Origin of the sequence: Deinococcus metalli, from assembly GCF_014201805.1 — a bacterium.
Lineage (GTDB): Bacteria > Deinococcota > Deinococci > Deinococcales > Deinococcaceae > Deinococcus > Deinococcus metalli.
This window is the reverse complement of sequence record NZ_JACHFK010000006.1, coordinates 167,967-225,637: the sequence shown is the minus strand read 5'-3', so window position 1 is coordinate 225,637 and position 57,671 is coordinate 167,967. Positions and strand designations below refer to the sequence as shown.

48 protein-coding genes (2 of these 48 cut by a window edge) are annotated in these 57,671 nt (G+C 69.4%); 24 read left to right on the top strand and 24 right to left on the bottom strand.

The annotated features are described in order from the left end of the window. Positions 1-242, bottom strand: partial view of a RelA/SpoT family protein gene (locus tag HNQ07_RS13425; protein ID WP_184112772.1) — the 5' portion only. Its footprint begins 2,029 nt before the window's first position; the window shows 242 of its 2,271 coding nt (coding positions 1-242); the start codon lies at positions 240-242; its stop codon lies beyond the left edge, outside the window. A gap of 334 nt (positions 243-576) precedes the next feature. On the opposite strand from HNQ07_RS13425, the gene HNQ07_RS13420 reads away from it, so the two are divergent. Together HNQ07_RS13420 and HNQ07_RS13415 are read left to right on the top strand one after the other, a co-directional pair. Beyond that, on the top strand, positions 577-1,521 hold the full coding sequence (locus tag HNQ07_RS13420; protein WP_308430874.1) for a nucleoside hydrolase: 945 nt from the start codon (positions 577-579) through the stop codon (positions 1,519-1,521). Positions 1,522-1,549: 28 nt separating this feature from the next. Continuing rightward, positions 1,550-2,428, top strand: a complete 879-nt coding sequence (locus HNQ07_RS13415) for an alpha/beta fold hydrolase (protein ID WP_184112575.1) — start codon at positions 1,550-1,552, stop codon at positions 2,426-2,428. 6 nt (positions 2,429-2,434) lie between these two features. Here HNQ07_RS13415 and HNQ07_RS13410 read toward each other — a convergent pair whose 3' ends face one another. Continuing rightward, the gene (locus HNQ07_RS13410) at positions 2,435-3,118 is read right to left on the bottom strand and encodes a hypothetical protein (protein WP_184112573.1); all 684 of its coding nucleotides are present in this window, start codon (positions 3,116-3,118) and stop codon (positions 2,435-2,437) included. Positions 3,119-3,221: 103 nt separating this feature from the next. Between HNQ07_RS13410 and HNQ07_RS13405 the strand changes: the two genes are divergently transcribed. Then, complete coding sequence (locus tag HNQ07_RS13405; RefSeq protein WP_184112571.1) at positions 3,222-4,958, top strand: C1 family peptidase; 1,737 nt, start codon at positions 3,222-3,224, stop codon at positions 4,956-4,958. A 51-nt stretch (positions 4,959-5,009) separates the two neighbouring features. Here HNQ07_RS13405 and HNQ07_RS13400 read toward each other — a convergent pair whose 3' ends face one another. Continuing rightward, on the bottom strand, positions 5,010-5,681 hold the full coding sequence (locus tag HNQ07_RS13400; RefSeq protein WP_221275016.1) for an N-acetylmuramoyl-L-alanine amidase: 672 nt from the start codon (positions 5,679-5,681) through the stop codon (positions 5,010-5,012). 32 nt (positions 5,682-5,713) lie between these two features. Here HNQ07_RS13400 and HNQ07_RS13395 point away from each other — a divergent pair, with 32 nt between their 5' ends. Continuing rightward, positions 5,714-6,667 (top strand): DUF1152 domain-containing protein, encoded by a 954-nt coding sequence (locus HNQ07_RS13395; RefSeq protein WP_184112569.1) that lies wholly within the window; start codon positions 5,714-5,716, stop codon positions 6,665-6,667. Positions 6,668-6,673: 6 nt separating this feature from the next. Here the strand turns inward: HNQ07_RS13395 and HNQ07_RS13390 are convergent, their stop codons facing one another. The 3 genes from HNQ07_RS13390 to HNQ07_RS13380 all read right to left on the bottom strand — a co-directional run bounded on the left by HNQ07_RS13390 (position 6,674) and on the right by HNQ07_RS13380 (position 10,701). Beyond that, the gene (locus HNQ07_RS13390) at positions 6,674-7,690 is read right to left on the bottom strand and encodes an alpha/beta hydrolase (RefSeq protein ID WP_229831974.1); all 1,017 of its coding nucleotides are present in this window, start codon (positions 7,688-7,690) and stop codon (positions 6,674-6,676) included. A 30-nt stretch (positions 7,691-7,720) separates the two neighbouring features. Beyond that, positions 7,721-8,929: an acyl-CoA dehydrogenase family protein gene (locus HNQ07_RS13385; protein WP_184112567.1), complete on the bottom strand. Its 1,209-nt coding sequence runs from the start codon at positions 8,927-8,929 to the stop codon at positions 7,721-7,723. Positions 8,930-9,030: 101 nt separating this feature from the next. After that, entirely contained in the window at positions 9,031-10,701 is a 1,671-nt protein-coding gene (locus HNQ07_RS13380) for an acyl-CoA carboxylase subunit beta (RefSeq protein ID WP_184112565.1), read from the bottom strand. 187 nt (positions 10,702-10,888) lie between these two features. Between HNQ07_RS13380 and HNQ07_RS13375 the strand changes: the two genes are divergently transcribed. Then, a complete protein-coding gene (locus HNQ07_RS13375) occupies positions 10,889-11,524 on the top strand; it encodes a hypothetical protein (RefSeq protein ID WP_184112548.1) in 636 nt (211 codons plus the stop codon). 46 nt (positions 11,525-11,570) lie between these two features. Further along, entirely contained in the window at positions 11,571-12,923 is a 1,353-nt protein-coding gene (locus HNQ07_RS13370) for a cytochrome P450 (protein ID WP_184112546.1), read from the top strand. 63 nt (positions 12,924-12,986) lie between these two features. Here the strand turns inward: HNQ07_RS13370 and sodA are convergent, their stop codons facing one another. Beyond that, entirely contained in the window at positions 12,987-13,610 is a 624-nt protein-coding gene (gene sodA / locus HNQ07_RS13365; protein WP_184112544.1) for a superoxide dismutase [Mn], read from the bottom strand. 168 nt (positions 13,611-13,778) lie between these two features. On the opposite strand from sodA, the gene HNQ07_RS13360 reads away from it, so the two are divergent. Both HNQ07_RS13360 and HNQ07_RS13355 read left to right on the top strand, forming a co-directional pair. After that, on the top strand, positions 13,779-15,410 hold the full coding sequence (locus HNQ07_RS13360; protein ID WP_184112543.1) for a chloride channel protein: 1,632 nt from the start codon (positions 13,779-13,781) through the stop codon (positions 15,408-15,410). 133 nt (positions 15,411-15,543) lie between these two features. Continuing rightward, positions 15,544-16,758: an MFS transporter gene (locus HNQ07_RS13355; RefSeq protein WP_373298044.1), complete on the top strand. Its 1,215-nt coding sequence runs from the start codon at positions 15,544-15,546 to the stop codon at positions 16,756-16,758. A gap of 923 nt (positions 16,759-17,681) precedes the next feature. On the opposite strand, the gene HNQ07_RS13350 is transcribed toward HNQ07_RS13355, so the two are convergent. Next, a complete protein-coding gene (locus tag HNQ07_RS13350) occupies positions 17,682-18,449 on the bottom strand; it encodes an amino acid ABC transporter ATP-binding protein (protein WP_221275014.1) in 768 nt (255 codons plus the stop codon). 145 nt (positions 18,450-18,594) lie between these two features. On the opposite strand from HNQ07_RS13350, the gene HNQ07_RS13345 reads away from it, so the two are divergent. The 3 genes from HNQ07_RS13345 to HNQ07_RS13335 all read left to right on the top strand — a co-directional run bounded on the left by HNQ07_RS13345 (position 18,595) and on the right by HNQ07_RS13335 (position 23,075). Next, on the top strand, positions 18,595-19,563 hold the full coding sequence (locus HNQ07_RS13345; protein WP_184112541.1) for a TAXI family TRAP transporter solute-binding subunit: 969 nt from the start codon (positions 18,595-18,597) through the stop codon (positions 19,561-19,563). Positions 19,564-19,646: 83 nt separating this feature from the next. Then, complete coding sequence (locus tag HNQ07_RS13340) at positions 19,647-21,776, top strand: TRAP transporter permease (protein WP_184112540.1); 2,130 nt, start codon at positions 19,647-19,649, stop codon at positions 21,774-21,776. Between the two features lie 78 nt (positions 21,777-21,854). Next, complete coding sequence (locus tag HNQ07_RS13335) at positions 21,855-23,075, top strand: AI-2E family transporter (protein ID WP_184112539.1); 1,221 nt, start codon at positions 21,855-21,857, stop codon at positions 23,073-23,075. A 45-nt stretch (positions 23,076-23,120) separates the two neighbouring features. Here HNQ07_RS13335 and HNQ07_RS13330 read toward each other — a convergent pair whose 3' ends face one another. The 4 genes from HNQ07_RS13330 to uvrA all read right to left on the bottom strand — a co-directional run bounded on the left by HNQ07_RS13330 (position 23,121) and on the right by uvrA (position 28,140). Next, the gene (locus HNQ07_RS13330) at positions 23,121-23,552 is read right to left on the bottom strand and encodes a disulfide bond formation protein B (protein WP_184112538.1); all 432 of its coding nucleotides are present in this window, start codon (positions 23,550-23,552) and stop codon (positions 23,121-23,123) included. Between the two features lie 85 nt (positions 23,553-23,637). Further along, a complete protein-coding gene (locus tag HNQ07_RS13325) occupies positions 23,638-24,342 on the bottom strand; it encodes a DsbA family protein (protein WP_184112536.1) in 705 nt (234 codons plus the stop codon). Positions 24,343-24,460: 118 nt separating this feature from the next. Next, positions 24,461-25,120 carry a hypothetical protein gene (locus HNQ07_RS13320; RefSeq protein WP_184112534.1) on the bottom strand — a complete coding sequence of 220 codons (660 nt, stop codon included), beginning with the start codon at positions 25,118-25,120 and terminating at the stop codon, positions 24,461-24,463. Further along, positions 25,117-28,140 carry an excinuclease ABC subunit UvrA gene (gene uvrA, locus HNQ07_RS13315; RefSeq protein WP_184112532.1) on the bottom strand — a complete coding sequence of 1,008 codons (3,024 nt, stop codon included), beginning with the start codon at positions 28,138-28,140 and terminating at the stop codon, positions 25,117-25,119. The genes HNQ07_RS13320 and uvrA overlap by 4 nt, the downstream gene beginning before the upstream one ends. Positions 28,141-28,483: 343 nt before the next feature. Between uvrA and HNQ07_RS13310 the strand changes: the two genes are divergently transcribed. The 12 genes from HNQ07_RS13310 (at position 28,484) to HNQ07_RS13255 (ending at position 40,742) form a co-directional block, all read left to right on the top strand. Continuing rightward, positions 28,484-29,740 (top strand): ABC transporter substrate-binding protein, encoded by a 1,257-nt coding sequence (locus HNQ07_RS13310; RefSeq protein WP_184112530.1) that lies wholly within the window; start codon positions 28,484-28,486, stop codon positions 29,738-29,740. A gap of 238 nt (positions 29,741-29,978) precedes the next feature. Then, positions 29,979-31,769 carry a DEAD/DEAH box helicase gene (locus HNQ07_RS13305; protein ID WP_184112528.1) on the top strand — a complete coding sequence of 597 codons (1,791 nt, stop codon included), beginning with the start codon at positions 29,979-29,981 and terminating at the stop codon, positions 31,767-31,769. Between the two features lie 162 nt (positions 31,770-31,931). Then, positions 31,932-32,408, top strand: coding sequence for a hypothetical protein (locus tag HNQ07_RS13300; protein WP_184112526.1), 477 nt, complete (start codon positions 31,932-31,934; stop codon positions 32,406-32,408). A gap of 294 nt (positions 32,409-32,702) precedes the next feature. Further along, positions 32,703-34,409 carry a biosynthetic-type acetolactate synthase large subunit gene (gene ilvB / locus HNQ07_RS13295; protein ID WP_184112524.1) on the top strand — a complete coding sequence of 569 codons (1,707 nt, stop codon included), beginning with the start codon at positions 32,703-32,705 and terminating at the stop codon, positions 34,407-34,409. Positions 34,410-34,542: 133 nt separating this feature from the next. Beyond that, on the top strand, positions 34,543-35,145 hold the full coding sequence (ilvN, locus tag HNQ07_RS13290; protein ID WP_184112522.1) for an acetolactate synthase small subunit: 603 nt from the start codon (positions 34,543-34,545) through the stop codon (positions 35,143-35,145). Positions 35,146-35,252: 107 nt separating this feature from the next. Then, positions 35,253-36,263, top strand: a complete 1,011-nt coding sequence (ilvC, locus tag HNQ07_RS13285) for a ketol-acid reductoisomerase (RefSeq protein ID WP_184112520.1) — start codon at positions 35,253-35,255, stop codon at positions 36,261-36,263. Between the two features lie 237 nt (positions 36,264-36,500). Continuing rightward, complete coding sequence (locus tag HNQ07_RS13280) at positions 36,501-38,060, top strand: 2-isopropylmalate synthase (RefSeq protein ID WP_184112518.1); 1,560 nt, start codon at positions 36,501-36,503, stop codon at positions 38,058-38,060. 64 nt (positions 38,061-38,124) lie between these two features. Continuing rightward, complete coding sequence (locus tag HNQ07_RS13275) at positions 38,125-38,685, top strand: O-methyltransferase (RefSeq protein ID WP_184112516.1); 561 nt, start codon at positions 38,125-38,127, stop codon at positions 38,683-38,685. Further along, positions 38,682-38,975, top strand: coding sequence for an antibiotic biosynthesis monooxygenase family protein (locus HNQ07_RS13270; RefSeq protein WP_184112514.1), 294 nt, complete (start codon positions 38,682-38,684; stop codon positions 38,973-38,975). Before HNQ07_RS13275 ends, HNQ07_RS13270 begins: the two co-directional genes overlap by 4 nt. After that, positions 38,972-39,694 carry a metallophosphoesterase family protein gene (locus HNQ07_RS13265; protein ID WP_184112512.1) on the top strand — a complete coding sequence of 241 codons (723 nt, stop codon included), beginning with the start codon at positions 38,972-38,974 and terminating at the stop codon, positions 39,692-39,694. Before HNQ07_RS13270 ends, HNQ07_RS13265 begins: the two co-directional genes overlap by 4 nt. After that, entirely contained in the window at positions 39,691-40,047 is a 357-nt protein-coding gene (locus tag HNQ07_RS13260) for a low molecular weight protein tyrosine phosphatase family protein (RefSeq protein WP_229831975.1), read from the top strand. Before HNQ07_RS13265 ends, HNQ07_RS13260 begins: the two co-directional genes overlap by 4 nt. Beyond that, the gene (locus HNQ07_RS13255) at positions 40,044-40,742 is read left to right on the top strand and encodes an aspartate/glutamate racemase family protein (RefSeq protein WP_184112510.1); all 699 of its coding nucleotides are present in this window, start codon (positions 40,044-40,046) and stop codon (positions 40,740-40,742) included. Before HNQ07_RS13260 ends, HNQ07_RS13255 begins: the two co-directional genes overlap by 4 nt. Position 40,743: 1 nt before the next feature. Here the strand turns inward: HNQ07_RS13255 and HNQ07_RS13250 are convergent, their stop codons facing one another. From HNQ07_RS13250 to HNQ07_RS13205, 10 genes are all read right to left on the bottom strand, one after another. Next, the gene (locus tag HNQ07_RS13250; protein WP_184112508.1) at positions 40,744-41,322 is read right to left on the bottom strand and encodes a DedA family protein; all 579 of its coding nucleotides are present in this window, start codon (positions 41,320-41,322) and stop codon (positions 40,744-40,746) included. 147 nt (positions 41,323-41,469) lie between these two features. After that, positions 41,470-42,639 carry a Gfo/Idh/MocA family protein gene (locus HNQ07_RS13245; RefSeq protein ID WP_229831976.1) on the bottom strand — a complete coding sequence of 390 codons (1,170 nt, stop codon included), beginning with the start codon at positions 42,637-42,639 and terminating at the stop codon, positions 41,470-41,472. Next, positions 42,636-43,643 (bottom strand): sugar phosphate isomerase/epimerase family protein, encoded by a 1,008-nt coding sequence (locus HNQ07_RS13240; protein ID WP_184112506.1) that lies wholly within the window; start codon positions 43,641-43,643, stop codon positions 42,636-42,638. Before HNQ07_RS13240 ends, HNQ07_RS13245 begins: the two co-directional genes overlap by 4 nt. 89 nt (positions 43,644-43,732) lie before the next feature. After that, positions 43,733-44,845 carry a Gfo/Idh/MocA family protein gene (locus HNQ07_RS13235; protein ID WP_184112504.1) on the bottom strand — a complete coding sequence of 371 codons (1,113 nt, stop codon included), beginning with the start codon at positions 44,843-44,845 and terminating at the stop codon, positions 43,733-43,735. Further along, complete coding sequence (locus tag HNQ07_RS13230) at positions 44,842-45,639, bottom strand: sugar phosphate isomerase/epimerase family protein (protein WP_184112502.1); 798 nt, start codon at positions 45,637-45,639, stop codon at positions 44,842-44,844. The genes HNQ07_RS13235 and HNQ07_RS13230 overlap by 4 nt, the downstream gene beginning before the upstream one ends. Then, a complete protein-coding gene (locus HNQ07_RS13225) occupies positions 45,636-48,122 on the bottom strand; it encodes a glycoside hydrolase family 3 C-terminal domain-containing protein (RefSeq protein WP_184112500.1) in 2,487 nt (828 codons plus the stop codon). The genes HNQ07_RS13230 and HNQ07_RS13225 overlap by 4 nt, the downstream gene beginning before the upstream one ends. 97 nt (positions 48,123-48,219) lie before the next feature. Beyond that, positions 48,220-49,251: an ABC transporter ATP-binding protein gene (locus HNQ07_RS13220; RefSeq protein WP_184112498.1), complete on the bottom strand. Its 1,032-nt coding sequence runs from the start codon at positions 49,249-49,251 to the stop codon at positions 48,220-48,222. Further along, complete coding sequence (locus tag HNQ07_RS13215) at positions 49,238-51,136, bottom strand: dipeptide/oligopeptide/nickel ABC transporter permease/ATP-binding protein (protein WP_184112496.1); 1,899 nt, start codon at positions 51,134-51,136, stop codon at positions 49,238-49,240. The genes HNQ07_RS13220 and HNQ07_RS13215 overlap by 14 nt, the downstream gene beginning before the upstream one ends. Beyond that, a complete protein-coding gene (locus tag HNQ07_RS13210; protein ID WP_184112494.1) occupies positions 51,133-52,119 on the bottom strand; it encodes an ABC transporter permease in 987 nt (328 codons plus the stop codon). The genes HNQ07_RS13215 and HNQ07_RS13210 overlap by 4 nt, the downstream gene beginning before the upstream one ends. Positions 52,120-52,258: 139 nt before the next feature. After that, positions 52,259-53,878 (bottom strand): ABC transporter substrate-binding protein, encoded by a 1,620-nt coding sequence (locus tag HNQ07_RS13205; protein WP_184112492.1) that lies wholly within the window; start codon positions 53,876-53,878, stop codon positions 52,259-52,261. Between the two features lie 187 nt (positions 53,879-54,065). On the opposite strand from HNQ07_RS13205, the gene HNQ07_RS13200 reads away from it, so the two are divergent. Beyond that, positions 54,066-55,103, top strand: coding sequence for a LacI family DNA-binding transcriptional regulator (locus HNQ07_RS13200; protein ID WP_184112490.1), 1,038 nt, complete (start codon positions 54,066-54,068; stop codon positions 55,101-55,103). 60 nt (positions 55,104-55,163) lie between these two features. Here HNQ07_RS13200 and HNQ07_RS13195 read toward each other — a convergent pair whose 3' ends face one another. Both HNQ07_RS13195 and HNQ07_RS13190 read right to left on the bottom strand, forming a co-directional pair. After that, the gene (locus tag HNQ07_RS13195) at positions 55,164-56,861 is read right to left on the bottom strand and encodes a VanW family protein (protein ID WP_184112488.1); all 1,698 of its coding nucleotides are present in this window, start codon (positions 56,859-56,861) and stop codon (positions 55,164-55,166) included. 131 nt (positions 56,862-56,992) lie between these two features. Next, on the bottom strand, positions 56,993-57,671 hold the 3' portion of the coding sequence (locus tag HNQ07_RS13190) for an aspartate aminotransferase family protein (RefSeq protein WP_184112486.1). The gene runs 581 nt beyond the window's last position; 679 of the gene's 1,260 nt are visible here — the last part of the coding sequence; its start codon lies off the right edge, out of view — the gene reads right to left on this strand; its stop codon occupies positions 56,993-56,995.

Here is a 57,671-nt window from a genome sequence, read left to right as displayed (position 1 = left end):
ACCTCGAAGGTCACGGTCTCGACGTCCTCGACCGTGTCGTGCAGCAGCCCGGCCATCAGCGAGTCGGTGTCCATGCCGAGCTGCGCCAGGATCACCGCGACCGCCACGGGGTGCGTGATGTACGGCTCGCCGCTGCGCCGCTTCACGCCGTGGTGGGCGCGGCGGGCGAAGTCGTAGGCGCGCTCGATGCCGTCACGTTCGGCCTCGGGGCGGTCCGCGGTCAGGCGTCTGAGTTCCTTCATCCCCTCGCGGTCCGGCACGCCGCAGAGCATAGCGCGCCGTCCGGGCCGCGTTCCGGGGCACGTCTTACGGTGGGGCCGGGCGCTCCACACGAAACGCCCACCCGGGCGGGGTGGGCGGAAGAAGGTGATGGTTCAGCCGTTAGCGCCGGTCACGCACGCGCACGGGGATCGGGACCAGCCGCGGTTCGGGAGTACCCTGGAGCGCCTCCCGGAGCCAGTCAATGAATTCGCGCAGGCCCTTCATGGACCAAGTGTACGCCCGGAATCCTGACAGAGATGGCACCAATCTTACGCTGGGTTCATCATCGGGGGGTCAGATGCGACAATGCCCGGCATGGTCCGTGCCCCGCTGCCCCTGCCCGTCATCCTGGACGGCGATCCCGGCCACGACGACGTCGTGAACATCCTCCTGGCGCTGGCCAGCCCCGAACTGGACGTGCTGGGCGTGACCAGCGTGTTCGGCAACGTCGGCCTGGACCGGACCACCCGCAACGCCCTGATCACGCGGGAACTCAGCGGCCGGGATGTCCCGGTGTACGCCGGCGCGGACCGCCCCCTGGTCAGCGCGCGCATCAGCGCCGAGGCGGTGCACGGCGAGAGCGGTCTGGACGGCCCGCACCTGCCCACCCCCACCCGGGGTACGGAGGACGAGCACGCGGTGGAGTTCATCGTCCGGACGGTGCGCGCGCACCCGCGGCCCGTGACGCTCGTTCCCACCGGCCCGCTGACAAATGTGGCGCTGGCCCTGCGCCTCGCGCCGGACATCGCCGCCAATATCGAGCAGATCGTGTGGATGGGCGGCAGCACCGACACCGGCAACTGGACGCCCGCCGCGGAGTTCAACGCCCTGGCCGATCCGCACGCCGCGCACATCGTGTTTGGCAGCGGCGTGCCGATCACCATGATCGGCCTGAACGCCAGCCACCAGGCCATCGCGCACCCGGCGCGCGTGCAGGCCTTCCGCGCCCTGGGCACCCCGGTGGGCGACTTCGTGGCCGAGCTGCTGGCCTTCTTCGCGGACCACCACCGCGAGCGCTACGGCTGGGACGGCGGCGCGCTGCACGACCCGCTGACGGTCGCGTGGCTGCTGCGCCCGGAGCTGTTCGTCACCCGGCCCATGCACGTGCAGATCGACGTGACCGACGGCCCCAGCGCCGGCCGCACCGTGGCGGACGTGTGGAACGTGACCGGCCACGCGCCCAACGCGGACGTGATGACGCAGGTGGACGCCGACGGCTTCTTCGCGCTGCTGGTGGAACGGATCGCCACGTACCGCTGAGACGGGCGACGGGCGCTAGCCTGCACGCATGACCCACAGCGACTTCCGCACGCTGGACATCGGGGACACGCGCCTGCACGCCCGCGTCGTGGGGGACGGAACCCGCCCGCCGCTGATCGTGCTGCACGGCGGCCCCGGCCTGGACCACACCGAATTCGGCACGTATCTCGACCCGCTGGCCGACACCGTGCAGCTCGTGATCCTCGACCAGCGCGCCCAGGGCCGCAGCGACCGCGACGCGCCGACAGACACGTGGACCCTGACGCAGATGGCCGCCGATGTCAGCCGCGTGGCCGCCGCCCTGAACGCGCCGGAGTACGCGGTATTCGGGCACTCGTACGGGGCCTTCGTGGCGCTCCAGCATGCCGCCGACTTTCCCGGCGCGGCGGCCGCGACCATCGCGTGCTGCGGGGTCGGGTCCTCGCGCTGGCTGGAGGACATTCCCGCGCGGCTGGAGACCTTCGAGCCGCTGGCCCTGCGCGAGCGGGTGCGGGCGTCGTGGGCAGACGAGGCGAACGTGCGGACGGAAGCGGACTTCGCGCGCCTGATGCGCGAGCAGATGCCGTGGCATTTCGGTGACCCGCTCGACCCCCGCGTTGCGGAGTACGGAGCGCACACGGACGCCCTGCACCCCCGCTACGCGCCGGACGTGCTGCGGCGCTTCAGCGTGGCCGGCTACGGGGGAATCGAGGTCGAGGAGCGCATGGGCGCGGTCACGCAGCCGCTGCTCGTCCTCGCGGGCCGCCTGGACCGCACGTGCCCGCCCCAGGCCGGGGAACTCGTGGCGCGGCGCGCACCGGCCGGCGAGGTCCACGTCTTCGAGGACAGCGGCCACATGCCGTTCGTTGAGCAGCACGGCGAGTTCCTGGACGTCGTGCGGGCGTTTCTGCGGCGCACGCTGGCCTGAAGCGGATCACCCCAGCGCCCGCAGCCGCCGCACGGTCTCCGGCGGCAGCTGGTGGCGCGCGCCGGGCAGGAGGTGCACGTCAGCGTGCAGGGCGCCCGCGTCGTCCACGTCCGCGAGCAGCACCGCGCCCAGCCGGGGCCGACCCCGCGCGAAGGCCCGGCCGTCCAGCCCGCCCGCACCGTCCTGGCCGCCCGCCGCCCGGTCGAGCCGCCGCAGGGCGTCCGCGAGCAGCGCTGCGCCGTCCACCCCGGATGGCAGCACGGCGGCCACGACGTTGACCGCCCCCGCCGGGAGCTGTCCCACCTTGTCGGTCAGCGCCCGCGCCAGACGCAACGCCGGGTCGCCGTCCATGTCGCGCAGGCGGGTGACTTCCACGAAGAAGGCCCCGCTGCCGTCCGGCGCGGCCACCCGGAAATCCGGCCCCCGGCCGCCGGACGCAGCGAGCGGCTCGTAGGCCAGCGTCCAGCGCCGCTCGCGCAGCAGCCACGCGGCGACCGCGAGTTCCGCCTCCACGTCCGCGAGGGCCGCCGGACCGGGCACGCGCAGCTTGCGGCGCACCTTGCTGGCGTTGGCCTCCAGGAAGGCCGCAACCGCCCTGGATGCCTGCGCCCAGCCGCGCAGCCGGGCAGCGAGCGGATGGGTGTCCGCTCCGCAGAGGTCCAGCACCAGCGCATCGATCCGTGACCCCATGGCTCACGGTGACCATACCTGAACGGAGCCCCGCAACGCCGCCCCGGCGCCATGCAACACCCGCGCAACGGCATGCCCGTCACCCTGGCGACCGGAGGGAACGATGAACCGACACCGCGAAGCCGCGCTCCTGACCCTGGCCCTGATCCTGACCGCCTGCGGCGGCAGCAGCACTCCCAGCGACGGCCTGAGCGCCGCGCAGCGCACCACCCTGCAGGCCGCGCCCACCCTGGACGCCACCACCCCACCCGACGGCGCCCAGACAGTCGATGCCGCCACGCTGGCGGACCTGGTGTCCAGCGGCCAGTTCCGCTTCGTGACGCCGCAGGAGCAGAGCGACCTCGCGCAGGCGGACGCCGCGTCGCCCACCCGGGTGCAGATGTGGAAGACAGAGATCGGGCAGGCGGACCCGGCGCTGCTGTCGTCCCTGGGGCCTCTGACCGGCACGCCGGGCGACACGACGACCATTCCCATGCCCGGGGACGGCGCCCTGGGCAGCGTGCGCGTGAACCGGCCGATCACCGAACTGCCGGGCTACGTGGCCGCCCTGCACGCCCTGGCCGACGTGACCGTGCAGCGCCCCGCGTACGCCGGCGACTACCGCACGCTGGTGGACAGCGCGCAGCGCAGCGGCGTGGACCTCAGCCCGTACAACCTGACGGACCCGCAGCGCCTGACCACCGCCAGCCTCGGCGACGTGCAGAAGGCGCGCGCGTCGCTGGAAAGCGCCATGCAGCGCGTCGGCGCCAGCCTGAAGTCGCCCGCCCGCGCCCTGACCGGCCTGAAGGCGCAGACGCTCGACAACCCCACCGAGGAAGAGGGCGCCATCAACATCTTCGGGAAGGGCTACTACGACCGCGCCGGCAGCAAGGCCCGCTGCGAGGGCTGGAGCGCCACCGGCCTGTACCACTACGCGGGCTTCCTGCCCAGTGCCCAGCGCTGGACCGCTGTGAAGTCCCAGGGCAGCCGGGGCGTGTGCTGGGCCTTCGCCATCACGGCGTACATGGAAGACCTCAAGGCGCAGGCGACCGGCAAGCGCTGGAACTTCAGCGAGCAGGCCGCGAGCGCTTACCTGAAGTACGACGTGCGCGGCCAGGACAAGGCGCTGCTGGGCAACGTCGCCAGCGACGGCGAGGACACCATCGCCGCGTTCCAGGCGTTCTTCGACCGCAAGTACAGCCCGGTGCTGGAAACGTCGTGGTACTACAACGCCGCGTCCCAGTGGCCCGCCGCCCCAGAGGGCCAGAAGCAGACCTACACGGGCGTGTGCAAGGGCTACGACGCGACCTTTGCCAAGGTGTTCGGCAAGTTCCAGAACTGGTGCAGTCAGACCAGCCACGAGTACCCGGTCGTATGCGCGACCTTCTTCGGCGTCTACGCCTGCGGTGTGCTCAACGTCGCGGGCAACACCAACCTGTACGCGGCCCAGACCCTGAACTGGAAAACCCGTGTGGACGCGTGGCTGCGGCCCCCCACCACCGCCTCGAATGCCGCCGACAACGCCACGCGGATCATGAACTACGCGATGGCCTCGTGGACCGAGCCTGTGGTGATCTCCGTGGATTCCCGCTACCTGCAACCGGACGCCTCGGGTTTCGTGCCGGACCTGCCCGTGAACGGCGACATCGACGCGCCGGGCAGCAATCACGCCGTGCTGCTGGTGGACTACCTGACCGAGGCCGAGACCAAGCAGTACCTCCCGCAGAGCCGCTGGGTGAGCGGCGGCTACCTCGTGATCCGCAACTCCTGGGGCGACTGCTGGGGCGACAGCGGCTTCGCGTACGTGCCCATGAACTGGGCCAAGAAGTACACCTTCAAGTACGCCCACGTCGTGAACTGAAGCGCCACGAACTGCACGAACACGCGCCCACAGTCATGTGTGGGCGCGTATTCACGGTGCCGACCGGAGCCGTACTCCATCGGCCGCGAGCGCCGCGCGCACCTGTGCCATGAACGCCGCTCCGGGATCGCTCTTGCGCGTGAAGTACCCGAGCTCGCGCTCTTCCCACAGCGTCGAGCCCCGGAAGCGGCCGTACTCGGCATGCCCGATGAGGGTGGTCAGGTCGTGGCGGGTGGTCAGCCACTCGACCAGCTGCGTGTCTGCCCTTACCTGGGCGGCCGTGAGGTCGTTCGTGCCGACATTCTCGATGCCGATGGCCGCGCGGTTCAGGCCGATCACGTGCCGGGCCATCAGCGTGTCGTCTATCAGGCGGTAGATGGTGCCGTCACGGTCGACCAGATAGTGCGCGCCCACGTTCAGCAGCCCGCCGCGGCGGATGTCCGCCCGGCCCGACAGCCGCTCCGGCATGAGTTCCGCCAGGGCCTGCTGCAGCGTGGCCGAGGCTGTCCAGTGCAGCACGACCATGCGCGGCTGAATATGGACCGAGGTGGCGGCCGGGTCGTAATGCTGCCGGATGTACGCCAGCGTCAGGCGCGTGCGCTCGGGGCTGAAGGTGATGTGATAACGGTCGGATATGGCCGGAGCGGTGATGGCCCGGGCGGGCACGGCCTGGGTAGGGCCGCTCCCCAGGAGCAGCGCGGCGACGGCGGACTTGAGCTGCACACCTCAGTCTCCCCTGCCAGAATGTCCGCCGTATGAAGGCCCTCGAGTTGCCCTTCCTCCGCCGGGTGCAGAACTCACGCCGCGTCCTGATCGCCGGCATGGGCGGGGGATTTGACGTGTTCTGCGGCCTGCCCCTGTACTTCGCGCTGCGGGCCGAGGGCAAACAGGTGTTCCTCGCCAACTACTCCTTCACCAGCCTCGCCGTGTTCCCGCCGAAACCCCTCGCTCCCGCCATCGTCGAGGTCACGCCCGATGACAGCGTGTATCCCGGCGATTATTTCCCCGAGTACTGGCTGTCCCGCTGGCTGGCCACACAGGGGGAGCCCAGTACCGTCTACGCCCTGCGAAAAGTCGGGGTGCAGCCCCTGAAGACCGCGTACGAGGCTCTCGTGCAGCACCTGAAGGTCGACACCGTGATCCTGGTGGACGGCGGCACCGACTCGCTGATGCGCGGCGACGAGGTTGACCTGGGCACGCCGCACGAGGACGCGGCCAGCCTGGTCGCCGTGAATGAGGTCGCCGGCCCGCAGAAACTACTCGCGTGCCTGGGCTTCGGCGTCGACCGGTTCCACGGCGTGTGCCACGCACACTATCTGGAGGCGACGGCCGACCTTGCCCGCCACGGTGCGTACCTGGGCGCGTTCAGCCTGACACCGGATATGCCCCCGGTGCAGAAGTACAAGGACGCCTGCGAGGCGGTCTTCGAGATGATGCCGCGGTACACCAGCATCGTGAACAGCAGCATCGTCGGCGCCATTGACGGGCACTACGGGAACCACCACGCCACCAGTCGCACCCACGGCAGCGAACTGTGGCTGAATCCGCTGATGGGCCTGTACTGGACGTACGACCTGCCCGCCGTCGCGGCGCGGCTCCAGTACTACCGGCCGATGCTGGACACCATCACGCTCACCGACGTGGGGCTGGTCATAGAGCGGCACCGGGAGAGCGTGCCGATTCGCCCCCGGGTGGACATCCCGGTGTGAACGTGCTCAAGCCAACCCCAGCCCCCGCCGCAGCGCGTTCAGCGCCGACGCCGTGAACGTCCCGGCCACGCTGGACTGCGGCGCGAAGCGCTCGAAGGCGTGGTACGCGCCCGGCACCTCGTGGTACTCGCACGGCACGCCCGCTCCGGTCAGGCGGCGGGCGTACTCTCGGTCTTCCGGGCAGAACAGGTCGAGGGTCCCCACGCCGATCCACGCGGGCGACAGGCCGCTCAGGTCGGCGCGGCGGGCGGGCACGGCGTACTCGGGGGCGGAGTCCGGGCGTGGCGGGCGGCCCAGGTACGCCGTCCAACCGTAGAGGTTAGAGGCAGGCCGCCAGATGAAGTCCCCGCGGTCCTCGTGCGCGGCGGTCAGGGCCGTGCGGTCGTCCAGCATCGGGTAATACAGGAGCTGGAAGGCCGGACGGACTTCGGCCCGGTCATGCGCGAGCTGTGCCAGGGCCGCTGCAAGCCCGCCGCCGGCGCTGTCGCCCACCAGCGCGATGCGGGCCGGGTCCAGACCCAGTGCGTCCGCGTGTCGGGCCATCCATATCAGCGCGGCGTAGCAGTCCTCCAGCGGGCCGGGAAACGGCGTGCCGGGGGCCAGGCGGTATTCGACCCCCACGACCACCACCCCGAGGTCCCGCGCGTAGGACGCGCTCTGCGGGTGGTAGGCCGCCGCCGATCCGGTCACATATCCGCCGCCGTGGATGTTCAGGATGGCCGCCGCGCCGGCCGGCAGCCCGTGCGGCCGGTACACGTACACCAGCACGTCCGGCGCCCCCGCCGGGCCGGGAATACGGCGCTCCTCGACCTGCACGTCCGGGGGCACCACGGGCGCCTTTGCCCACCCCTGGAGCGCCTGCATCACGGACACCACGCCCGCCGTGAAGGGGGGCGTCCACAGCCGCACGAACGGCGAACGCAGTTCCGGATTCAGCTGCGGGTATGAGGCCGCGCGGCGCTTCACGAGCCACCACGCGGCCAGCCCCACTGCGCCGAGCGTCAGTCCCCTTCGAATCGTCATGAGGGATTGTGGCACCCGGCAGGTCGGTCCTCAGTCTGCGAAGCGCTTCAGGACGTCGCGGCTGATCACCAGACGCTGCACCTCGTCAGTGCCCTCACCGATGCGCGTCAGGCGGTTGTCGCGCCAGTAGCGTTCCACGGGATATTCCTTGATGTACCCGTACCCGCCGAGCATCTGGATGGCCTCGTCGCACGCCTCGACGCCGACGGTGGTGGCGTACAGCTTGGCGCGGGCGACCGGCACAGTGAAGTTCAGGCCGGCGTCCTTGAGGTCCGCGGCCTTGCGGATCAGCAGGCGGGCCGCGTCCAGCTTGGTGTCGATGTCCGCGAGTCGGAAGCTGATGTCCTGGTTGTGCGCGATGGGCCTGCCGAACTGCTCGCGCTGGAGGGTGTAGCGCGCGGCGTACTCGAAGGCGGCGCGGCCGAGCCCCAGGCCCATCGCGGCGATCCCCACGCGGCCGCCGTCCAGCACGCGCATCACGTCCTTGAAGGCGTTGCCGCGCTCGCCCAGCAGCGCGTCAGCGGGCAGGTGGATGTCCTCGAAGATCAGCTGCGCGGTGTCGCTGGACCGCAGGCCCAGCTTGTCCTCCTTGCGGCCGATGGAGAAGCCCGTCACGTCGTCGCGGTTGAACACGAACGCCGATATCCCGTCGTTCTTGCCGCGGCCCTCGCGGGCGGCGTCGGTGCGGGCCAGCACGACGTACGTGCCGCCCACGCTGCCCTGCGTGATGAAGTTCTTGGAGCCGTTCAGAATCCAGCTTCCGTCCGGCTGCTGTGCGGCGCGCGACTGCATGCCGCCGCTGTCGCTGCCGCTGCCGGGCTCCGTCAGGCCCCACGCGCCGAGTTTTTTCGCGGTGGCGAGATCCGGCAGGAACGTGCGCTTCTGCTCCTCGGTGCCGCCGATCAGGATGTGGCCCTGGCACAGGCTGTTGTGCGACGCGACGGTCAGGCACAGGCTGCCGTCCACGGCGGCGATCTCCTCGATGATCATGGCGAAGGTCGCGGTGTCCAGGCCCGAGCCGCCGTATTCCTCGGGCGTCTGCGCGCCCATGATGCCCAGGTCGCCCAGGCCGCGCACGATGTCGTGCGGGAACTCGCCGGTCTGGTCGCGTTCGGCCGCGCCGGGCTCGACCTCGTTCTTCAGGAAATCGCGCAGTGCGCCGATGATGCTGCGCTGGTCGTCGTTCATGGGCAGGGTGTTGGGGTTGGTGATGTCGGGGCGGTTCAGGGTGCTGGTCATGGGGGACTCCTTCGGAGCGTCTGACCGTGTGAAGTGCAGCGGCCTGACAGGTGGGAAGCGGGTTCAGGGCGGCGGTGAGACCACTGGACGGCCAGGCAGCTTTACACCTGGAACACCCCGACCCGGAACTCGTCCTGCTCGGGGTTCTGGGCACAGGCGTCCAGGGCGCGGATCAGGCGGTCGCGGGTGTCGTTCGGGGCGATGATCTCGTCCACCCACAGGCGGGCGGCGGCGTAGCGGGGGTCGAGTTCGGTGTCGTACTTGGCCTTGATCTCGTCGTACAGCGCCTGAAGCTCGTCGTCGTCGGGTTCGGTGCCGGCGCGTTTCAGGGCGGCGAGCTGGATGTCGAGCAGGGTCTTGGCGGCGGCGTTGCCGCTCATGACGGCGTACTTGGCACTGGGCCACGCGAACAGGAAGCGCGGCGCGTAGGCCTTGCCGTTCATGGCGTAGTTTCCGGCCCCGAAGCTCCCGCCGGTGATGATGGTGATCTTGGGCACGACGCTGTTGCTCACGGCGTTTACCAGCTTCGCGCCGCGCCGGATGATGCCCTCCTGCTCGGAATCGCGGCCGACCATGAAGCCGGTCACGTCCGACAGGAATACCAGCGGCACGCCGGCCTGGTTGGCGTCCAGGATGAAACGCGCGGCCTTGTCGGCGCTGTCGCCGTAGATCACGCCGCCGACCTCGATGCGGCTGCGCAGGCCGGGTTCGCCGCCCGCCTTGAGTTTCTTGCGGATCACGGTGCGCTGGTTGGCGACGAACGCGACCGGATAGCCGCCCACGCGGGCGAAGCCGCACACCACGGTTTCGCCGTACTCGGCCTTGAACTCGTGGAACTCGCCTCCGTCCACGAGCGCCGTGATGACGTCGCGCACGTCATAGGGCCTGCTGCCGTCGAAGCCGACGAGGTCCGTGAGGTCACGCTCCGGGGCGGGCAGGGGGTCGCGGCGGCGCCGGGCAAAGGGGGCGGGGTCGCCCGGCGCGTACAGGTCGGCCAGCGCGCGGATGCGCTTCAGGGCGTGTTCGTCGTCCGGCTCCCGGTAGTCCACGGTGCCGGCGATGCCCGCGTGCATGGCCGCGCCGCCCAGATCCTCCGAGTCCACGACCTGCCCGATGGCAGCCTTCACCAGCGCCGGCCCGGCGAGGTACAGCCCCGAGCCCTCGGTCATGATCAGCGTGTCGCACATGACCGGCAGGTACGCGCCGCCGGCCACGCAGTTGCCCATGATCGCCGCGATCTGCGGGATACCGCGCGCGCTCATGCGGGCGTTGAGGTAGAACACCCGCCCGAAGTCGTCCTGATCTGGAAAGATCTCGTCCTGCATGGGCAGGTAGACGCCGGCGCTGTCCACCAGATACACGACCGGCAGGCGGTTTTCCAGGGCGATGGTCTGCGCGCGGATGACCTTCTTGGCCGTGATCGGGAAGAACGCGCCGGCCTTGACGGTGGCGTCGTTGGCGACGATCATCCACGGCCGCCCGTGGATGGTGCCGATGCCGGTGACGGTGCCGCCCGACGGACATCCGCCCACGTCGGCGTACATCTCCCAGCCGGCGAAGGTCATGAGTTCGTCGAAGGGCGCGGCGGCGTCGATGAGCTGGCGGATGCGTTCGCGGGCGGTCAGGCGGCCCTTGTCGTGCTGGCGCTGCTGGGCCTTCGGACCGCCGCCCGCCCGGACCGTGGCGTGGTCCGCCGCGAGCCGGGCCAGGGCGCCGGGCCATGCGGACGACAGGGCGGGCGCCGCGGGGGCGCTGGAGTCGGATCGGGTCATTGTGGTCCGCAGTCTAACAAACGCTCGTTAGGGCATGGTGGGCGCGGCGATGTTGGGCGTAGCGATGGTGGGCACGTCGGCATAGTGCAACGCCCGCGCAACGGCTCCCCGCCTACGCTCCGGATCAGCGGGGCCTTCCCGCCCCCAGCGGCCCTTTCCGACCTCGTCCCTGCCCAAGGAGTCCACCATGCGCCGAACTGCCCTGACCGTCCTCGCTGCCCTCAGCACCGCCGCCTCCGCCGCCAGCGTCACCCTGCCCCTGAACGGCCAGCCCACTGCCGTGCCGACCACCGTGATCGGCGGCGTCACCTACGTCAAGCTCGCGGACCTGCAACGCCTGCTGGCTGCGCAGGGCGGCGCCAACCAGAAGGCCAGCGTGTCCGGCTGCGTGAACGAGTGGCTGTTCAACGGCATCTGGCGCATGCGCGTCACGAAGGTCGCGCCGGTGCAGGACCAGTACTACGGCAACGGCTGGGGCGTGACCATCGAACTCAAGAACGGCACCACGCAGACCATGCGCATGGACGACGCCGGCATCAAGTACAACGGCGCGGTGAACGTGACCTTCGCGGACGGCGACAGCTGGGCCAAGAGCTGGCGCAGCGGGTGGCAGGACAAGACCTACGCCAAGCTCCCGCAGGGCACCGGCACCGTGTACACCTTCGCGGTCTTCCCGGAGGAAAAGATGGCCGCCGACGCCGTGCAGGCCATGCCCGCCCAGAAATTCCTGCTGGACATCGAGCCGACGACCGCCGACGGTGTCAAGGCAAAATTCAGCGTGGCCGACCCCAGCTTCCGTGTCGACCTGACCTGCCGGAAATGACGGCCCGGTAGCGCGTGGGCGTGCCAGGGCGCGCCATACTGCCGGCATGACCACCGCCCCCTCCCGGCCGCCCGGGCCGCACCGGCACCCACCGCTGCGTCAGATGGGCGCGCTGCGGGCCGATCCGATCGGGTACATGCGGCACCTGCGCGCCGCGTACGGCGACGTCCTGACCATGAAAGTCGGGCCGCGCGACGTGCTGATGCTGAGCGACCCGGCCAGCGCGCGCGAGGTGCTCGCCTCGAAGGCCGCGTCCTTCCGCAAGGGACGCGGGATCCAGAAGATGCGGGACTTCCTGGGCACGGGTCTGCTGACCGCCGAGGGACAGGAGTGGCGCGCCCATCGCCGCCTGATGCAGCCCGCGTTCCACCGCGCGGCGCTGGGCGGCATGGCGGCGGACATCGTGGAGGCGACCCGGCCCACCGTGGCCCGCCTGAACGCGGCGGCCAGCGCGGGGGAAGCGGTCGAACTGGGCAGCGAGATGATGCGCGTGACCCTGCGCGCCATCGCCGCCGTGCTGTTCGGTACGGGTCTGCACGAGCACGAACTGGGCGTGGTCGAGCGGGAGCTGCCGCCCCTGCTGGAGCGCACCACCGAGCGCGTGCGCGCCGTGGTGGACGTCCCCGTGCACTGGCCCACGCCCGCCAACCGCCGCGCACAGGCGTCCGGCGCGGCGCTCGACCGCGTCGTGGCGCGCATCATCGGGGAGCGCCGCGCGGCCGCCGAGCCCGGCACGGACCTGCTGGGCATGCTCCTGGCCGCCCGCGACGAGCACGGCCAGGGCGGCCTGAGCGACCGCGAGATCCGCGACGAGGTGATGACCCTGTTCCTGGCCGGACACGAGACGACCGCCACGCTGCTGACCTTCCTGTTCCTGGAGTTCGCGCGGCACCCGGACGTGCAGGAACGCGCCCGTGCCGAGGTGCGCGCCGTGCTGGCTGGCCGCGACCCGGACGCCGCGGACGCGCGGAACCTGCCGTACGTGAACGCCTGCATCCAGGAAGCGCTGCGCCTGTACCCGCCCGCGTGGATCGTGCCGCGGCAGGCGACGGAACCCGTCACGGTGGCGGGCTACGCCCTGCCGGCCGGCGCGAACGTCTCGGTGAACATCTACCTGATGCAGCGCAGCGCTGTGGCATGGCCGCGCCCCGACGTCTTCGACCCGCAGCGCTGGCTGGGTGGCGCCCGCACGCCCGACGCCTACATGCCCTTTGGCGCGGGCGCGCGGATGTGCATCGGCAATCATCTCGCGCTGCTGGAGGCCACGCTGATCGCGGCGGCGCTGCTGCGCGACCTGCACTACGACGTGCCGGGCGGCGGCCCCACCGGCCTGAAGCCCAGCGTGACCCTGAAACCCGGCGGCCCGGTGATCGCCCACGTGAGCGCCGCCGCGCCATGACCCCCGTGGCCTGACGCCAGCACAAACCCCCGGCGCGCGGCCGGGGGCAGGGGACGGATGGGGTTACTGCGCGGCGGCGTAGCGCCGGGCGACTTCGTCCCAGTTGACGACGTTCCAGAAGGCCTTGAGGTAATCCGGGCGCTTGTTCTGGTAGTTCAGGTAGTACGCGTGTTCCCACACGTCCACGCCCAGGATCGGGGTGCCGCTCACGCCGGCCACGCTCTCGCCCATCAGCGGGTTGTCCTGGTTGGCGGTGCTCACCACGGCCAACTTGCCGTCCTTCACAACCAGCCACGCCCAGCCGCTGCCGAAGCGGGTCTTGGCGGCGTCCTCGAACTTCTCCTTGAAGGCGTCGAAGGAGCCGAAGGCGTCGGTGATCGCCTGCGCGAGTTCCCCGCTGGGCTGGCCGCTGCCCTGCGGCCCCAGCACCTGCCAGAACAGCGAGTGGTTGGCGTGCCCGCCCGCGTTGTTGCGCAGCGCCGTCTTCTTGTCGGCCGGCACCTGATCGAGCTTGGTGATCAGGTCCTCGACCGGCAGGTCCGCCATGTCGCTGCCCTCGAGCGCCTTGTTCGCGTTGTCCACGTAGGTCTGGTGGTGCTTGGTGTGGTGGATCTCCATGGTTCGGCCGTCGATGTGGGGTTCGAGGGCGTCGTAGGCGTAGGGCAGTTTCGGCAGTTCGTAGGCCATGAGAGGGCTCCTTTCAGGCCGGAAAACGCGTGCCACGGCGGCCCGCGTCCGGCCGGGCGAGCTTATCTTACGCGCCCCTGATCAGGGCTTGGGGCGCGGCCGAGCTTTAGGAGGTCTTCATGACCGCGCGGACGCGGCCACGCGCGACTTTGCTCTAGCATGCACGGCATGCGCTCCCCGCTGCCCCGCGCCGTCATGACCCGCCTGGAGACCGGGCGGCTGGTCGTGCTGAGCGTGCTGGTGGGCGGCCTGGTGGGCGGCCTGAGCATCCTGCTGCGCGCCGTGCTGGACGCGGTGGTGGGGGTGGGCGGGGCCGTGACCGGCTACGCGCCGCCGGGCACGCCGGGCGAGGGCGGCCTGCTGATCGCCTTCGGCACGGCCACGCCGTGGGGCCTGTTGGCCCTGCCGGTGATCGGGGCGGCGTACGCGTGGCTGGTGCCCGCCACGCCCGGCGGCCCGCTGACGCAGCTCATCGGCGGCTACCACGCGCGCGGGCAGTGGCCGGGCGTGCTGGCGCAGCTCCGCACGCTGCTCGGCACGGTGTTGGCCTACGGCTCGGGCCTGCTGATCGGGCGCGACGCGGCCTTCACCATGACTGGCCAGCTCGGCACGCGCCTGATGCAGCGCGTCACGCGGCTGGACGCGGTGGAGGTGCGCGCCCTGACCCTGGCAGGTGCGGCGGCGGGCCTGGGCGCGGTGCTGCACGCGCCGCTGGCGGCAGCGGTGTTCGTGGTCGAGGTGCTGTACCGCCGCTTCGAGTTTGAGTTCGAGGTGCTGATGCCCTGCGTGCTCGCGGCTGTCGCGGGCAGCGCGGTGTACGGCCTCGCGTACGGCTTCTCGCCCTTCCTGAGCGTGCCGGACGTGCAGGTGCCGGCGGCGGCGCAGGTGCCGTCGTTCGTGCTGGTCGCGGCGCTGGTCACGCTGGCCGGCTGGCTGCTGCTGCTGATCGCACGCTGGTGGCCGGCGCCGGTGACCGGCGGGTGGCTGCGGCCCGTGCTGGGCGGTGCGTTCGGCCTGCTCACCGCGCTGGTGGCGTGGCAGGTGATGCCCGGCGTGCTGGGCGACGGCAGCGGCTTCGTGCAGCTCGCGGTGTCCGGATTCACCGGCCCGGAGGGGCTGGCACAGGGCGCGTGGCGCTGGGCGCTGCTGGCGCTGGGCACCGCGGTCGCCTTCGGCGGGGGCGTGCTGCCGTCGGTGGGCGTGGGCGGCCTGCTGGGCGCGGGGCTGGGCAGCGTGCTCGGCATCGACACCGCCACGTCCACGCTGGTCGGCGCGGTCGCGTTCCTGACCGTCACGCTGAACGTGCCGCTGGCCGCCGCGCTGCTGGGCGTGGCGTGGGGCGGTGAGGCGCTGCTGCCGGTCGCGCTGCTCGCCAGCGGCCTGGCGCATGTCCTGAGCGGCGTGTCGGGCCTGCTGCCCACACAGCTCACGTCCCGGCGCGACAGCGGCGTGCACGCGGGCGGCCCGGCCCTGCTGCCGGACACCGTGCGTTTCATTCCGCGCCGCGCGCTCGACGCGCCCGCCACCCCCTACGACGCTCCTGCCACGCCCGAGCCGGACGCCGCGCCGAGCGCCGACCGCGAGCTGTACCGCCGGGGCGTGCCGCCCTCGTGGCGCGGCGCGCGGCTGCACCTGCTGAGCCTGCCGCCGGGCGTCGAGGTGATCGGCGTCGTCCGGGACGGCACGGTGCGCCTCCCCCGCCCCGAGCTGCGCCTGACCGACGAGGACGAACTCGTGTTCCTGGCCCGCCCCGACGCCTACGTGGCGCTGGAAGGCATCCTGCGTCTGCCCGGCGCGTGAACCACTGGCCGCGTCGGGGGCCGCGGCGCCCGCCGGCAGGCCGGAAATTCTGACCGCGCGTCCGTTCGGGGCGCCGTCCCGACTGGCTGAACCGTGACAAAGAGCGGGGCGGATAATGCGCCGCATGCCGCGCATGAACTGGAGCCGCAACGAGAAGTTTGGCATCCTGAACGGCTGGGGCGCGTCGCTGGGCGACGGCTTCCTGAACGTGCCGGTGGTCGTCGCGGGCTTCGCGTCGCGGCTGGGCGCCCCGAACTGGGTGATCGGGCTGCTGCCGTCCATTGCGGCGGGCGGGTGGATGCTGCCGCAACTGCTGGTCGCGGCGCGGGTGCGGGCGCTGCCGTACAAGCTGCCGGTGTACCGCTCGGCGGCGGGCGTCCGCACCGGCGCGTACCTGGCGATGGTGCTGATCGCCGGCCTGCTCGCGGACCGGCCGGCCCTGTGCCTGACACTGTTCGTGCTCGCCATGCTGGTCAACGCGCTGGCGTCGGGCGTGTCGGGCCTGCCGTTTCTGGAGGTGATCAGCAAGACGGTCGCCAGCGAGCGCCGGGCGCGGTTTTTCGGCACCCGCAACCTGTACGGCGGCCTGCTCGCCTTCGGAGCGGGGCTGATCGTCCGGCTGATCCTGGGCTCGTCGCTGACCTTCCCATACGACTACGCGCTGATCTTCGCGCTGGCGACCACCGCGTACACCATCGGGTACGGCGTGCTGGGCCGCGTGGAGGAGCCGCCGGACCCGCCGCAGGAACCGCAGGGCCTGCGCGGCGAACTGCGCGCCATTCCCGAGACGCTGCGCGACCCGCACTTCCGCGCCTTCCTGATGGTGCGCCTGCTGCTCGCCGGGGGCAGCATGAGCGATCCCTTCTACGCCGCGAACGCGCTGCGCAGCCTGCACTTCCCGGCCGCCACGCTGGGTATCTTCGTGATGGCCCTGACCGGCGCCGCGCCGCTGTCGAACATCGTGTGGCAGCGCGTGGCGGAGCGCAAGGGCTCTCGCCGCATCATCCGTTACGCGACGTTCTTCTACGGCGTCGCGCCGCTGTACGCCGTGGTGGTCGGGGCGCTGCAGCTGGGCACGTGGGCGTACCTGGGCGTGTTCATCCTGACGTCGGTGGCTGCCCAGGGCTTCAACCTGGGGCACACCAACCACCTGCTGAACATCTCGCCGCCCGGCGAGCGCAGCCGCTACATCGGTACGCTGAACACGCTGGTGGGCGGGGCGCTGTTCATGCCGGTGCTGGGCGGCCTGATCGCGGACGCGGCCGGCTACACGCCGGTCTTCGTTCTGAGCGCCGCGTTCAGCGCCGCCGCGTGGTGGCAGTGCGGCAAGCTGCGGCGGGACGCTTGAGGGCACGGCCGATGCATTGGATATCAGATTTCGATTTCGAAGATTTCGGGCGAGCCTATATTAGCTTACACTTATAAACATATTGGTTACACGTCTTTGATTCGATCAATTATTGATTTAAATACCGCGTTTGTCGGATAAAATTGTAGTCCTGTTACATATTCTAATGCAAGAGTGTACTGCGGCGAATTAGTCAGCTTATTTAGAAGCAGCATGCGGTAATATCTGTTTAGCGGATCTCCACTCAGATAGTTGAGACCGGTGGACAGCTCCTCATTCAAGCAGTCAGTTATGTACTCAATATCGGAGCATTTACAACACATAGAGTCCATCAATAATATCTTCTCTATCGACCTAGACAAGCAGCTCTCCAGGTCGTCCTCTGTTTTTATCTCATATGAAAAATTAGCATTTTTTTCGAAATATCCCGCCGTAACGTGGATGGAGTACGAGCTCAGGAACTCTGCCATCGGCCCGATACCTAGAACTTCACGGATTGACTTTTCAATGGATTCGTGGCGAACGGATGCGCAAAATTGCAATTTATGACACCATGGTGAATAATTCGTATAGCTGTAGTCGAACTCAACATCGCCGTTGGCATGAGGAAGGTCTTTTACAAATCCATAGTATCCTTTCCTGCCACGATATCCTAGCGGTCTCAACTGAGACCGCATAAAATCTTTCAGGGCAAAATTCAAGTCTGCGGTTTTCAATCTCAAACATCCTTTCGCTTGAAATTCTTCGGTCTAACCCTCTCCACCGCTAAATCAACATCATGCATCGATGCGCGCTTATACTCCAGATATGCTGCCTGGGATAGAATACGACCAAAGCACACTGTAACGAGCAATGATCTCGCCCAACTGATTGAGAATGCGGTTTTGGTGTGCTTTCAAGGCCGTTTTTTCACTTCCAGATCACTAATGTCCCAGGATCTTGCTCAGGAACTGCTTGGCGCGCTCGTGTTTCGGGTGCTCGTAGAACTCGTCGGGCGTGGTGTCCTCGACGATGGTGCCCTGATCGAAGAACAGCAGGCGGTCGGCAACCTCGCGGGCGAAGCCCATCTCGTGCGTGACGACCAGCATGGTCATGCCCGAGCGGGCGAGTTCCTTCATGACGTCCAGCACTTCCTTGATCATCTCGGGGTCGAGGGCGCTGGTGGGCTCGTCGAAGAGCATGATCTTGGGCTCCATTGCGAGCGCGCGGGCAATCGCCACCCGCTGCTGCTGCCCGCCGGAGAGCTGCGCGGGGTACTTGTGCGCCTGCTCCTCGATGCCCACGCGGCGCAGCAGCTCCAGGCCGCGCGCCTCGGCGTCGGCCCGGCTCGCGCCGCGCACGCGGGTGGGCGCCAGGGTGATGTTCTCCAGCACGGTCAGGTGCGGAAAGAGGTTGAAGCTCTGAAAGACCATGCCGACCTCGCGGCGGATCGCGTCGAGGTTCTTGGCACCCTGGAGGGGAATGCCGTCCACGGTGATGGTGCCGCCGTCGTGCGGGTCGAGCGCGTTGATGGTACGGATGAAGGTGCTCTTGCCGCTGCCGGAGGGGCCGATCACGACCACGACCTCGCCGGGGCGGACGCTCATGCTCACGCCGCGCAGCGCGTGGAAGCTGCCGAAGTGCTTCTGGACGTTCTCGGCCACGATGATCGGCGCGGAATCGGCGGCGCGGGCGGAACGCTCGGACGTCATGGCGTCACTGTAACGCGTGCGCCGCGCGCTGCGGCGGCGTGGCGTCATCGTGGACGCCGGCCGATTTCATCTGTGTGTTAACATCCCGGGCATTCCCCACCACCACATGCAGTCCGGTACGCCGGCTGTGCCCAGGAGGAGTTTCATGAAGAAGACCACCAAGCAGGTTCTGGCCCTCAGCGTCCTCGCCACAGCCGCTCTGGCGCTCGCACAGGGCAACGCCTTCCTGACCATCGGCTCGGGCAGCACGACCGGGGTGTATTTCCCGGTGGCGACCGGCATGGCCAAGCTGATCAACGACGCGAACAGCGGCGTGCGCGCCAACGCCCGCAGCACCGGCGGCAGCGTGTTCAACGTCAACGCCCTGGCGACCGGCGAGCTGGACGCCGCGCTGGTGCAGAACGACATCACGTACTACGCCTACAAGGGCACCGGCCTGCCGGCCTTCGAGGGCAAGGCCAACGCCAAGCTGCGCGTGATGGCCATGCTGTACCCCGAGGTGCTGCACCTCGTGGCCCTGAAGGACAGCAAGATTTCGTCCGTGGCGGACCTGAAGGGCAAGCGCGTCGTGATCGGTGACCTGGGTTCGGGCACCGAGCAGACCGCCAAGCAGGTGCTCGAAGCGTACGGCGTGACCGTCGAGGACCTGGGGCAGGCGCTGCGCGTGTCGCCGGCGCAGGGCATCTCGCTGATGCAGGACAAGCGCGCCGACGCTCTGTTCTTCACGGGCGGCCTGGGCGCCAGCGTGATCGCGCAGATCGCCCAGACGCTGCCCGTGAGCCTCGTGCCCGTCGCGGGCAACCAGGCGGCCAGCCTGATCAAGAAATACCCCTTCTACGTGCGCTACAACATCCCCGGCGGACAGTACAAGGGCGTGGGCGCGACCGTGCCCAGCGTGGCGGTGCAGGCGACCCTGGTCACCACCACGGGAGTCAGCGAGGACACCGTGTACAAGGCCATGAAGGCTGTCTTCGACAACGAGACGGCACTCAAAGCGATCCACCCGAGCCTGGCGTCGAACTTCACGCTGGCCAAGGCGGTCAAGGGCCTGCCGGCGCCGCTGCACGCGGGCGCGGTGAAGTACTTCAAGGAAAAGGGCCTGAACGTCAAGTAACCCCCCACCCGCGCCACGTGTCCGGGGGTCAGTCCGCAGCGCGCGGCTGGCCCCCGCCCCTCTTTCCCCTCAGTGAGGACAGCATGAGTGATCCGACGCGCCCGATCAGTTCCGATCCCGCCCTGAGCCCGCCGGGCCATGAGATGACCGAGGGCGAGAAGCGCGCCCTGGAGATCGTCGAGGCCGCCGAGACCGGGGGCCGCAAGCTGTTCGGGTGGCAGGCCGTGCTGGTCACGCTGCTGGCCGTGGCGTGGTGCCTGTACCAGATGTACGCCACTCAGGTCGGCAACGTGGACACCGTGACCCTGCGCGCCACGCACCTGGGCTTCGCGTTCGCGCTGGCGTATCTGGTCTTTCCCTTCCGCAAGACGCCGGGCGCGCCGCAGACGCGGGTGCCGTGGTACGACTGGATCCTGGGCATCGGCGCGACCCTGACAGCCGCGTACCTGATCCGGCAGTACCCGGACATCGCTAACATCCAGGGCGGGGTGCTCACCAGCACGGACGTGTGGGTGGGCAGCGCCATGATCATCCTGCTGCTGCTCACCGCGTGGCGCACCATCGGGATCGCCATGCCCATCGTGGCGATGGTGTTCATGCTGTACGCGCTGACCGGCCCGCGCGGCCTGATCCACGGCGACCTGGGGCCGCAGCTCCAGCTGCACGCCGGGGCGACGTGGCCGCAGGTGGTCGGGCAGCTGTTCGCCAACACCGAGGGCATCTTCGGCACCGGCCTGGGCGTGTCGGCGCAGATCGTGTTCCTGTTCGTGCTGTTCGGCGCCGTGTTCGACAAGCTGGGCGCGGGCGAGTGGTTCATGAACGTCGCGCAGGGCCTGCTGGGCGGCTTCCGCGGCGGCCCGGCCAAGGCCAGCGTGCTGTCCAGCGCCCTGAACGGCATCATCTCCGGCTCGGCCATCAGCAACGTCGTGACCGGCGGCAACATCACCATCGGCACCATGAAGCGGGTGGGCTACTCGGCCGAGAAGGCCGGGGCCATCGAGGTAGCGAGCAGTTCCAACGGACAACTGATGCCGCCCGTGATGGGCGCGGCGGCGTTCATCATGGCGCAGAACCTGAACATCGACTACCGCGCGCTGATCGTCGCGGCGGCCATTCCTGCCTTCCTGTGCTACGGCGCGCTGCTGGTCGTGACGCACATCGAGGCGCTCAAGCTGGGCCTGCGGGGCCTGCCGCGCAGCGAACTGCCGCGCGTGCGCAAGACCCTGGTGTCGGGCTGGTACTACCTCATTCCGCTGGGCTACCTGCTCGGCACGCTGACCCTGAATCCGGAGGCGACACCCGAACGCATCGCCCTGAACACGGTGTACATGATGCTGGCCATGATGGTGATCCAGGAGGCGTGGCTGGCCCGACGCGACGGACGCACCCTCGGACGGGGCGCGCTGGACGGCCTGCGCAAGATCGTGGAGGCCTTCGAGGGCGCCGCGCGCTCCATGGTCGGGATCGCGGTCGCGACCGGCGCGGCCGGAATCATCGTCGGGATCGTGACCATCACGGGGCTGGGCTTCGGGCTGGCGGACATCGTGGAGAACGTGGCGGGCGTGTTCACGAACCCCTTCGTGAAGATGCTGGCGGTGCTGTTCATGGCTCAGCTGATCGCGCTGATCCTCGGGATGGGCCTGCCCACCACCGCCAACTACATCCTGATGAGCGCCCTGATCGTGCCGATCATCGTGAAGATCGCCGGGCTCGATACCGGCAATCCGGCCGAGCTGCTGCCGGCGCACATGTTCGTGTTCTACTTCGGCATCATGGCCGACAGCACGCCGCCGGTGGCGCTGGCGGCCTTCGCGGCGGCCGCCATCAGCGGCGGCAACCCGGTCGCCACCGGCATCCAGGCCTTCCAGTACGAACTGCGCACGGCGCTGCTGGCGTACATGATGTTCTTTAACCCGCAGCTCCTGCTGATCCAGGACGGCAAGCTGGGCGGCGTGCCCGCCGGCGAGGCGGTGTTCATGGTGATCTTCGCGTTCATCGGGCTGGTGGCGTTCAGCGCGGCCACGCTGCGTTTCCTGCACCGCCGCACCAACCCGGTGCAGATGCTGCTGCTGCTGGTCGCGTCGTTCGTCCTGATCGTGCCCACGCAGCTCGTGTGGAACCTCGGCGCGCTCGCGCTGATCGCCGCCGTGTACTTCTGGCAGAAGGCCGCCGGCCGCGCCGAGCCGCCCACCCCGCTTCCCAGCGCGGCCTGAACCACCCGCTCCCCACGCGCCCCCGACCCACGTGGCCGGGGGCGCGTGCCATCGCGTCATTGGTGGCAGGATGGGGGCGTGACCCGCGTGCCTGTTCCGCCTGACGTCTCGCCCCTGCCGGCCCGTGATCAGACCAGCTGGTGGGAGGCGCGCGATATCCGCCACCTGCTGCGGCTGATGTGGGCGCGGCCGGTGGTGCGCCTGCTGGCGTTCATCGCCATGGGCTACGTGGCATGGCGGCTGCTGGTGTGGGGGTCCGGCGTGCTGGCAGGCGTGATCGTGATGGTGCTCAGTGCCTACGCGCTGGCCTTCCTGGCGCAGCCGGTGCTGGTGTGGCTGGAGCGCCGCCGGGTCGGCCGGCCCATCGGAGTGATGCTGCTGCTGATCGTGACGCTGGCGCTGCTGACCTTCCTGGTGGCGGCGGTCAGCTCGCAGATCACGGGGCTGATCAACGGCATTCCGCAGATCGCGCAGAACCTCGAGAACGTGTTGTTCCGGCTGCTCGACCGCCTGGACAAGATTCCGGGCGCGCAGGGGCTCAAAGAGAGCGTGGACAAGTACATCTCCGAGCAGACCACCAACCTCACCCAGAACGCCGGGCCGATCCTCGACCGGGTGCTGCGCAGCGGCCCGGACGTCCTGAACACCCTCTCGAACCTGATCGGGTGGCTGGGGCAGGTGGGCTTCATCGTGACCCTGGCGCTGTACTTCATGTTCGACTACGCCCGCGTGGGCCTGAGTGTCCTGCACCTGTTTCCGCGCGCGTGGCAGCCCACCGTGTACCGCCTGTCGGAGGACGTCAGCGAGAGTTTCGGCGGGTACATGCGCGGCCAGCTGCTGCTGATGCTCGCGGCGGCCGCCCTGGCGTACCTGGGCCTGCTTGTCCTGAAGGTCCCGAACGCCCTGGCGCTGGGCCTGCTGAGCGGTCTGGTCAGCCTGATTCCGTACGTGGGGATCGTGCTCGCGGCGGCCGTGGCGATGCTCCAGGCGCTGCCGCAGGGCACCGTCGTGGTCGGGCTGGTCGCAGCCGTGTACTTCGTGATCAACCAGCTTCAGGGCAACGTGCTGGGGCCGCTGATTATGGGGCGCACGGTGTCGCTGAGCCCCGCCGCGATCCTGGTCGCGCTGCTGGTGGGCCTGAGCCTGGGCGGCGCCCTGGGCGCGATCATCGCGGTGCCGATCGCCACGCTGGGCAAACGCTGGGTGCAGCGCTACTGGTTGACCAGCAGCGCGTATCGCGGCCGGACGCTGGGCGGCGCGCCAGACACCCCCACGCCGCAGCCGGACACACGGCCATGAGGCCCGCAGGTGTCCGCCACGCTGCGGGCGGGCGCCGCGTGGGCCTTAGAACGTGCGGGTGCGCCGCCAGCTGAGCAGGCCGATGATCACGGTAAAGGCGATCATACTCAGCACCGGGATGGTGAGCACGGTGTTCAGCGGGGAGTTCGCGCCCCACACCGGCCACGGCGTGCCGCACGACGAGCTGGGGTCGCTGGTACATGCGCGCAGCACCGGCACCACGCCCCACGTCTCGAGGTTCTGGTACAGCGCGACCAGCCAGCCGATCACGGACAGCGGCAGCGCGTAGCTGCGGATACCGAGGTCGCCGCGCAGCGCCGCGATGCCCAGCAGCAGCGCCTGCGGGTACATGCACACGCGCTGGTACCAGCACAGGATGCACGGGCGGAAGCCGCGCACCTCGCTGAAGTACAGGCTCCCCAGCGTGGCGATCAGCGCGATGACCCACGCGACGTACAGACGGTTGTCGCGGGTCACAGGGAGCTCCGGTGGGCCGAAGGCGCTGCTGGGCAGAGAGAGGACGGTGCCGAGTGGCGAGCAGACAGGCCGGCCGGCCGCACGGTTACTTGCTGGCGGCGTCGATCGCCGCGCTGACGTCCGCGAGCTGGTACGAGCTCTGGCCGTTGCCCATGACTTCCTTGCCGTTCACGAACACGGTGGGCGTGTGGTTCACGCCGGCCTTCTCGACCTGCTGCCGGTCGGCCTCCACCCGGGCAGCGGTGGCGTCGGTGTCCAGGCACGTGGCGAACTTCGACTGGTCGAGGCCCTCAACGTTGGCGGCGAGGTCTTTCAGGCGCGTCTTGGTGGCCCACACGGTGGACTCGTCGCCCTGCGCGCGGAACAGGATGGCCTTGTAGGCATTGAAGCCGTCGTTGCCGGTCTGGTCGTACACGCAGCGCGCGGCCTGCCCGGCGAGCTTGGAGTCGTCGGTGGCGAGGCCCCGGGTGGTCGCCAGGAACGGCCACACCAGCGAGTACAGCTTGACCTTGCCGGTGTCGACATACTTCGTCTTCAGCTCGGGGGCAATGGTGTCCTCGAAATTCTTGCAGATCGGGCACTTGAAGTCCTCGACGACGACCACGCTGACGGGCGCGCTGGCCTGCCCGGCGAAGGGCGCACCATCGAGGTTGAAGTTCGGGCTCAGGCCGGCCCCAGGTGCGGGCTTGCCGCGCACGGCGAAGAGCGCCAGCGCGATCAGCACGACGGCCACCAGCGTGCCGATCACCAGCACGGTGCGGTTGGAGTTGGTTCCCTGGAGTCTGGTCATGGTGGAGTCGAGTGTACTGCCCGAATCTCAGGGATCGCTGAAGGATGTCCCGGCCCCCCGGCATGGCGACGACCCGCCGTGCTGGACCGGCGGGTCGTGGGGAGTGCGGCCGGCGCGCTCAGGCGGGCACGCTGGCGGCGTCCATCCGGGCCTGCCGCCGGGCAACCGCGCGGGCGATGATGCCGATGAGCTGCCGCACGAAGCTGAAGCCCAGGCCCACGCCCATGGCGAGCAGCGCCGTGCGCTGGAAGGTCTCGTTGGCGGGCAGGTTCAGCTGTGGATCGACCTTCAGGCCGTAGCGCCCGACCACGAACAGCACACCCGCGTACAGCAGGGCCGCGAATGGCAGCACGAACGGCCCGCCCGAGTGCTTGATCAGCAGCGCCGCGAACAGCACGCCGCCGATCAGCGGCAGGATCACCAGCCACTGCGCGGGCGGCGGCTCCGGACTGAAGTACCCCAGGCCCCCCAGCAGCAGGCCGGCGTATCCGAACCACCCGCCGAACTCGTCGGCGAGGATGGTGAGCAGCACCCACACCAGCAGCTCGTTCGGCCACTCGCCCGGCGTCCACATGTAGTACGCCAGTGCGAACAGGGTCATCACGCCGCCGAAGATGCGCAGGAAGTGCAGGAACTGCCCACGGTGCCGCCGTTCGGCGGGCGTGCGCACACGGCGGCGCCGGGCGGGGCGGGCAGCGGCGGCCGGAGCCGGCGCGTCCACGGGCGCCGCGCTGGCGGCGGTGGGCGGCGTGGGGGTCGGCTCCGGAAGCTCGGTCATGCTGCTCCCTTCTTAGCACGCCCCTTGCGGGCAGGGGCCGCCCCGACCAGTTCACGCTCCGCGCCCGCTCCCTCCGGAACGATGCCCGGCACCCTGCGTAGGTACTCGCCGGTGTGGCTGGTGGGGTGGGCGGCCATCTGCTCGGGCGTGCCGGTGGCGACCACGCGCCCGCCGCGCACGCCACCCTCCGGCCCCAGGTCGATGAGGTGGTCGCCGGTCTTCATGACGTCCAGGTTGTGCTCGATGATGACCAGGGTGTTGCCGCCCTCCACCAGGCGCTGCAACACCTCCATCAGCTTGCGGACGTCCTCGAAGTGCAGCCCGGTCGTGGGCTCGTCGAGGATGTAGATGGTCTTGCCGGTCGCGCGCTTGGACAGCTCCGTGGCGAGCTTGATGCGCTGCGCCTCGCCGCCCGAGAGGGTGGTGCTGGGCTGCCCAATGCGCATGTACCCCAGGCCCACGTCGAGCAGCAGCTGCATCTTGCGCTGGATCGGCGGGATCGCCTCGAAGAAGGTGTTCGCGTCCTCCACCGTCAGGTCGAGCACGTCGGCGATGGTCTTGCCGTTGTACTTCACTTCCAGCGTCTCGCGGTTGTAGCGCGCGCCCTTGCAGACCTCGCACGGCACGTAGATGTCCGGCAGGAAGTTCATCTCGATCTTCATGACGCCGTCGCCCTTGCAGTGCTCGCAGCGCCCGCCCTTCACGTTGAACGAGAAGCGCCCCGCGAGGTACCCGCGGCGTCTGGCCTCGGGCGTGCGGGTGAACAGGTCGCGGATCTCCGTGAACACGCCGGTGTACGTGGCCGGGTTGGAGCGCGGCGTGCGCCCGATGGGGCTCTGGTCGATCTCGATGACCTTGTCGAGGTGCTCCATGCCCTCGATGCGGTCGAACCGGCCGGGCGTGGTCTTGGCGCCGTTGAGTTCCTTGGCCAGCGTGGCGTGCAGGATGTCGTGGATCAGCGTGCTCTTGCCGCTGCCCGAGGGGCCGGTCACGACCGTCATGGTGCCCAGCGGGATCTCGATGTCCACGTTCTGGAGGTTGTGCTCACGCGCGCCGATGACCTTGAGTTTCTTGCCGTTGCCGCGTCGGCGCTCCCGGGGCACCTCGATCTTCAGCTCGCCGCGCAGGTACTTGCCGGTCAGGCTGTTGCGGTCGTTCCGCACCTGCTCGGGCGTGCCCACCGCGACCACCTCGCCGCCGTGCACGCCGGCACCCGGCCCCATATCCACTAGGTAGTCGGCCTCCATCATGGTGTCCTCGTCGTGCTCCACCACGATCAGGGTGTTGCCCAGGTCGCGCAGGTGCTTCAGGGTGCCGATCAGGCGGTGGTTGTCCTTGGGGTGCAGGCCGATGCTGGGTTCGTCCAGCACGTACAGCACGCCGGTCAGGCCGGAGCCCACCTGCGTGGCAAGCCGGATGCGCTGCGCCTCGCCGCCCGACAGCGTGTTCGCGGTGCGGTCGAGCGACAGGTAGTCCAGGCCCACATCCACCAGGAATTTGAGGCGGGTGCGGATCGCCTTGAGAATCGGCGCCGAGACGGCCGTGCCGAAGTCGTTCAGGACGTACTCGTAGTGCCGGGGCGCGTGGGTCCTCGCCTCGCCGCCCAGGTGCCCGGCCAGGAAGGGCTCGATGGCCGCGTGGTCCAGCCCGCCGTCCTGGAGCTGCCGGAAGTACGCGTCGGCCTCCAGCACGCTCATGCCGCTCGCCTGCGAGATGTTCAGGCCGCCCACCCGCACCGCCAGGATCTCCGGCTTGTAGCGCGTGCCGCCGCAGGTCGGGCAGGGCCGCAGCTCCATGAGTTCTTCCAGCTTCTCGCGCATGAACTCGGACTCGGTGTCGGCGTAGCGGCGCTCCAGGTTCGGGATCACGCCCTCGAACTCGGTCATGAAGCGCATGGTTTCCTTGCCGCCGCGCCGATAGATCACCTCGAAGGCCTGGCCGGGACCGTACAGGACGGCCTTCTTCGCCGCAGCGTCCAGCGTGCTCCACGGCGCCTTGAGGTCGAAGTCCAGGTGCTCCGAGAGCGCCTTGAGCTTGTCCCAGTAGTACACGCCGCCGCCCGTGCCCTTCTTGCTCCACGGCAGGATCGCGCCCTCGGCGATGGACAGCTTCTCGTCGATCACGAGTTCCGGCGCGAATTCCTGCTTGCTGCCCAGGCCGGCACAGTCGGGGCACGCGCCGTAGGGGTTGTTGAAGCTGAACGAGCGCGGTTCGAGTTCTTCCAGCACGCTGCCGTGCTCGGGGCACGCGAACTTCTCCGAATACAGTTCCTCGTGCGCGCCGCCGCCCTCGCCCGCGTCGGGCATCAGCACGCGCAGCAGGCCCTCGCCACGGCGCAGGCCGAGTTCCACGCTCTCCGCGATGCGGCTGCGGTCGGTGCCGCGCAGGGTCAGGCGGTCGATGACCACGTCCACGTCGTGCTTCTCGAACTTCTCCAGCTTGAGCTTCTCGGCTTCCTCCAGCTCGTACAGCGTGCCGTCCACCCGCACGCGCGCGAAGCCCTCGCGGCGCAGGTCCCCGAACAGCTTGCGGTATTCGCCCTTGCGGCCACGCACCACCGGCGCGAGCAGGATGGCGCGTTTGTCCGCGAAGCCGCCGAGCAGCCGGTCCGTGATCTCGCTGGGGCTCTGCTTCTCGATCTTGCGCCCGCAGATCGGGCAGTACGGCGTGCCCACACGGGCGTACAGCAGCCGCAGGTAGTCGTGGATCTCCGTGACGGTGCCCACCGTGGAGCGCGGGTTGTGGCTGGTGGTCTTCTGGTCGATGGAGATGGCGGGCGACAGGCCCGTGATGCTCTCCACGTCGGGTTTTTCCATCAGGCCCAGGAACTGCCGGGCGTAGGCGCTCAGGGACTCGACGTAGCGGCGCTGGCCCTCGGCGTAGATGGTGTCGAAGGCCAGGGTGCTCTTGCCGCTGCCGGACACGCCGGTGATCACCACGAAGCGGTCCCGCGGCAGCTCGACGGTGATGTCCTTGAGGTTGTGTTCCTTGGCGCCGCGGACGATCAGGTTGCTCTGCAAGCTCGACTCTCCTTTACCGTTGGCCTGTTTTCCTGTCCTGGACGGCACACGGCGCCCACCGCAGGTTATGACTGTTGCGTAAGACACACTGGGTCCTACGTTCTGAAACGGGACATTCTAGCAAGTCCGGGCACCCCGCCGACAGGGGCGAACTGGCGTCTACCTGTCTAGCCAGATTCCAGAGGCGGGGTGAAGGGGTCATTAAATTGGAAGCGTATCCACAACCGAAACGGAGCTGCGGCCTCACCGCAGGAACAGTCGTGTGGCACGGCATTGCCGGCAATCCGGGCAGGCATGTTGCCCAGGCCCGACACGGCAGGTCACGGCTCCGGAGGAGCGCACTATGAAAGCAGCGTTGAAGTTCCTGGCCCTGTCCGCCGCCCTGTCCGCCAGCGCCCACGCGGCTGGCGTGACGCTCACCATGGACTGCGGGTCCGGCACCGGCTTCCAGATCTGCAAGGACGGCGCCGAGGCCTGGGCCAAGAAGACCGGCAACACCGTCAAGATGTTCGAGAGCCCCAACCTCACGAACGACCACCTCGGCGTGATCCAGCAGCAGCTCGCCGCCAAGAGCAGCGACATCGACGTGTACATGCTCGACATCATCTGGCCCGGCCTGGTCGGTGATCAGCTCGTCGACCTGACGAACAAGGTCCCCGCCGCCGAGATCAATGCCCACTTCAAGGGCATCGTCGAAGCCAACAAACTGAACGGCAAGCTGGTCGCCATCCCGTGGTTCACGGACGCCGGCCTGCTGTACTACCGCACCGACCTCATGAAGAAGTACGGCTACAGCGCGCCCCCCAAGACCTGGGCGGAACTCGCCACCATGGCCAAGAAGGTGCAGGACGGCGAGCAGAAGGCCAACAAGTCGTTCACCGGCTTCGTCTTCCAGGGCAAGAACTACGAGGGCCTCACCTGCGACGCGCTGGAATGGCTCGTGTCGTTCGGCGGCGGCACCATCGTCGATTCGTCCGGCAAGATCACCGTGAACAATGCCAGCGCGGCCAAGGCGCTCGACACCGCCGCCAGCTGGGTCAAGACCATCAGCCCCGCCGGCGTCACCACCTACGCGGAAGAGGACGCGCGCGGCATCTTCCAGTCGGGCAACGCGATGTTCATGCGCAACTGGCCGTACGCGTGGTCGCTGGGTCAGAGCGACGACTCCAAGGTCAAGGGCATGATCGGCGCGGCTCCCCTGCCCTCTGGCGGTGGCCCCGGCGCCGCCACGCTCGGCGGGTGGAACCTCGGCATCAACACCTACTCCAAGAACCAGGCCGCCGCGCTGGACCTGATCCGCTACCTGGCCGGCCCGGCCGAGCAGAAGCGCCGCGCCATCGAGGGCTCGTTCCAGCCCACCATCATGAGCCTGTACAAGGACCAGGCGGTGCTGAAGGCCAACCCCTTCTTCAGCAGCCTGTACAGCGTCTTCACGAACGCCGTGGCGCGCCCCTCCGGCCCCACCAAGGGCAAGTACAATCAGGTGTCCCAGGCCTTCAGCACCGCCGTGAACGACGTGCTGACCGGCAAGAGCAAGGGCCAGGCGGCCGTCGCCCAGCTCGCCACCAACCTCGCCCGCATCAAGGGCAGCGGCTGGTAAGCCCCCACGACCGGCGCGGATCAGCGCCGTTCCAGGGCCGTCACGGGCGATCCGTGACGGCCCTCTCCTTTGCGCGGCGCGGAACGCCTCCCCTTGCACGGCGAGCGAATTTCGTGTAAGATTCTTCCTCGTGCGCCGTGCGGGAGTCACCCGTCGGCCGGAGAGTGCCCCACACTCAGGACGAGCTTTCGCGTAAGGCGTTTGTAGTTCACCGGGGACTTTCCCAAAAGGACTACAAATGAACTTCGATCAACTGATCGCGCCCGAACTCGCGGCGCGCCTTGCCGAGCGCGGCATCACCGACGCCACCGCCATTCAGGTCGAGAGCCTGCCGCAGACCCTGCAGGGCCGCGACCTGATCGGCCGCGCCCGCACCGGCACCGGCAAGACCCTGGCCTTCGCCCTGCCGATCATCCAGACGCTGGAACCCAGCCGCGAGCGGGGCCGCCTGCCGCGCGCCATCATCGTGGCGCCCACCCGCGAACTCGCCAAGCAGGTCGCGGACGAGTTCGCCAAGAGCGGCGGCGCCCTGACCACGGTCACCGTGTACGGCGGCGCGTCGTACGGCCCGCAGGAAGGCGCGCTGCGCCGCGGCGTGGACATCGTGGTCGGTACCCCCGGCCGCCTGATCGACCACCTGGAGCGCGGCAACCTCGACCTGGGCGACGTGAAGTTCGCTGTGCTTGACGAGGCCGACGAGATGCTGTCGGTGGGCTTCGCCGAGGCCATCGAGACCATTCTGGAAAAGACGCCCGAGACCCGCCAGACCATGCTGTTCAGCGCGACCCTGAGTGACGACGTGCGCCGCCTGAGCCGCAAGTACATGCGCGAGCCCGTGCTGGTGGACGTGGTCGGCGAGGGCAAGAGCCAGGCCGCCCAGACGGTCGAGCACCTCAAGATCAAGGTGGGCCGCAGCCGCACCCGCGTGCTGGCCGACCTGCTGACCGTGTACAACCCGGAAAAGGCCATCGTGTTCACCCGCACCAAGCGTGAAGCGGACGAACTCGCCAACGAGCTGATCCACCGCGGCCTGGAAGCCGAGGCGCTGCACGGCGACCTGGCGCAGACGCAGCGTGAACGCGCGCTGGGCGCGTTCCGCAGCGGCCGCGTGGGCGTGCTGGTCGCCACCGACGTGGCCGCCCGCGGCCTGGACATCCCGGAAGTCGATCTGGTCGTGCAGTTCCACCTGCCGCAGGACCCCGAGAGCTACGTGCACCGCTCGGGCCGCACCGGCCGCGCGGGCCGCACCGGCACCGCCGTGATCATGTACTCCGATCGTGAGCAGCGCGAGGTCTCCGGCCTGGAACGCATCACCGGCGTGCGCTTCGCAGAGCGCGCCCTGCCCACGCCCAAGGAAGTGGCGGCCGCCAGCGCCCGCTCCAGCGCCGACATGGTGCGCAAGGTGGATACCAGCGCCGCCGCCGGCTTCCAGGCCGAAGCCGAGCGCCTGTTCAGCGAACTGGGCCTGGAGGCCCTGAGCCGCGCCCTGGCCAAGATCAGCGGCGTGACCGAACCCCTCAAGGCCGCCAGCCTGCTGTCGGGCGAGGAAGGCCTGACCACCCTGATCCTGCACGGCGAGCGCCTGAGCGTGGCCCGCACCGTCGCTACCCTGGCCCGCACCGCCGACGTGGACACCCGCCGTCTGGGCAAGGTGCGCCAGTGGCGCGGCGGCACCGTCGCGGACGTGCCCAGCGAGTACATCGAGACGCTGCTCGCCGCGGCCCCGCTGGAAGGCGACATCCAGATCGAGGTCGCGCAGGAGCTGCCGGAACTGTTCGAGGCGCCCACCCGCGAACGCCGCGAGGGTGGTTACCAGGGCGGCGGCAACCGGGGCTACCGTGACGAGGGCGGCTACCGGGGCAACCGGGGCGGCGGCCAGGGTCAGGGCCGCTGGAGCCGCGACCGCGACGGCGGTCAGGGCGGGTACCAGGGCGGCGGCAACCGGGGCGGTCAGGGCCGGTACGCCGACCGCAACCAGGGCCAGTCGCGCCCGCGCGAAGACTTCGCCGACCGCGAATTCCGCGGCTGAACCGAGATAAAGCTGGAACCCCCGTCCGATGTGACGGGGGTTTCTGCCGTGTCGACGCGACGGTAACGAGCTCTCCTGGCCATCCACTGGCATTCAAAGTTGAAATGCGAACAACCTTGATCTGTACTCGAAGGTCTGAAGCCTTTTGCCTATCATTCATCCATGACGCGCTCTGTCGCCCCACGGGACCTGGAAACGGCTTTTCACGGCTGGCTGAAACAGACCGGCCTGGAACTGGAAGCCTGCGAACAGACCGCGCTCTTCCGGGCCCTGATCGCCTATTTCAAGGACGTCAGGATCGAGCGGTGTAGCCCAGGGGAGCACGACTACCTGCACTTTGAATCCAGCGGGAACACTTTCTACTTCGAACGGATTCTCTATGTACCCTGGGAACTCCTCTATCCAGCTGATCCCGAGGTTGACCCGGACGAGGATCTGAGGGAGAAGTGGGGAGTCTCAGTCGGCCCGCAACTGGATGCGTTCGCGTCGGCCCCGGAGTTCCCCACATCCAACCTGTGGAGCAACGACTACCCGTCTGTCGATGAATTCGCTGACGCTGTACTGGCTCACCCGGCCATGACGTGGGCAGATCAGGCTGGCCCGCTGCCAAGTTCCACCTTTCATGACCAGATCGGCTAACCCCAAACTCGGCTGTGTACGCTGGAGGTTGGCCGGTGCTCCACCGCCGCTTCTCTATCGCGTTCCCCTCCGCCCGTCTAGACCCGCCTTGCCATTCCCTGGCCGCGCACCGTAAGCTACGCGGCATGAGCGCGAGCATTGTGGTGGTACTTGTAAGCATCGGGGACTGCCGAGGCTGAGTACCGCCATGTGCCGCATCCCCCGCCCGAGGACGAGGCGGGGGTTTTTCATAGGGAGGCTGACGAGATGGCGAACGAAGGTGCAGGCCAGCAAGGCGGGCCGGATCGCGGGGACATGACCGGCGCCAAGGCGCTGTGGGCGACCCTGGCCAACCACGGGATCTCGACTGTGTTCGGGTACCCGGGCGGGGCGATCATGCCGGTGTACGACGCCCTGACCTTCTACCCGGAGGTGCGGCATGTCCTGACCCGCCACGAGCAGGGGGCCGCGCACGCCGCCGAGGGCTGGGCGAAGGCGACCGGCGAGATCGGCGTGTGCATGGCGACCTCCGGCCCCGGCGCGACGAACCTCGTGACGGGCCTGGCGGACGCGATGCTGGACTCCGTGCCGCTGCTGGCGATCACCGGAAACGTCGCACGGCACCTGATGGGCACCGACGCCTTCCAGGAAGCCGACATCACCGGGATCACGCTGCCGATCACCAAGCACAACTACGTGGTGCGCGAGGTCGAGGACCTGCCCCGGATCGTGGCGGAGGCGATCCGGATCGCGCGCAGCGGGCGGCCGGGGCCGGTGCTGGTGGACATTCCCAAGGACATCCAGCTCGCGCCCTTCCACGGCGAGATCCCCACGCCGCACGCCCGCCCGGAAATTTCTGCCCCCAGCACCGAATCCATCGAGCGTGCGCGCAGCCTGCTGCTGGGCGCGAAGAAACCCGTGATGATGGTCGGCGGCGGCGCCCTGGACGCCGCGGCCGAGATCACGGCGCTGGCCCGCGCGTGGGACATCCCGGTCATCACGACGCTGATGGGCCTGGGCGCCTTCCCCTCCAGCGATCCGCTGTGGCTGGGGATGCCCGGGATGCACGGCTCGGTGGCTGCCAACCGCGCGATCAGCGAGGCGGACGTGCTGCTGGGCATCGGCCTGCGCTTCGATGACCGCGTGACCGGCCGCGTGAACGGCTTCGCCCCGAACGCCAGCATCATCCACGTGGAACTCGACGCCGCCGAGATCGGGAAGATCATCCGCACGCACGTGCCGGTGCGCGGCGACGCGAAGGTGGCCGCCGCGATGCTCACGCAGGGCGCGCAGAAGATCCTGACGCCCGAGTGGAAGGCCACGCTGGCCGAGTGGACGTCCCGCACGGTCACGCCCGAGACGTGGGGCGCGGGTTACGCCGTGAAGGCCGTCACCGAGCGCCTGAGTGAACACGACATCCTGTCGTCGGACGTGGGGCAGCACCAGATGCTCGCCGCGCAGCTCGCCCGCTTCGAGCGGCCCCGCCGCTGGATCAACTCCGGTGGCCTGGGCACCATGGGCTTCGGCTTTCCCGCCGCGATCGGCGCGGCCATGGCGGAGCCCGGCGTGCGCAGCGTGGTGATCGCCGGGGACGGCGGCTTCCAGATGACCGCCCAGGAACTTGCGACGCTGAAGATGTACGACATCCGCAACGTCAAGATCTGCATCATCAACAACTCCTTCCTGGGCATGGTGCGCCAGTGGCAGGAGATGTTCCACGAGAAGCGCTACTCCGAGGTGTGGCTGGGCGACTCCAACCCCGACTTCGTGAAGCTGGCGGATGCCTACGACGTGCCCGGCTACCGCGCCACCAGCGCCGAGGAGCTGCCCGCAGCGATTGACGCGTGGCTGAACGACCCCAAGAGCGCGCTGCTGGAAGTCGTGGTGCCGCACGAACACGGCGTGTTCCCGATGGTGCCCGCCGGGGCCGCGCTGTACGAACTGATCGAGACCGAACCGGGGCGCACGCCGGACCTCAGCGACGCCATGGAACACGCCGCCGAGGAGGCCAACAAAGCATGAGCAACATTCCGATGGGAGGCCGTGGAACACGGCTGGACATCCGAGCGGATGCGAGCAGGAACGGTGGCGCGCTTCGCGAAATGGACGGGCAGACGGCGCTGTCCCGTCTGGCCGGGAGTGCAGGGGAGCGCGCATGACGAACGCTCAAGATCAACTGCTTTCCCTGCTTGTCCGCGACGAACCGCGTGTCCTGACGCGCATCACCGCCCTGTTCGGTCGGCGCGGGTACAACATCAAGAGCCTGTCGGTCGGCACCACCGAGCACCCCGGCGTGTCGCGCATGACCATCGTCGTCCACGGCGACCGCGGCGTGGTCGAGCAGGCCATCAAGCAGCTCGAGAAGCTGCACGACGTCGTGAAGATCATCGACCACAGCCTGGAGAAGTTCGTCGACCGCGAACTCGTGCTGGTCAAGGTCGCCATCACGCCGGAAAGCCGCGTGGAGGTCCGGCAGATCGCGGAGGACTTCCGCAGCCGCATCGTGGACGTCGGCCGCCACGCCCTGACCTTTGAGGTCACGGGCGACGAGGGCAAACTGACCGCCTTCATCGAGCAGATGCGGCCCTTCGGCATCCTGGAGACCATGCGCACCGGCCGCATTGCCCTGACGCGCGGCAGCAACGCCGACGTGCCCAGCCACGTCTACCACGAGGGCGAGACCGAGGCGCTGAAACCCGTGATGGAAGGTGTGGAGGCCAGAGAGGAGCGGGCGCGAGGCGTACCCAACCTGTTCTGAAGGCCGTCAGAGAGCAGAGGGACAGGGCCGACTGCCCTCTGCCTTCTCTCGTGCCCTCCCCTAGCCCACACTTCCCCCCACACCCCGCCCTGTAGGAGAATCCACGAATGGCAGCAAAAATGTATTACGACCGTGACGTCAGCACCGACATCCTCGAGAGCAAGCTGATCGCGATCATCGGCTATGGCTCGCAGGCGCACGCGCACGCGCAGAACCTGCGGGACAGCGGCTTCGACGTGGTCGTGGGTCTGCGCGAGGGCAGCGCCAGCAAGGCCAAGGCCGAACAGGCGGGCCTGCGCGTGGCCAGCATCGAGGACGCCACGAAGGACGCCGACGTGGTGATGCTGCTGATCCCGGACGAGCAGCAGCCGAAGACCTACGAGCAGAGCATCGCCCCGCACCTGACGGACGGCAAGGCGCTGGCCTTCGGGCACGGTTTCAACGTGCACTTCGGGCGCATCAAGCCGCCGGCGGGCGTGGACGTGTTCCTGGTGGCGCCCAAAGGCCCCGGCCACATGCTCCGGCGCGTGTACGCCGACGGCGCGGGCATGCCCGGCATCTTCGCCGTGCAGCAGGACGCGACTGGCAAGGCGCGCGAAATTGCGCTGGCGTACGCGCGCGGCATCGGCTGCACGCGGGCAGGCGTGCTGGAAACGACCTTCAAGGAAGAGACCGAGACCGACCTGTTCGGTGAGCAGTCCGTGCTGTGCGGCGGCGTGACGCACCTGATCCAGGCGGGCTTCGAGACGCTGGTCGAGGCCGGCTACCAGCCGGAGATCGCGTACTTCGAGACGCTGCACGAGGTCAAGCTGATCGTGGACCTGATCTACGAAAAGGGCTTCGAGGGCATGCGCCACTCCATCTCCAACACCGCCGAGTTCGGGGACTACGTGACGGGGCCGCGCATCATCACCGAGGAGACCAAGGCGGAGATGGGCCGCGTGCTGGGCGACATCCAGAGCGGCGCGTTCGCCAAGCGCTTCATCGACGACGCCGAGAGCGGCTTCCCGTACATGAACGAGCAGCGCGGCAAGATGCGCACGCACACGCTGGAGACGGTCGGCAAGGAACTGCGCGACCAGATGCCGTTCATCACCAAGAAAGAACTCGAAGTCTAAGCTCAGCACGCCAGAGCCCCCGCCCGCTGCGGCGGGGGTTTGTCATGGGCCGTGCTAGACGACCCTTGCATTTCGGGCCGGGCCGCGTTTACCCTTGGGCCATGTCCAGTTTCGGCCTGCTTCTTCTTACCCGTCCTCCGGTGGAGTGAACGGCTGAGCGAACGTGGCCTGAACCCCCGGAGGAACGCCCTCCGGGGATTTTTCATTTGTCGCCCTTCCCCTGCACAGGAGCCCACCATGACGCAGCAACCCCAGACCGAACGCATCCGCATCTTCGACACGACCCTGCGCGACGGCGAGCAGTCACCCGGCGTGGCCCTGAACCACACCCAGAAACTGGAGATCGCCCACCAGCTGGCGCGGCTGGGCGTGGACGTGATCGAGGCGGGCTTCCCCATCGCGTCGCCCGGTGACCTGGAGGGCGTGTCGCGCATCGCGCGCGAGGTGCGCGGGCCGATCATCGCCGGGCTGGCGCGCGCGGGCCGGGCCGACATCGAGGCCGCAGCGAAGGCCGTGGAGGCCGCCGAGAAGCCCCGGATCCACACCTTCATCGCCACCAGCCCGATCCACATGCAGAAGAAGCTGAACCTGGAGCCGGACGCCGTGGTCGAGCGCGCCGTGCAGGCCGTCACGCTGGCACGCTCCTTCGTGGACGACGTGGAATTCAGCGCGGAGGACGCCACGCGCAGCGAGTGGCCGTTCCTGGTGCGAATCTTCAAGGCGGCGGTGGAGGCCGGGGCGACCACCATCAACGTGCCGGACACGGTGGGGTACACGACGCCGCGGGAGATGCGCGAGCTGTTCGCGTTCCTGAAGAATGAGCTGCCCGCGCACGTGATCCTGAGCAGCCACTGCCACGACGACCTGGGCATGGCGGTCGCCAACTCCATCGCGGCGGCCGAAGGCGGCGCGCGGCAGATCGAGTGCACCGTGAACGGCATCGGGGAGCGCGCGGGGAACGCCAGCCTGGAGGAGATCGTCATGGCCTTCCACACCCGGCGCGACGTGTACGGCTTCGAGACCGGGATCCGCACCCGCGAGATCTACCGCGCCAGCCGCATGATCTCCCGCCTGAGCGGCATGCCAGTGCAGCCGAACAAGGCCATCGTGGGCGACAACGCCTTCGCGCACGAGTCGGGCATCCACCAGGACGGCGTGATCAAGGCCCGCGAGACCTACGAGATCATGAACGCCGAGCTGGTCGGCCGCGAGGCCGCCGTGCTGGTCATGGGCAAGCACTCGGGCCGCGCCGCGTTCCGCAAGGCCCTGACGGACCTGGGCTACGCCGATCTGCCCGATGACAAGGTGCAGTCGCTGTTCGGGCGCTTCAAGGACATGGCCGACCGCAAGGGCCAGATCTACGCCGACGACCTGCGCGCCATGGTCGAGGCCCGCAGCGACGTGCCGCAGACCTTCACGCTGGAGGGCTTCCAGATCACGTCCGGCATGAACATGACCCCGGTGGCCTTCGTGAGGTTACAGACCCCGGACGGCCAGGTGGACGCCACCGCCCACGGCGACGGCCCGGTCGAGGCCGCGTTCCAGGCGATCAACAAGATCACGGGCATGGCGCCCACGCTGGAGAGCTACCGCATCCAGGCGGTCACGGGCGGCGGGGACGCCCTGGGCGAGGTCAGCATCAGTGCCCGGCACGGGGAGACGCTTCTCCACGGCACCGGTGTCGCCACCGACGTCGTCGAGGCCAGCGCCCGCGCATGGGTCCGCATCCAGAACATGATCGTGGCCGGCATGGGCGCCGAGCGCCGTCAGGGCGAGTTCGCCCCCGGCCGCATCTGAGGACTGACCGGAACAGGGGCGGGCATGTGGTCCCGCCCTGTTTCCTTGAGCGAGGAGATGGTCCATGATCGACGCCGCACCCTTTCAGCACACCGCCGCCGCACTCGGGTTCGGTGCGAGTTGCGACCCGGCCACGGGCGCCTTCCTGCGGACGCTGGTCGCCAGCAAGCCGGGCGGCCGGATGCTGGAACTGGGCACCGGCGTGGGCTTCGGCACGGCGCATCTGCTGGCCGGCATGGACGGCGCAGCTCGCCTGGAAACGGTCGAACTGGACGGCACCCTCAGCGCCGCCGCTCAGGCCACGCTGGTTCAGGACTCCCGCGTCACCTTCACCGTGCGGGACGGCGCCGCGTGGATTCACGCCCACCGTGGGCGGACCTTCGATCTGATCTTCGCAGACACGTGGCCGGGGAAGTTCACCGAACTGGACGAGACGGTGGATCTGCTCGCGCCCGGCGGCATCTACTGTACCGACGACCTGTTCCCGCAGCCCAACTGGCCGGACGGGCACCGACCGAAAGTGGACGTGCTCCGGGCAGCCCTGGACGCGCGGCACGACCTTCACTGCGCTCCACTCGACTGCGCCACGGGGCTGATGCTCTGTGTCCGCAGGGAGGTTCCTTGATTCTCGAAATCGCCATGCTCCAGATTCGTCCTGGCCAGACGGCCGCCTTCGAGGCCGCCTTCGCGCAGGCCCAGACCATCATCGCCAGCATGAAGGGGTACGTGCAGCACGAGCTCCAGCACTGCTCGGAGGACGACCACAAGTACGCGCTGCTGGTGTGGTGGAACACCCTGGAGGATCACGCCGTGGGGTTCCGGGGCAGCGCGCAGTATCAGGAGTGGAGAACGCTGCTGCACCATTTCTACGACCCCTTCCCGACCGTCGAGCACTTCACGAAGGTGCTGCCGTGAGGATCGCGGTGTTCGGAGACGTGCACGGCAATGCCTTCGCCATGCGGGCGGTGCGGGACGCCATCCGGGCGCAGACGCCGGACTCGGTGCTGAATCTGGGCGATACGGCGTGGGGCGCGGCGGACCCCGCCGGCGCATGGGCCATCCAGGCCGAGTTCGCGCCGCCCTCGGTGCGGGGCAACACGGACGAGCGCGTGGCCGGCATGCGCGGCGGCAAGGAGGCGATGGTGTCGTGGGTGCGCTCGCAGCTGCCTCCGGACGTGCCGGGCACGCTGGCGGCCCTGCCGACCGTCGTGGACATCGCGGACGGCGAGGTGCGGGCCGCGCACGGCAGCCCACGCAGCCCGTGGGAAGACCTGATGCTGACCGAGGCCGACGGCCACACCCGCCCGGCCCACTTCGCGGAGATGCGCGAGCGCCTGGATGGCTTCACCTTCGACAGCGGCGGGCGCGTGTGCATCGTGGGACACACCCACCACGAGATGCTGGCGGTGGTGGATGGCGTCACGGTCGTGAATGCCGGGCCAGTGTCGCGCCAGAAAGACGGCCTGCCGCTGGCCCGCTGGGTGCTCCTGACCCGGCAGGGCGGCGCGTGGAGCGTGGAGTTCCGCCGCACGCCGTACGAAGTGGCGGCGGCGGCCGCGTGGACGAGAGCGCACGGCCCGGCTGACCTCGCGGAGCACGAGGCGGCGTGGCTTACTACGGGGCGGGAACCGTGACGCGGCCGCTGCGGGTCGTGTTCGTGTGCGCCCAGAACAAGCTGCGCAGCCCCACCGCCGAGGCGGTCTTCCGCACCATGGACGGCTGGGAAGTCACGTCGGCCGGCACGAACCGCGACGCGATCACGCCGGTCAGCCGCGACCTGCTGGAGTGGGCGGACGTGGCCGTGTGCATGGAGAAACGGCACCGGGACGTGCTGCGCCAGCAGTTCCGCGGGGCGCTGCCGGACGAGCGGCTTGTGACGCTGGGCATTCCCGACGACTACGAATTCATGGACGCGGCACTGGTGGCGCTCCTGGAACGCCTGGTGCCGTGGCGCCTGGACGGCGTGACACCCAGAATGGACGCATGAAGCTTCTCGGCATCATTGGCGGCATGAGCTGGACGAGCACGGCGGAGTACTACCGCCTGCTGAACGAGGACGTGGCGCGCGGTCAGGGCGGCCTGCATTCGGCGCGGGTGCTGATCCATTCCGTGGACTTCGCGGAGATCGCGGCGCTCCAGCGCAGCGGCGAGTGGGACGCGGCCGGCGCGCTGCTGGCCGATGCGGCGCGGGGTCTGGAACAGGCCGGGGCCGGCGCGCTGCTGATCGCCACGAACACCATGCACAAGGTCGCGGACGCCGTTCAGGACGCCGTGACGATCCCGCTGCTGCACATCGCCGACGCCACGGGCGAGCGCCTGCGCGCGGCGGGCGTGACCCGCGTGGGCCTGCTGGCGACCGCCTTCACCATGGAACAGGACTTCTACACCGGTCGCCTGGCCGGGAAGTACGGCCTGGACGTGATCGTGCCTGGCGCAGACGAGCGGGCCGAGATCCACCGCATCATCTTCGACGAACTGTGCCGGAACGTGATCCTGGACGACTCGCGAGGGGCGTACCGGCGGATCATGGCCGGCTTGGTGGCGCGGGGCGCGCAGGCCATCATCCTGGGCTGCACGGAGATCACGCTGCTGGTCGGCGCGGCCGACACGTCGGTGCCGGTGTTCGACACCACGCGCATCCACGTGGAGGACGCGGCGCGCTGGATGCTGGACAGCGCGTGACCTACGCCGGCCGTGTCCAGCGTCGGACGAGCACCAGCAGCACGATCACCACGGCCGCCCCGATCAGGATCTCGCGGCCCCAGCGTTCCATCTGCGGCAGGATGGCCGGCCCGGCCTTCCACAGCAGCGTCTGCCACACGCCCACGTGCAGCAGCGCGCCCAAGAAGCTGAGCAGCGCGTACCGGCCCAGCGGATAGCCGCTGCTGCCCGCGACCAGCGTCATCGGCGTGCGCAGGCTGCCGATGGTGCGGCTGACCACGATCAGCGGCGCCCCGTAGCGGGCGAGCAGGGTGGTGGCGCGCTCTCCGGCCAGCCGCTCGCGCCAGCCGGCCGGCAGCCAGCGCCCGCCCCAGCGGCTCACGGCGTAGCCCAGGAGGCTGCCCAGCCAGTTGCCCGCGACCCCCCACGCGATCGCCGCGCCGAGCGTGGTGCGCCCCGCGTCGATGGCCGCCACCTGCGCGAGCATCGGCACCACGCCGGGAATGCCCGGAATCCCGGCGCCCTCCAGGGCGAGCAGGCCAAAGGTCGAGACGTCCAGCACGGCCGGATCGAGCCCCGCGAGCCACACGCGCAGGTTCACCGGGAACGCCTCCGGCGTCCAGATGGCCGGCCGGTCCAGGCTGTCCGTGGATGGAAACGCACCTCCAGACTGTAGCGGCGACCCACGGAGTGGAACGTCCCCGCCCTGCACAGAGGACGGGGATGCGGGCACGGTGGACCGCTGTGGTCAGTCCGGCGCGCTCCAGCGGGCGTCGGTCCATTTGCGGTCGCTGTGCGAACTCTCCACGGTCTTCTCGATGAAGTGCACGCCGCGTGCGCCGTCCTCCAGCGTGGGGTAGATGGCGACCAGCGGATCGGGATCGCGGCCCTCCTGCCCAGCGAGGATCGCCTCGGCGGCGCCGGTGTACACGTTGGCGAAGGCCTCCAGGAACGCCTCGGGGTGGCCGCTGGGAATGCGCGTGGCGGCCTGAGCGGCGGGGCTCAGGTAGCCCTGCCCACGCGTCAGCACCTGCCGTGGGCCGTCCAGAGGCGTGTACTCCATGCGGTTGGGGTTCTCCTGGCTCCAGCTCAGGCCGCCCTGGGTGCCGTACACGCGCAACCTCAGGTCGTTCTCCTCGCCCACCTCGACCTGCGAGCACATCAGCACGCCGCGCGCGCCGCCCGCGAAGCGCAGCAGCACGCTGCCGTCGTCGTCCAGGCGGCGGCCCGGCACGAAGGTCGTCAGGTCCGCGCAGATGGCCTCCAGCTCCAGACCGGTCACGGTGGCCGCGAGGTTCTCGGCGTGCGAGCCGATGTCGCCCACCGCGCCGGCCATGCCGCTGCGGGCCGGGTCCGTGCGCCAGTCGGCCTGCTTGGAGTCCTGCGCCTCGAGGTTGGTGGCGAGCCAGCCCTGGTGGTACTCGACGATCACCTTGCGGATCTCGCCCAGCGTGCCGGCGCGGATCATGTCGCGGGCGTGGCGGATCAGGGGGTAGCCGGTGTAGTTGTACGTGACCGCGAAGACCACGCCCGACTCCCTGACCACAGCCAGCAGGTCGTTCGCCTGCTCGCTGGTGTGCACCAGCGGCTTGTCGCAGATGACGTGGATGCCGGCCGCCGCGAAGGCCCGCGCCACCGGGTAGTGCATGTGGTTGGGCGTCACGATGCTCACCGCGTCGATGCGCTCACCCTCCGGCCGGGCGAGTTCGGCGTCCAGCATGGCTTCCCAGCTCGGGTACGTGCGGTCCTCCGGCAGGCCCAGCGCCCGGCCGGACGCCAGGGCCTTGTCCGGCGTGCTGGAGAGCGCTCCGGCCACCAGCTCGTAGTGTCCGTCCAGGCGGGCGGCCGTGCGGTGCACCGCGCCGATGAAGGCGCCCTGCCCGCCGCCGACCATGCCGAGCTTCAGCGGGCGGGTCACTGCTTGTCCTTGGCGAAGGCGGCATCGAAGGCCACGTTCGAGCCGGGGAAGTCCAGCCGGCGCACGTACGCGGCGCTCTCGGTCGCGCCGTGCACGCGGTCCATACGCGAGTCCTCCCACTCCACGCTCAGCGGGCCGGCGTAGCCAATGTCGTTCAGAGCCACGATCACGTCCTCGAACTTGATGTCGCCGCGCCCGACCGAGCGGAAGTCCCAGTAGCGCCGGGCGTCCCCGAAGTCGGTGTGACCGCCGAACACGCCCACCTCGCCGCTGCCGTGGCCCCACCACACGTCCTTCATGTGCACGTGGAAGATCCGGTCGGCGAAGGTGCGGATGAAGCGCACGTAGTCGACGTGCTGGTAGCCCAGGTGGCTGGGGTCGTAGTTGAAGCCGAAGCGCCTGTGGCCGCCCACGGCGTCGATGGCGCGCTGCGACGTGGCGAGGTCGAAGGCGATCTCGGTGGGGTGGACTTCCAGCGCGAAGTTGATGTCGTCCGCGTCGAACGAGTCGAGGATGGGCGTCCAGCGCCGCGCGAAGTCCTCGAAGCCGGCAGTCCAGTACGCCTGATCGGTCGGCGGGAAGGCGTAGATGCTGTGCCACACGCTGGACCCGGTGAAACCGTTGACGGTCTTCACGCCGAACTTCGCGGCGGCGTGCCCGGTGTCGATGATCTCCTGCGCGGCGCGCGTGCGCACGCCCTCGGGATCGCCATCGCCCCACACGTGCGCGGGCACGATGGACTTGTGGCGCGCGTCGATGTTGTCGCACACGGCCTGCCCGACGAGGTGGTTGCTGATCGCGAGGCACTGCAGGCCGTGCGAGTCGAGCAGCTCGCGCTTCTGCTTCACGTAGTCGTCGTCTTTCAGCGCGGCCTGCACGTCGAAGTGGTCGCCCCAGCAGGCGAGTTCCAGGCCGTCGTAGCCCATCTTCTTCGCCAGGGGCGCGAGTTCGGCGAGCGGCAGGTCGGCCCACTGGCCGGTGAACAGGGTGACGGGACGGGGCATGGGGAAACCTCCTGGGAATGAAGCGTGTGGCGGAGCTCAGGATAAACCGGGGAGCAGAACCCCCCGGTCACGTCAGTGCCCCTGAGGGCTCACGCCGGCTGGGACGTGGTGAACCATGCGGGCTGGACGTCCAGCGCGGCGGGGCGCTCCACGCGGGTGCGGGGCGTCAGGGTGCGCTCGGCCTCGGCGGATTCGAGGATGGTGTGCATGACATCCAGCACGTGGAACGCCAGGTCGCCGCTGGCCCGGTGCGCGCCGCCCGCCGCGTTGGCGCTCAGCATGTCGGCCAGGCCGATGCCGCGCGAGTTGTCCGCGAAGGGCCGCGTGAGGGGAATCTCGGTCCACTCCTTGTCGCCCTTCAGGCGGATCTTGAGGGGGCCGCCGAAGGTGTTCGGGTCCGGCACGCTCAGGGTGCCCTCGGTGCCGTGGATCTCGATGCGCGGCACGTCGCTGGCGGGCACGTCGAAGGACGTGATCAGGGTGGCGACCGCGCCGCCGTCCAGCGTCAGGTTTGCGGCGACGTGCGTGGGGGTGTTCACGGTGATGAACTCGCCGGCGCGCGGCTGGCTGGTGATCGGACGCTGCTCGAAGGCCTTGGTGGTGGTCGCGCTGACCTTCTGCACGCCGCCCAGCAGCGTGACCAGGGCGGTCAGGTAGTACGGCCCCATGTCGAACAGCGGGCCGGCGCCGCGCTGGTAGAAGAAGTCCGGGTTCGGGTGCCACGACTCCGGGCCGCTGCTCATCATGAACGCGGTCGCAGAGACGGGCCGCCCGATGCGCCCGGCGTCGAGCACCTCGCGGGCAGTCTGTATGCCCGCGCCGAGCACGGTGTCCGGCGCGCAGCCCACGCGCAGGCCCTTCTCGCGGGCGAGATCCATGATCTTCTGCCCGTCCTCGCGCTCGACGGCCAGGGGTTTTTCGGAGTACACGTGCTTGCCGGCATTCAGCGCGGCCAGCGACACGTCGGCGTGCGCGCCGGGCGGCGTGAGGTTCACCACCGCGACGATTTCCGGGTCGGCCAGCATGTCCTCCAGGGTCATGGCCTGCACGCCGTACTCGGCGGCGACTGCGGCGGCGCGCTCCGTGTCCATGTCCGAAACCGCTTTCACGCGGAACAGGCCCAGGTCACGGGCGATCTTCAGGTAAGCGGCGCTGATATTCCCGGTACCGATGATGCCGATGACCTGCGATGCGTTCGTCATTCCCATGTCGAGAGTCCCTCCTGAATGAGGCGCTGGGCGCTGTGGCCCACCTCGGCGAAGACGTCGCCGGCCGTGCGGTCCATTTCCAGCACGTGCCAGCGGGCGGACGGAGCGGCGTGAACGGCCGCGGCGTAATCGACCTTCCCGGTGCCCAGCGGGGTCTGGTCGGCCTCGGGCGTGGCGGGGCCGTCCTTGAGGTGCAGGGCCTTGACCCGGTCTCCCAGCCGCCGGATCAGGGCGGGCATGTCCTGGCCGCCGGTGTGCGCCCAGTACGTGTCGATCTCGAGGAACACCGCGGGGTCGAGGCGCTCGAGCAGCAGGTCGTAGGCGTACTGGCCGCCGAACTGCGACCACTCCCACCAGTGGTTGTGGTAGCCCAGGCTCAGGCCGCGCGTCTGGGCGTGGCGCGACGCCTCGCTCAGCGCGTCCGCGAAGCGCTCCGTGCCGTCCCTGGTGTCCATCACGTCGCGCTCGAAGCCCGGTACCTCGCCGGGCCAGGAGATCACCGGCAGGGTGGTGCCCAGCGCCTGAATCGCGTCCAGCACGGCCTCGGCGTTCGGGCCCATCGGGGCGGCGGTGTGCGCGGTGGGTGCCTGGAGGCCGTTGGCGTCGAGCAGCGCGCGCAGTTCCTGCGCCTTGCCCACCTTGTCGGCGTTGCTCAGGCCGTGGTTGCCGATGCCGAAGGGCTCGATGTACCTGAAGCCCAGCCCGGCGATGCGGGCGATGGTGCCCGCCGCATCGGCGGCGTAGGCGTCGCGGAAGGTGTAGAGCTGAACGGAGAGGGTTCCTGTCATGACGTGGCTTCCTTCCAGTCGGTGCTGAGCGAGAGGCGGAGGGTGTGGGGCAGGTCCAGACTGCTCTGCCCGACCAGCACGTCGAAATCGCCGGCCTCGGCGACCCACGCGCGGGCGGCGTCGTCGTAATACGCGAGGTCGCGCATGCCGACGGGCAGGGTGACGGTCTCGATCTGGCCGGGAGCGAGGTGAACCTTGGCGAAGGCCTTGAGTTCCTTGTCCGGCCGCTCGAGGCGGCTGTCCCGGTCACGGACGTACAGCTGCACGACCGTGCTGCCCGCGCGCTGGCCGGTGTTCTTCACCTGCACGCGCGCGGTCACGGTCTCCCCCGCCCCGACGGTGGCGGCGCTGAGTTGCAGGTTCGACACCTCGAAGGTGGTGTAGCTCAGGCCGAAGCCGAAGGGGAACAGCGGGGTGATCCCTGAGCGGTCGACGTGCCGGTAGCCGGTGGACAGGCCCTCGTGGTACTCCACGCGGCCGCCTTCGCCCGGGTACTGCACGTCCGGATTCAGGGGGTGCGTGGGATCGTCCTTGAGGGACGCGATGAAGGTCTGCGGCAACCTCCCGCCGGGCTCCGCGCGCCCGTACAGCACGTCGGCGATCGCGTGCCCGGCCTCCTGACCGGGGAACCACGCCTGCACCACCGCCGGGACGCGCTCCAGCCACGGCATCGTGACCGGTCCGCCGGTCTGGAGCACCACCACGGTGTTCGGGTTGGCCGCCAGCACGGCGCCCACCAGCTCGTTCTGGCGGCCCGGCAGGTCGAGGCCCCAGCGGTCCACGCCCTCGGTCTCCCAGTCGCCGTTCGTGCCGATGCACACCACGGCGTAGTCTGCCTGCGCGGCCACCGCCGCCGCCTGCGCCACGCTGCCCTGCTCGGGCTCGGCGCGGAAGCCGATCCGCACCGCGTTGAAGCCCGCGATGCCGTTCTCGAAGGTGTTCGGCACGAACTCGACCTCGACCGTGTGCGCGCCGGCCTCCAGCGTCCGGCGGCCGCGCACCTCGTCCGAGCCAAAGCCGAAGTACGTGTCGCCCGGCTGCCACGCGCTCCAGTTGTCCACCAGGGGCTCGCCGTCCACGCGCAGGCGACTCAGGCCCGCGCTGGCGAGGCTGAACTCGTACTCGCCGGCCTGCGGGGCGTGCACGCTCAGGGTCAGGGTGCCGTGGAACGCGGTGGGGTCGATGCCCCCCGGGTACGCGAACCACATCACCTCCGCCTGGGGCTTGTCCTCGCGGGCAGTGACATCGCCACCGGCCTGGGCGCGGTACTCGATGTGCACCGGCACCGTCGGCACCGGCAGGTACTTGTCGTTGTCGCAGCCGACGGCGGTGCTGACGGCCCCGGCACCCTGGGCCTCGCGCAGGCCCTCGAGCGGGGACACCCGGCGGTGCGCGTTCATCTGGGCGCTGCCGCCGCCCATCACCTGCGCGGTGGCGGCGTTCGGGCCAACCACGGCCACGCTCGCGCCCGCCGGGAGGGGCAGGATGCCGCTGTTCTTCAGCAGCACCATGCCCTCGGCCCCGGCACGGCGGATCAGGGCGCGGGTGTCGGGGTACTCGGTGTCGCGCTCGGCGCTGTCGCGCACGTCGCGCGGGCTGGCAAAGGTGCCGGTGCGCTCGACCAGCGTCAGCACCGCGCGGCCGCGTTCCCTCACGGCGGCGGCGGTGGCGGGGTCGTTCTGCGCTTCCTCCAGCAGTCCGGCCCGCGCCCGCGCCGGCCCCGGCATCTCCAGGTCAAGGCCCGCGCGCACGCTCTCACCGGCCGAGTGGGTGCCGCCCCAGTCGCTCATGACCAGGCCGTCAAAGCCCCACTCGCCGCGCAGCACGGTCTCGAGCAGCCACGGGTTCTCGGAGCAGTACACGCCGTCCAGGCGGTTGTACGCGGTCATGATCGCCCACGGCCGGGCCTCCCTGACCACCATCTCGAAGGGCCGCAGGTACAGTTCGCGCATGGCGCGCGCCGGGATGTTGCTGGAGATCGTGCCGCGCTGGTACTCGGACTCGTTGCCGGCGAAGTGCTTGGGCGTGGCGGCCACGCCGCTATCCTGCAATCCCTGCACGTACGCGACCGCGAGCTTGCCGGTCAGAATCGGGTCTTCCGCGTAATTCTCGAAGTTGCGGCCGTTCAGGGCAGAGCGCAGGACGTTGATGGTCGGGGCGAGCAGCACGCCGGCGCCCTTGTCGAGCGCCTCGCGGGCCAGGGATGCGCCAATTTCGCGCAGCAGCGCCGGGTTCCACGTGCTGCCCAGCGCGATGCCCACGGGGTACGCGGCCGTCTTCATGCCGCCGACCAGCGGGCCGCCTCCGCGTACGCCGGCGGGACCGTCACTGACCTTCAGGGCAGGAATGCCCACGCGCGGGATCGCCACGGTGCGCCAGAAGTCCGCGCCGGCCAGCAGCGAGACCTGCTCCTCCAGGGTCAGCCGGTCGAGCAGCGCGTCGATGTCCACGGCCGCAGGGAGGGTGTTCGGGGTGTCGGTCATGGGGAGTACCTCGGGGCGGGGGCCGCGTGGACGGCGGCGGACTGAATCGGTTCAGATACGTCGGGATGATACACGCCGGCACGCGGCCGCGCGTGGATCAGTTCAGCGCGAGGTCCGGATGCAGCGGCGGCGACGCGGCCAGCGCCGGGTCGTGCAGGATGCAGCGCGCGTGGTGGCCGGGGCCGACCTCGTACATCTTCGGCAGGCCGTCCCTGCACGCCGCCCTGGCGTGCGGGCAGCGCGGCTCGAAGGGACAGCCGGGCGGCAGGTTCTTCAGGTCCGGGATCTCGCCGCGCGCGTCGAGCGGGCCGGCCGCGAGGTTGCCCGTCGGCTTCGGCGCAGCGCTTTTCAGAAGCTGCGTGTACGGCATCTGCGGAGACCCGATCACGTCCGCCGCCGGGCCGATCTCGACGAGGTGCCCGGCGTACATCACGGCGATCCGGTCACTCATGTAGCGCGCCCCGGCCAGGTCGTGCGTGATGAACAGCATGCTCAGCCCCTCCTGCTCGGTCAGGTCGATCAGCAGGTTCATGATGTCCAGGCGGATGGACACGTCCAGGGCGCTGGTGGGCTCGTCGGCCAGGATCAGGGTCGGGCCGGCGGCCAGGGCGCGCGCGACGACCACGCGCTGGCGCTGGCCGCCCGACAGCTCGTGGGGCTTTTTCGCGGCGTAGTCCGCGCCGGGCGACAGGCCCACCCGGTCGAGCAGGGCGTTCACGCGCTCGCGCACCTCGCGGCCGCGTGCCAGACCGTGGATCTGCAGCGGTCGGCCCACGATGTACCCGATGGTATGCAGCGGGTTCAGGCTGGCGAAGGGGTCCTGAAAGATCATCTGCACGTTGCGCCGGAAGCTGCGCAGGGTGCTGCCACGCAGGTGCAGCGGAATCTCCTGGCCGTCCATGCGCATGCTGCCGGCCGTCGGGTCGTGCAGCCGGCAGATCAGGCGGGCGATGGTGCTCTTGCCGGAGCCGGACTCGCCCACGAGGCCGAGCACCTCGCCGCGCCCGATGCTCAGGGACACGTCGCTCACGGCCGGCACCTTGGTGCCGCTGCGGCCCACCGTGAAGACCTTGCTCAGGTGCTCCAGTTCCAGGGCCAGGGGCGCACTGGCGGCGTCAGTCGGCGGCATGGGCCACGTCTCCTTCCTTGATCAGCGGCGAGTGCAGGAAACACGCCACGCGGTGGCCCGGCACGATCTCCACGCTGGCGGGCTTGTGCTCGTCGCACTGTCCGGGCATGCGGCTGGGGCAGCGGTCGTAGAACGGGCAGCCGCGCAGTTCCACGCTCAGCGGCGGCGGCCGGCCCGGAATGCCCTCGCGGCGCTCGTTCGGGCCCTCGAGTTCCGGGAAGGCGTTCATCAGGCGGGCGGTGTAGGGGTGCTTGGGACCGGCGTACAGCGCCTTGGCCGGCGCCTCCTCGATGATCTCGCCCGCGTACATGATGGCGATGCGGTCACTCATCTCGACCAGCAGCGACAGGTCGTGCGTGATGAAGATGATGCTGATGCCCAGGCGGCGGCGCACGGCGTCGATCTCTTGGAGGATCTGGCGCTGCACCACCACGTCCAGCGCCGTGGTCGGCTCGTCCATCACGACCAGTTTGGGCTCCAGCGCCAGCGCGATGGCGATGATCACGCGCTGCTTCATGCCGCCCGAGAGCTGGTGCGGGTAGGCGTCCAGGTAGCCCTCGCGGATGCCCACCAGCCGGAACAGTTCGCGCGCGCGGGCGTCCAGCTTGGCCGGGTCCGTGATGCCGTGCGCCTGCATCGCGTCGTACACCTGCTCGCGGACCTTGATGACCGGGTTGAGGATGTTCATGCTGGCCTGGAAGACCATCGAGTAGTCCTTCCAGCGCACCCGGCGCAGGTCCTCGTTGGACAGTTCCAGCAGGTCGGTGCCGGCCAGCCGCGCCTCGCCGCCGAAGACCGCGCCGGGCGCGTCCAGCAGGCGGGTCGCGGCGAAGGCCAGGGTGGACTTCCCGCAGCCAGACTCGCCGGCCAGCCCCACGAACTCACCGGGCGCGACGTCCAGACTCACGTCCCTCACCGCGCGCACGTTGCCGCGCGGCGTGACATAGCCGGCGTCCAGATGGCCGATGCTCATCAGCGGCTCCGGGCCGCCGGACACCAGGCGCGGAGCCGCCTTCCTGCCGCGCCGCAGCACCTTGGTGGCGCGGATCGAGTGCACGATCTTGGGGTTGGTCACCTCGTCGATGCCGAAGTTCAGCAGCGCGAAGGCGGTGCCCAGCAGCGCGATCAGCAGGCCCGGCGCGGCGATCCACCACCACGCGCCCTGGAGCAGCGCTCCGCGCGCCTGTGCCCAGTACAGCATGGTGCCCCACGTGACGCTGCTCACGTCCCCGAAGCCCAGGAACGACAGTCCGGCTTCGGAAAGCACCGCGTACAGCGCGGTGGAGAAGAAGTTCGCGGCGATCAGGCCCGCCATGTTCGGCAGCATCTCCGCGAAGATGATCCGGCCCGGCCGCTCGCCCGACACGATGGCCGCCTGCACGAAATCGCGGTTGCGGATGGCCAGTGCCTGCGAGCGCAGCACCCGCGCGCCCCACGCCCAGCCGGTGAAGGCGATCACCAGGATGATCGACCACACCCCCGCGCCGCGCACGAAGGCGCTCACGATGATCAGCAGCGGCAGCCCCGGCAGCACCAGGAACACGTTGGTCACGACGTTCAGGACGTCCTCGACCCGGCCGCCGAAGTACGCGCCGGCCACGCCGATGGTCGTGCCGATCACGGTGGCGATCAGGCCCGCCATCAGGCCGATCAGCAGGGTCTTGCGCGCGCCGTACAGGATCTGCGCCCACACGTCCTGCCCGAGCGCGGTGGTGCCCAGCAGGTGTTCGCGGCCCGGCGTGGTCCACGAGCTGAAGTCCTGCGAGGTGGGCGAGTACGGCGTGAGCACCGGCGCCAGCAGGGCCAGCAGGAACATCGCCAGCAAGATGCCAGCGCCAGCGGCCGCGCGCGGCGAGCGCCGCAGGATGGTCCACACGCCGTTCATGTGGCCTTCCCGTCACGCACGCGCGGGTCGATGTACACGTACATCAGGTCCACGATGAAGTTGGCGAGCAGCACCGCCAGCGCGATGAACAGGAACAGCGCCTGCATCAGCGGGTAGTCCAGGGTCTGCACGGCGTTGTTCAGTTGCAGGCCCAGGCCGGGGTACGAGAACACGACCTCGGTCAGGATCGAGCCCCCGATGACGAAGCCGATCGCCATGCCGAAGGCCGTGAAGCTGGGCAGCAGGGCGTTGCGCAGCACGTAGCGGTTGAGCAGCCGCCGTTCCGACAGGCCCTTGGCGCGCGCGAAGGCGATGTAGTCCTCGCCCATGACGCTCATGACGTTGTTGCGCATGGTGATCAGCCACCCGCCCGCCGAGGTGATCAGGATCGTCAGGGCCGGCAGGATCGCGTGCCGCAGCATGCTGCTCCACCACTCGGGCGTGCCGAACTTCAGGAAGGGATCGAGGGCGTTGCCCAGCGGGAAGATGGAGTTCTTGAAGGCCAGCACGTACAGCAGCACCAGACCGAACCACATGTACGGCATGGAGTTCAGGAACAGGGCCAGGGGCGGCATGGCGTCCGCCAGCGGCTTGCCCCGGCGCCACGCGCTGTACAGGCCCAGCGCGCTGCCCAGCAGGAACGACAGGATGGTGGTCACGCCGACCAGCCCGATGGTCCACGGCGCGGCCATCTTCACGATGTCCATGACCGGCGTGGGGAACTGGCTGATCGAGCGCCCGAAGTCGCCCTGGAGCAGGTTGCCCAGGTACTTCACGTACTGGCTGAACATGCTGCCCTGGTCATTCAGGCCGTAGGCGATCTTCAGCGCGTCCACCGCGGACGGATCGAGCTTGCCCTGGTACTTGGCGAGCATGGCGCCCACCGGATCGCCCGGCACCAGCCGCGGCAGGATGAAGTTGAGGGTGGCGGCCACCCACAGGGTGAACACCAGGAAACCCAGTTTTCGCAGGATGTATGCCACCTTGCACCTCCGGTACGTCGGATGGTCTAACTGTGCGACGGTCTCACCGCACAAAGACTGTCAGAGACACGCTTTTGCGGTGAGACCGTCAGACTGTTGGACTGTTAGACCACGGCCGCGCGCGTACAGCGCCGCAGCGTCACTTGGGCTTGACGTTCAGGTACATCAGGCGGGCGCCGGTCGAGTCGTCGGGGTTGCCGTAGTTGTAGGGGTTTTCCGCGCTGGGGAAGCCAGTGAACTTGCTGGTGTTGAAGTCCGCGAACTCGCTGCGGTCGGTCAGCGGCAAGAAGGGCATGTCCTGCATGACGACCTTCGCGATGTCGGCGATGGCCTTTTTCTGCACAGCCATGTCGCTGCTGCTGCGGTAGGTTTCGAGCGCCTTGGTGATGACCGGGTTGGTGTAGCGCGACAGGTTCGAGGGCGCAGTCTTGCCGACCGGCGCGCTGAAGTCCGGGTCGAAGCTCTTGTAGTACAGCTGGTAGGGCGTCGGGCCGTTGCCCCAGCCCCAGCTGATGCCCATGTCGTAGGTGCCGGACTGCAGCCCGCCCGCGTAGCTGCTCCACTGCTGCTGGTCCACGCTGGTGTTGATGCCGACCTTCTTCAGGTTCTCGCCGATGGTGGTCGCCATGGTGATGAAGTCGGTCCAGCCGGCGCCGACCAGGATCTTGAATGTGGGCAGCGCCTTGCCGTCCTTGCCCAGGCGCATGCCGCTGCCGTCTTTCTTGTAGCCGGCGGCGGTGAGCGCCTTGTCCGCGGCGACGGGGTCGAACTTCATGGAGCTGACCCCGGCCGGCAGCCAGCTCTTGAGCTGGGCGGGGATGATGCCGCTGCTGTGCGAGCCCTTGGCGACGCCGGCGTAGGCCTTGAGGGCCACGTCGGAGGTGTTGACCGCCTGCGACAGGCCGCGCCGGAAGGCGGCGTCGTTGAAGGGCGCCTTGGCGGTGTTGAAGTACAGGTAGTTGCCGTTGTCGACCGGCCAGTAGAACGCGTTGTTCGGGCCCTTCTTCTGAAAGCCGCCGACCGGGTCCGACAGGCCGATGTAGCCGAAGTCCGCCTCGCCCTTCATCAGCTTGAGCTGCGCGGCGTCGTTGCTGTTGGTGGAGACCCACACGACCGCGTCGATGTACGGCTTGTCCTTCATCCAGTAGTTCGGGTTTTTCACCACGCGCACGGCCTGCTGGCTGTACTGGTCGAACACGAAGGGGCCGGTGCCGACCGGCTTGGCGTTGGGCTCGGTCAGCGGCGACGTGATCTTGCTCCAGATGTGCTCGGGCACGATCAGCACGTTGGCGAGGTCCGAGAAGATCGGGGTGTTGGTCTTGTTGAAGGTCAGGACCAGCGTGGTGTCGTTCGTCGCCTTGGCCGACGCCAGACCGTTCTTCCACAGCGCGGTGGTGTCGAGCGCCGGGTACTGCTTGATGTAGTTGAAGGTGAAGGCGGCGTCCTTGGCGGTAAAGGGCGTGCCGTCCGTCCACTTCACGCCGGGGCGGGTGGTGATGGTCAGGGTGCGGTTGTTGTTGCTCCACGCGTACTTGGTGCCCAGCACCTCGGTCACCTTGCCGTCGAGCAGGTTCACGAAGAACAGCGACTCGTAGATGGTCGAGGCGGTCGCCCCGAGGCGCTGGTCGCCCGGCGCGAAGGGGTTCATGTTCTGCGCGCCCCACTGGGTGGGCCGGACCACGGTGAAGGTCTTCTGCGCGTGGGCAGCGCCGAGCAGCAGGGTGGAGACCAGGGCGGTGAGCGTCAGGGCTTTCTTCATGGTGACCTCCGGGGCAGCGCCGGGCCGTATAGCGCTACAAAATAGGGCGACGGGCAGAAAACGACGTGCTGGAGCAGATTTCTGGACAGGCGTCCAGTTGACGGATTGTGAGTACGGGAGTAGTGTAACGCTACAAACTCCGGAAAGTAAAGGGGCGTTCACCCACCACCGTCTCCACAGGATGCTCATGACCCAGCCGCACAGACCCATCACCATCGCGGACGTCGCCCACCAGGCGCAGGTCTCGGCCATGACCGTCTCGAACGTCATCAACAACAAGCCCAATGTGCGCCCACAGACCCGCCAGCGCGTGCTGGACGCCATCGAGAAGACCGGTTACCGCGTCAACCCGATGGCCCGCGCCCTGGCCGGCGGACGCGCGCGGATGCTCAGTGTGGTCACGCGGCAGCTGAACCTGCCGTATGTCAGCGAGGTGCTGATGGGCGCGGCCGAGGCCGCCGAGACGCTCAACTACGACCTCGTCGTGCTGATGGCCGGCACCCGCACGTCCCCGGACCTGTCGGTCATGAGCCGGCTGTCGGTGGGCGCGCTGCTGATCCAGCCGAACCAGTTCACGCCGCTGGGCGCCGGCGACCTGCCGGAACACGTCGTGAGCGTGGACGGCCCCAGCGCCCGCGCGCTCAGCGTGGACAACCACGGCGGCGCACAGCGCGCCATGGGGCACCTGCTGGCGCTGGGCCACACCCGCATCGCCACCATCACCGGACTGGCGGCGCACGACATCGACCCGCGCAGCGGCCGGTCCGTACCCGACACCGATCGCGACGACGGCCAGGAACGCCTGCGCGCGTACCACGGCGCCATGCAGGCCGCCGGGCTGCGCGTGCCGCGCGGGTACGTGCAGCAGGGCGACTACACCAAGTCCAGCGGCGAGGCCGCCACCCGGCGCCTGCTGCGGCTGCACCGTCCCCCCACCGCGATCTTCGCCGCGTGCGACGCCATGGCCGTCGGCGCGATCCATGTGGCGCAGGACCTGGGGCTGCGGGTGCCGGACGACCTGTCGGTGGTCGGCTTCGACGGCCTGCCCATCGCCAGCGAGTGCAACCCGCAGCTCACGACGGTGCGCCAGCCCCTGCACGAGATGGGCGCGGCGGCTGTGCATCTGCTGGTGCAGCTCGCCGGAGGCCAGCGGCCCGCCACCCCCGCGCCCTTCGCCACCGACCTCATCGTGCGCGGGTCGACCGCGGCTGCGCCCCGCCCCTGACCCGATGTCAAAGCGCACCCGGCGGACAGAGCCTCCGGTTGCGCTGGCCGGCTACCGGGTTCAGCTCTTGGGGCCGATCTCGTACACTGCGCGCCACGGCTTGTAGACGGTCTTGGTCACGTCGGTGCGCACGCCCGAGGCGTCCTTGATGGTGCGGGTGATGTACAGGTTGTAACCGTCGGCCGCCCAGTCCACCTGGTTGACCGCGCCGGGCCGCAGCTTGGGGTTCACGATGTACTGCGCCGGCGGATGCGGGGTGCGCGCCACGATCACGGCCCGGCTGACGGCCACGCTGCGCCCGGTCTTGATGCCCCAGACCTCGACCTTCAGGGTGCTGTGGGCGTTGTCGTTCACGGTCTTGATCAGCAGGGGCGCGCCGGTGTCGTTCTTGAACTTCAGGTCCACACCGGGGTCGTACACGGCCGCCTCGAAGCCCACCTGCGGCTCGTAGTAGCCCACCCGGTAGGAATGCTGGTTGCGTTCGACCACCGGCAGGCCCGCCTGGTACAGCGCGCGGAAGGTGGTGGTGCTCACCTGACACACGCCGCCGCCCAGGCCGTCGACCGTGCGGCCCCCGCTGATGATCAGGCCGCTGACAAAGCCGTTGCCGGCACTGATGCCGCCCAGCGTGTTCAGGAACGAGAACACCTCGCCGGCCGGCACCACCGCCCCGTTGATCTTGGCGGCGGCGTTCGCCACGTTCGTGCGCCGCGCCGCGCTGGAGTGGTAATACGTGCTCGTGCCGACTGTGATCAGTTCCAGCTTGCCGGGGTCCGGGAGCTGCGCCAGGGTCAGGGCCGGCGCGTCGGGCTTGCTGGGCAGCACCAGAAGCGCCTTCGTGCGGTCCAGCACGGCCGCCCGGAACGCCGCGTACGCGGCCGGGCGGTCCGTGACGGTGCCGGGCTTCTCCTTGACCTTCACGAACTGCGTGCCCTTCAGGGCGTAGCGCGCGTCCTGCGCGGGCAGGTCGATGTAGCCGGTGAGTTGCCCGAACGCGACCTTCATGGCGTCCTCGTCGGGTTCGATGCCGTCCGGCCGCACCCAGTACAGGTTGGCAACCTGCAGTTCGCTGAGGATGCCGCTGCGGGTGGTGCCCGCGAGCTGCACCTTGAAGGGCCGCACCAGCGCGTTGCCCTGGTCCACCAGCGGCTGCACCTGCGCGGCCGGGCGGGCGGCCGCCCACACCCGCAGGGGAATCTTGACGGCCGTGCTGTCGGGGGACGCCGCGTAGGCGGTCACGGCGGCGGCCACGTCGGGGCGCTGACCGGCGGTGTCGGGCTTCACGGCGTAGCGCTTGGCCACCTTGTCGAAGATCACGCTGGCGTTCCTGGGCTGCGTCTCCAGGCCGCGCGCCAGGGTGTTCAGGGTGGCGGTCGCGCGCTCGGGCGTCACGGCGGTCAGGAGGGGAAACTCCTGCACCCTGGCCTGTCCCAGCATCGCCTGGAGCCGGTCGATGACACCCCGGTCCGCGGTCGCCTGCTCGGCGGGCCGGAGGCTGGCGGCGGCGTCCACGTGCCAGCCGAGCTGATCGGCCGCGACCGCCCACGAGTTGGCACCTGCCGTGACCGTGACCTGCGGCGCGGCGGGCGCGCGCTCGGCCAGGGCGGCCAGCGCCTCATCGCGGGTCATGCCGCCCACGTCCACACCGCCCACGTGCAGGCCCGGCGCCAGCGGACCGCCCGGCTGCGCCGCCGTCCCCACCGCCAGCGCTCCGCCCAGCAGCGCGATCCCCACAGCCCCTGCGATCCAGAAGTTCATCTCGACCAGTGTAGGAAAAAGTGCGCGGGGATGCGTGTCGAGTCGTCACACTCCCGCGCTCCGGACCCACCCCCACAAGCGGGGGGGCGGCCGGCGGGTCTTCCCCACCGGCCGCCCCCCGCCACGCGCGCTTACTCGGTCTGCTTGTCCTCTTTGCCCTGCGCGAGTTCCGCCTGACGCTCGGCGCGGGGGTTCACGCTGTTCAGCACGCGCTCGAAGGCGGCCACCACCGTGTCGATCTGCTCCTTGGTGATCGGGATGGGCGGCAGGAAGCGCACCACCAGCGGCGTGGCCTGGAGGGTCAGGATGCCCTCGTCGTGCTCCAGCGCGTGGATGTACGGCGCGCTCTTCTCCTTGAGTTCCACGCCGATCATCAGGCCCAGGCCGCGCACCTCGCGGATCTTGGGGCTCTGGATGGCGCGCAGCTTCTCCATGAAGTACGCGCCCTTCTCGCGCGCCTGCTCGGCCAGCCCCTCACGCTTCATGACCCGCAGCGAGGCCACGCCCGCCGCCATCGCCAGGGGATTGCCGCCGAAGGTGGTGCCGTGCCCGCCGGCGGGCATCTTGTCGGCCACCTCGGCGGTCATGGCGAGCGCTCCGGCCGGCACGCCGCCCGCGATGGCCTTGGCAAGGGTCATGGCGTCGGGCACCACGCCGGAGTGCTCGCACGCGAACATCTTGCCGGTGCGGCAAAAGCCCGTCTGGATCTCGTCGAAGATCAGCAGGGCGCCCTTTTCCTTCGTCAGGCGCCGGGCTTCTTGCATAAACTCGATGCTCGCGGGGCGCACGCCGCCCTCGCCCTGCACGGGC

Coding starts and splice junctions, on each gene's coding strand:
- HNQ07_RS13235 (WP_184112504.1), bottom strand. CDS start 44,845: ATGACGAACGCATCGCAGGTCATCGGCATCATCGGTACCGGGAATATC.
- HNQ07_RS13280 (WP_184112518.1), top strand. CDS start 36,501: ATGACGCAGCAACCCCAGACCGAACGCATCCGCATCTTCGACACGACC.
- HNQ07_RS13200 (WP_184112490.1), top strand. CDS start 54,066: ATGACCCAGCCGCACAGACCCATCACCATCGCGGACGTCGCCCACCAG.
- ilvC (WP_184112520.1), top strand. CDS start 35,253: ATGGCAGCAAAAATGTATTACGACCGTGACGTCAGCACCGACATCCTC.
- HNQ07_RS13410 (WP_184112573.1), bottom strand. CDS start 3,118: ATGGGGTCACGGATCGATGCGCTGGTGCTGGACCTCTGCGGAGCGGAC.
- HNQ07_RS13385 (WP_184112567.1), bottom strand. CDS start 8,929: ATGACCAGCACCCTGAACCGCCCCGACATCACCAACCCCAACACCCTG.
- HNQ07_RS13375 (WP_184112548.1), top strand. CDS start 10,889: ATGCGCCGAACTGCCCTGACCGTCCTCGCTGCCCTCAGCACCGCCGCC.
- HNQ07_RS13255 (WP_184112510.1), top strand. CDS start 40,044: ATGAAGCTTCTCGGCATCATTGGCGGCATGAGCTGGACGAGCACGGCG.
- HNQ07_RS13415 (WP_184112575.1), top strand. CDS start 1,550: ATGACCCACAGCGACTTCCGCACGCTGGACATCGGGGACACGCGCCTG.
- HNQ07_RS13360 (WP_184112543.1), top strand. CDS start 13,779: ATGCGCTCCCCGCTGCCCCGCGCCGTCATGACCCGCCTGGAGACCGGG.
- HNQ07_RS13205 (WP_184112492.1), bottom strand. CDS start 53,878: ATGAAGAAAGCCCTGACGCTCACCGCCCTGGTCTCCACCCTGCTGCTC.
- HNQ07_RS13225 (WP_184112500.1), bottom strand. CDS start 48,122: ATGACCGACACCCCGAACACCCTCCCTGCGGCCGTGGACATCGACGCG.
- HNQ07_RS13390 (WP_229831974.1), bottom strand. CDS start 7,690: ATGACGATTCGAAGGGGACTGACGCTCGGCGCAGTGGGGCTGGCCGCG.
- HNQ07_RS13395 (WP_184112569.1), top strand. CDS start 5,714: ATGAAGGCCCTCGAGTTGCCCTTCCTCCGCCGGGTGCAGAACTCACGC.
- HNQ07_RS13420 (WP_308430874.1), top strand. CDS start 577: ATGGTCCGTGCCCCGCTGCCCCTGCCCGTCATCCTGGACGGCGATCCC.
- HNQ07_RS13320 (WP_184112534.1), bottom strand. CDS start 25,120: ATGACCGAGCTTCCGGAGCCGACCCCCACGCCGCCCACCGCCGCCAGC.
- ilvN (WP_184112522.1), top strand. CDS start 34,543: ATGACGAACGCTCAAGATCAACTGCTTTCCCTGCTTGTCCGCGACGAA.
- sodA (WP_184112544.1), bottom strand. CDS start 13,610: ATGGCCTACGAACTGCCGAAACTGCCCTACGCCTACGACGCCCTCGAA.
- HNQ07_RS13275 (WP_184112516.1), top strand. CDS start 38,125: ATGATCGACGCCGCACCCTTTCAGCACACCGCCGCCGCACTCGGGTTC.
- HNQ07_RS13345 (WP_184112541.1), top strand. CDS start 18,595: ATGAAGAAGACCACCAAGCAGGTTCTGGCCCTCAGCGTCCTCGCCACA.
- HNQ07_RS13230 (WP_184112502.1), bottom strand. CDS start 45,639: ATGACAGGAACCCTCTCCGTTCAGCTCTACACCTTCCGCGACGCCTAC.
- HNQ07_RS13355 (WP_373298044.1), top strand. CDS start 15,544: ATGAACTGGAGCCGCAACGAGAAGTTTGGCATCCTGAACGGCTGGGGC.
- HNQ07_RS13350 (WP_221275014.1), bottom strand. CDS start 18,449: ATGACGTCCGAGCGTTCCGCCCGCGCCGCCGATTCCGCGCCGATCATC.
- HNQ07_RS13310 (WP_184112530.1), top strand. CDS start 28,484: ATGAAAGCAGCGTTGAAGTTCCTGGCCCTGTCCGCCGCCCTGTCCGCC.
- HNQ07_RS13300 (WP_184112526.1), top strand. CDS start 31,932: ATGACGCGCTCTGTCGCCCCACGGGACCTGGAAACGGCTTTTCACGGC.
- HNQ07_RS13305 (WP_184112528.1), top strand. CDS start 29,979: ATGAACTTCGATCAACTGATCGCGCCCGAACTCGCGGCGCGCCTTGCC.
- HNQ07_RS13215 (WP_184112496.1), bottom strand. CDS start 51,136: ATGAACGGCGTGTGGACCATCCTGCGGCGCTCGCCGCGCGCGGCCGCT.
- HNQ07_RS13405 (WP_184112571.1), top strand. CDS start 3,222: ATGAACCGACACCGCGAAGCCGCGCTCCTGACCCTGGCCCTGATCCTG.
- HNQ07_RS13370 (WP_184112546.1), top strand. CDS start 11,571: ATGACCACCGCCCCCTCCCGGCCGCCCGGGCCGCACCGGCACCCACCG.
- HNQ07_RS13380 (WP_184112565.1), bottom strand. CDS start 10,701: ATGACCCGATCCGACTCCAGCGCCCCCGCGGCGCCCGCCCTGTCGTCC.
- HNQ07_RS13325 (WP_184112536.1), bottom strand. CDS start 24,342: ATGACCAGACTCCAGGGAACCAACTCCAACCGCACCGTGCTGGTGATC.
- HNQ07_RS13195 (WP_184112488.1), bottom strand. CDS start 56,861: ATGAACTTCTGGATCGCAGGGGCTGTGGGGATCGCGCTGCTGGGCGGA.
- HNQ07_RS13220 (WP_184112498.1), bottom strand. CDS start 49,251: ATGCCGCCGACTGACGCCGCCAGTGCGCCCCTGGCCCTGGAACTGGAG.
- HNQ07_RS13340 (WP_184112540.1), top strand. CDS start 19,647: ATGAGTGATCCGACGCGCCCGATCAGTTCCGATCCCGCCCTGAGCCCG.
- ilvB (WP_184112524.1), top strand. CDS start 32,703: ATGACCGGCGCCAAGGCGCTGTGGGCGACCCTGGCCAACCACGGGATC.
- HNQ07_RS13240 (WP_184112506.1), bottom strand. CDS start 43,643: ATGCCCCGTCCCGTCACCCTGTTCACCGGCCAGTGGGCCGACCTGCCG.